Source organism: Pseudomonas sp. LBUM920, assembly GCF_003852315.1.
Lineage (GTDB): Bacteria > Pseudomonadota > Gammaproteobacteria > Pseudomonadales > Pseudomonadaceae > Aquipseudomonas.
In genome coordinates this window covers 4,328,026-4,383,136 of sequence record NZ_CP027762.1, presented here as the reverse complement: position 1 = coordinate 4,383,136, position 55,111 = coordinate 4,328,026, and the positions used below count along the sequence as shown (strand labels likewise).

At 60.8% G+C, this 55,111-nt stretch carries 59 protein-coding genes and 1 tRNA gene (2 of these 60 running past the window's edge); 43 read left to right on the top strand and 17 right to left on the bottom strand.

Annotation, left to right across the window (positions count from 1 at the left end; translation table 11 throughout):
- Positions 1–754: the 3' portion of a DUF979 domain-containing protein gene (locus tag C4J83_RS20215; protein ID WP_106580514.1), read on the top strand. The gene continues 197 nt to the left of window position 1, outside the view; the window shows 754 of its 951 coding nt (coding positions 198–951); its start codon lies off the left edge, out of view; the stop codon is at positions 752–754.
- An 8-nt stretch (positions 755–762) separates the two neighbouring features.
- Positions 763–1,407: a pyroglutamyl-peptidase I gene (gene pcp / locus C4J83_RS20210; protein ID WP_124418032.1), complete on the top strand. Its 645-nt coding sequence runs from the start codon at positions 763–765 to the stop codon at positions 1,405–1,407.
- A gap of 280 nt (positions 1,408–1,687) precedes the next feature.
- On the opposite strand, the gene C4J83_RS20205 is transcribed toward pcp, so the two are convergent.
- The 4 genes from C4J83_RS20205 to C4J83_RS20190 form a co-directional block, all read right to left on the bottom strand.
- Positions 1,688–3,088 (bottom strand): heavy metal sensor histidine kinase, encoded by a 1,401-nt coding sequence (locus C4J83_RS20205; protein ID WP_119742648.1) that lies wholly within the window; start codon positions 3,086–3,088, stop codon positions 1,688–1,690.
- The gene (locus C4J83_RS20200) at positions 3,085–3,756 is read right to left on the bottom strand and encodes a heavy metal response regulator transcription factor (protein ID WP_106580517.1); all 672 of its coding nucleotides are present in this window, start codon (positions 3,754–3,756) and stop codon (positions 3,085–3,087) included. Before C4J83_RS20200 ends, C4J83_RS20205 begins: the two co-directional genes overlap by 4 nt.
- Before the next feature lie 42 nt (positions 3,757–3,798).
- Positions 3,799–4,059, bottom strand: a complete 261-nt coding sequence (locus tag C4J83_RS20195) for a DUF2790 domain-containing protein (RefSeq protein WP_119742650.1) — start codon at positions 4,057–4,059, stop codon at positions 3,799–3,801.
- A 111-nt stretch (positions 4,060–4,170) separates the two neighbouring features.
- Complete coding sequence (locus tag C4J83_RS20190) at positions 4,171–4,941, bottom strand: alpha/beta fold hydrolase (RefSeq protein ID WP_119742653.1); 771 nt, start codon at positions 4,939–4,941, stop codon at positions 4,171–4,173.
- Positions 4,942–5,156: 215 nt separating this feature from the next.
- Here C4J83_RS20190 and C4J83_RS20185 point away from each other — a divergent pair, with 215 nt between their 5' ends.
- The gene (locus C4J83_RS20185) at positions 5,157–5,834 is read left to right on the top strand and encodes an HAD family hydrolase (RefSeq protein WP_106580520.1); all 678 of its coding nucleotides are present in this window, start codon (positions 5,157–5,159) and stop codon (positions 5,832–5,834) included.
- A gap of 35 nt (positions 5,835–5,869) precedes the next feature.
- On the opposite strand, the gene C4J83_RS20180 is transcribed toward C4J83_RS20185, so the two are convergent.
- The 3 genes from C4J83_RS20180 to csrA form a co-directional block, all read right to left on the bottom strand.
- A complete protein-coding gene (locus C4J83_RS20180) occupies positions 5,870–6,166 on the bottom strand; it encodes a hypothetical protein (protein ID WP_106580521.1) in 297 nt (98 codons plus the stop codon).
- A gap of 94 nt (positions 6,167–6,260) precedes the next feature.
- Positions 6,261–6,524: a hypothetical protein gene (locus tag C4J83_RS30815; protein WP_106580522.1), complete on the bottom strand. Its 264-nt coding sequence runs from the start codon at positions 6,522–6,524 to the stop codon at positions 6,261–6,263.
- Between the two features lie 209 nt (positions 6,525–6,733).
- Positions 6,734–6,928 (bottom strand): carbon storage regulator CsrA, encoded by a 195-nt coding sequence (csrA, locus tag C4J83_RS20170; RefSeq protein ID WP_003192511.1) that lies wholly within the window; start codon positions 6,926–6,928, stop codon positions 6,734–6,736.
- 247 nt (positions 6,929–7,175) lie between these two features.
- Here csrA and C4J83_RS20165 point away from each other — a divergent pair, with 247 nt between their 5' ends.
- Positions 7,176–7,556 (top strand): SPOR domain-containing protein, encoded by a 381-nt coding sequence (locus C4J83_RS20165; protein ID WP_119742657.1) that lies wholly within the window; start codon positions 7,176–7,178, stop codon positions 7,554–7,556.
- A 29-nt stretch (positions 7,557–7,585) separates the two neighbouring features.
- On the opposite strand, the gene C4J83_RS20160 is transcribed toward C4J83_RS20165, so the two are convergent.
- The 3 genes from C4J83_RS20160 to C4J83_RS20150 all read right to left on the bottom strand — a co-directional run bounded on the left by C4J83_RS20160 (position 7,586) and on the right by C4J83_RS20150 (position 9,776).
- Positions 7,586–8,275 (bottom strand): endonuclease, encoded by a 690-nt coding sequence (locus C4J83_RS20160; RefSeq protein WP_124418031.1) that lies wholly within the window; start codon positions 8,273–8,275, stop codon positions 7,586–7,588.
- A gap of 4 nt (positions 8,276–8,279) precedes the next feature.
- The gene (locus C4J83_RS20155) at positions 8,280–8,531 is read right to left on the bottom strand and encodes a DUF1654 domain-containing protein (protein WP_106580525.1); all 252 of its coding nucleotides are present in this window, start codon (positions 8,529–8,531) and stop codon (positions 8,280–8,282) included.
- Between the two features lie 156 nt (positions 8,532–8,687).
- A complete protein-coding gene (locus C4J83_RS20150; protein WP_106580526.1) occupies positions 8,688–9,776 on the bottom strand; it encodes an asparaginase in 1,089 nt (362 codons plus the stop codon).
- Positions 9,777–10,270: 494 nt separating this feature from the next.
- Between C4J83_RS20150 and C4J83_RS20145 the strand changes: the two genes are divergently transcribed.
- From C4J83_RS20145 to C4J83_RS20115, 7 genes are read left to right on the top strand one after another with little or no spacing between them, the layout of a single operon-like run.
- Positions 10,271–11,230 carry a sugar ABC transporter substrate-binding protein gene (locus C4J83_RS20145; protein ID WP_106580527.1) on the top strand — a complete coding sequence of 320 codons (960 nt, stop codon included), beginning with the start codon at positions 10,271–10,273 and terminating at the stop codon, positions 11,228–11,230.
- A 57-nt stretch (positions 11,231–11,287) separates the two neighbouring features.
- Entirely contained in the window at positions 11,288–12,841 is a 1,554-nt protein-coding gene (locus tag C4J83_RS20140) for a sugar ABC transporter ATP-binding protein (RefSeq protein ID WP_124418030.1), read from the top strand.
- The gene (locus C4J83_RS20135) at positions 12,838–13,815 is read left to right on the top strand and encodes an ABC transporter permease (protein ID WP_106580529.1); all 978 of its coding nucleotides are present in this window, start codon (positions 12,838–12,840) and stop codon (positions 13,813–13,815) included. Before C4J83_RS20140 ends, C4J83_RS20135 begins: the two co-directional genes overlap by 4 nt.
- Positions 13,816–13,818: 3 nt before the next feature.
- Complete coding sequence (locus C4J83_RS20130) at positions 13,819–14,841, top strand: LacI family DNA-binding transcriptional regulator (RefSeq protein ID WP_124418029.1); 1,023 nt, start codon at positions 13,819–13,821, stop codon at positions 14,839–14,841.
- 23 nt (positions 14,842–14,864) lie between these two features.
- Positions 14,865–15,782, top strand: coding sequence for a ribokinase (gene rbsK / locus C4J83_RS20125; protein WP_124418028.1), 918 nt, complete (start codon positions 14,865–14,867; stop codon positions 15,780–15,782).
- Positions 15,779–16,183 (top strand): D-ribose pyranase, encoded by a 405-nt coding sequence (gene rbsD / locus C4J83_RS20120; protein ID WP_124418027.1) that lies wholly within the window; start codon positions 15,779–15,781, stop codon positions 16,181–16,183. Before rbsK ends, rbsD begins: the two co-directional genes overlap by 4 nt.
- Before the next feature lie 26 nt (positions 16,184–16,209).
- Complete coding sequence (locus tag C4J83_RS20115) at positions 16,210–17,238, top strand: nucleoside hydrolase (protein WP_124418026.1); 1,029 nt, start codon at positions 16,210–16,212, stop codon at positions 17,236–17,238.
- 33 nt (positions 17,239–17,271) lie between these two features.
- On the opposite strand, the gene C4J83_RS20110 is transcribed toward C4J83_RS20115, so the two are convergent.
- Positions 17,272–17,484 (bottom strand): hypothetical protein, encoded by a 213-nt coding sequence (locus C4J83_RS20110; protein ID WP_124418025.1) that lies wholly within the window; start codon positions 17,482–17,484, stop codon positions 17,272–17,274.
- 157 nt (positions 17,485–17,641) lie between these two features.
- Between C4J83_RS20110 and C4J83_RS20105 the strand changes: the two genes are divergently transcribed.
- Complete coding sequence (locus C4J83_RS20105) at positions 17,642–17,947, top strand: hypothetical protein (RefSeq protein WP_106580535.1); 306 nt, start codon at positions 17,642–17,644, stop codon at positions 17,945–17,947.
- A gap of 143 nt (positions 17,948–18,090) precedes the next feature.
- Positions 18,091–18,411 carry an I78 family peptidase inhibitor gene (locus tag C4J83_RS20100; protein WP_106580536.1) on the top strand — a complete coding sequence of 107 codons (321 nt, stop codon included), beginning with the start codon at positions 18,091–18,093 and terminating at the stop codon, positions 18,409–18,411.
- Positions 18,412–18,484: 73 nt separating this feature from the next.
- Here the strand turns inward: C4J83_RS20100 and C4J83_RS20095 are convergent, their stop codons facing one another.
- Together C4J83_RS20095 and C4J83_RS20090 are read right to left on the bottom strand one after the other, a co-directional pair.
- Complete coding sequence (locus tag C4J83_RS20095; protein ID WP_003234260.1) at positions 18,485–18,697, bottom strand: cold-shock protein; 213 nt, start codon at positions 18,695–18,697, stop codon at positions 18,485–18,487.
- A 292-nt stretch (positions 18,698–18,989) separates the two neighbouring features.
- Positions 18,990–19,301 carry a hypothetical protein gene (locus tag C4J83_RS20090; protein ID WP_106580537.1) on the bottom strand — a complete coding sequence of 104 codons (312 nt, stop codon included), beginning with the start codon at positions 19,299–19,301 and terminating at the stop codon, positions 18,990–18,992.
- 369 nt (positions 19,302–19,670) lie between these two features.
- Between C4J83_RS20090 and thrS the strand changes: the two genes are divergently transcribed.
- From thrS to C4J83_RS20045, 9 genes are all read left to right on the top strand, one after another.
- Entirely contained in the window at positions 19,671–21,593 is a 1,923-nt protein-coding gene (thrS, locus tag C4J83_RS20085) for a threonine--tRNA ligase (RefSeq protein ID WP_124418024.1), read from the top strand.
- Positions 21,593–22,144, top strand: coding sequence for a translation initiation factor IF-3 (gene infC / locus C4J83_RS20080; protein WP_015884933.1), 552 nt, complete (start codon positions 21,593–21,595; stop codon positions 22,142–22,144). The genes thrS and infC overlap by 1 nt, the downstream gene beginning before the upstream one ends.
- 60 nt (positions 22,145–22,204) lie before the next feature.
- The gene (gene rpmI / locus C4J83_RS20075; protein WP_002553160.1) at positions 22,205–22,399 is read left to right on the top strand and encodes a 50S ribosomal protein L35; all 195 of its coding nucleotides are present in this window, start codon (positions 22,205–22,207) and stop codon (positions 22,397–22,399) included.
- A gap of 30 nt (positions 22,400–22,429) precedes the next feature.
- Positions 22,430–22,786, top strand: coding sequence for a 50S ribosomal protein L20 (gene rplT / locus C4J83_RS20070; RefSeq protein WP_053257052.1), 357 nt, complete (start codon positions 22,430–22,432; stop codon positions 22,784–22,786).
- A gap of 109 nt (positions 22,787–22,895) precedes the next feature.
- Positions 22,896–23,912: a phenylalanine--tRNA ligase subunit alpha gene (gene pheS, locus C4J83_RS20065; protein WP_003192486.1), complete on the top strand. Its 1,017-nt coding sequence runs from the start codon at positions 22,896–22,898 to the stop codon at positions 23,910–23,912.
- A gap of 26 nt (positions 23,913–23,938) precedes the next feature.
- Complete coding sequence (gene pheT / locus C4J83_RS20060; RefSeq protein WP_124418023.1) at positions 23,939–26,317, top strand: phenylalanine--tRNA ligase subunit beta; 2,379 nt, start codon at positions 23,939–23,941, stop codon at positions 26,315–26,317.
- Positions 26,318–26,320: 3 nt separating this feature from the next.
- Positions 26,321–26,623 (top strand): integration host factor subunit alpha, encoded by a 303-nt coding sequence (ihfA, locus tag C4J83_RS20055; protein WP_002553164.1) that lies wholly within the window; start codon positions 26,321–26,323, stop codon positions 26,621–26,623.
- Positions 26,604–26,960 (top strand): MerR family transcriptional regulator, encoded by a 357-nt coding sequence (locus C4J83_RS20050; RefSeq protein WP_003174972.1) that lies wholly within the window; start codon positions 26,604–26,606, stop codon positions 26,958–26,960. Before ihfA ends, C4J83_RS20050 begins: the two co-directional genes overlap by 20 nt.
- A 90-nt stretch (positions 26,961–27,050) precedes the next feature.
- A tRNA-Pro gene (locus C4J83_RS20045) sits at positions 27,051–27,127 on the top strand.
- A gap of 79 nt (positions 27,128–27,206) precedes the next feature.
- Here C4J83_RS20045 and C4J83_RS20040 read toward each other — a convergent pair.
- Positions 27,207–27,833, bottom strand: a complete 627-nt coding sequence (locus C4J83_RS20040) for a CatB-related O-acetyltransferase (RefSeq protein WP_106580540.1) — start codon at positions 27,831–27,833, stop codon at positions 27,207–27,209.
- Between the two features lie 179 nt (positions 27,834–28,012).
- Between C4J83_RS20040 and C4J83_RS20035 the strand changes: the two genes are divergently transcribed.
- The 6 genes from C4J83_RS20035 to fecE all read left to right on the top strand — a co-directional run bounded on the left by C4J83_RS20035 (position 28,013) and on the right by fecE (position 34,648).
- The gene (locus C4J83_RS20035; RefSeq protein WP_177413711.1) at positions 28,013–28,156 is read left to right on the top strand and encodes a hypothetical protein; all 144 of its coding nucleotides are present in this window, start codon (positions 28,013–28,015) and stop codon (positions 28,154–28,156) included.
- A gap of 96 nt (positions 28,157–28,252) precedes the next feature.
- The gene (locus C4J83_RS20030) at positions 28,253–30,658 is read left to right on the top strand and encodes a TonB-dependent receptor (protein ID WP_124418022.1); all 2,406 of its coding nucleotides are present in this window, start codon (positions 28,253–28,255) and stop codon (positions 30,656–30,658) included.
- Between the two features lie 322 nt (positions 30,659–30,980).
- On the top strand, positions 30,981–31,895 hold the full coding sequence (locus C4J83_RS20025; RefSeq protein WP_372239334.1) for a Fe(3+) dicitrate ABC transporter substrate-binding protein FecB: 915 nt from the start codon (positions 30,981–30,983) through the stop codon (positions 31,893–31,895).
- Between the two features lie 2 nt (positions 31,896–31,897).
- Positions 31,898–32,887, top strand: coding sequence for an iron-dicitrate ABC transporter permease FecC (gene fecC / locus C4J83_RS20020; RefSeq protein ID WP_106580543.1), 990 nt, complete (start codon positions 31,898–31,900; stop codon positions 32,885–32,887).
- Complete coding sequence (locus tag C4J83_RS20015; RefSeq protein ID WP_106580544.1) at positions 32,884–33,852, top strand: FecCD family ABC transporter permease; 969 nt, start codon at positions 32,884–32,886, stop codon at positions 33,850–33,852. Before fecC ends, C4J83_RS20015 begins: the two co-directional genes overlap by 4 nt.
- A gap of 4 nt (positions 33,853–33,856) precedes the next feature.
- Complete coding sequence (fecE, locus tag C4J83_RS20010) at positions 33,857–34,648, top strand: Fe(3+) dicitrate ABC transporter ATP-binding protein FecE (protein ID WP_124418020.1); 792 nt, start codon at positions 33,857–33,859, stop codon at positions 34,646–34,648.
- A 270-nt stretch (positions 34,649–34,918) separates the two neighbouring features.
- On the opposite strand, the gene C4J83_RS20005 is transcribed toward fecE, so the two are convergent.
- Genes C4J83_RS20005 through C4J83_RS19995 form a run of 3 tightly spaced genes read right to left on the bottom strand, consistent with a single transcriptional unit; the run spans position 34,919 to position 39,374 of the window.
- On the bottom strand, positions 34,919–35,851 hold the full coding sequence (locus C4J83_RS20005) for a sulfonate ABC transporter substrate-binding protein (protein ID WP_124418019.1): 933 nt from the start codon (positions 35,849–35,851) through the stop codon (positions 34,919–34,921).
- Positions 35,848–37,179: an LLM class flavin-dependent oxidoreductase gene (locus C4J83_RS20000; RefSeq protein WP_124418018.1), complete on the bottom strand. Its 1,332-nt coding sequence runs from the start codon at positions 37,177–37,179 to the stop codon at positions 35,848–35,850. The genes C4J83_RS20005 and C4J83_RS20000 overlap by 4 nt, the downstream gene beginning before the upstream one ends.
- 2 nt (positions 37,180–37,181) lie before the next feature.
- Complete coding sequence (locus tag C4J83_RS19995; RefSeq protein ID WP_124418017.1) at positions 37,182–39,374, bottom strand: TonB-dependent receptor; 2,193 nt, start codon at positions 39,372–39,374, stop codon at positions 37,182–37,184.
- A gap of 205 nt (positions 39,375–39,579) precedes the next feature.
- Between C4J83_RS19995 and C4J83_RS19990 the strand changes: the two genes are divergently transcribed.
- From C4J83_RS19990 to C4J83_RS19915, 15 genes are all read left to right on the top strand, one after another.
- Positions 39,580–40,620, top strand: coding sequence for a LacI family DNA-binding transcriptional regulator (locus tag C4J83_RS19990; protein WP_124418016.1), 1,041 nt, complete (start codon positions 39,580–39,582; stop codon positions 40,618–40,620).
- 263 nt (positions 40,621–40,883) lie between these two features.
- Positions 40,884–42,581, top strand: a complete 1,698-nt coding sequence (gspE, locus tag C4J83_RS19985; RefSeq protein WP_106580550.1) for a type II secretion system ATPase GspE — start codon at positions 40,884–40,886, stop codon at positions 42,579–42,581.
- Positions 42,578–43,774, top strand: coding sequence for a type II secretion system inner membrane protein GspF (gspF, locus tag C4J83_RS19980; RefSeq protein WP_124418015.1), 1,197 nt, complete (start codon positions 42,578–42,580; stop codon positions 43,772–43,774). Before gspE ends, gspF begins: the two co-directional genes overlap by 4 nt.
- A gap of 20 nt (positions 43,775–43,794) precedes the next feature.
- The gene (gspG, locus tag C4J83_RS19975; protein ID WP_124418014.1) at positions 43,795–44,220 is read left to right on the top strand and encodes a type II secretion system major pseudopilin GspG; all 426 of its coding nucleotides are present in this window, start codon (positions 43,795–43,797) and stop codon (positions 44,218–44,220) included.
- Between the two features lie 7 nt (positions 44,221–44,227).
- Entirely contained in the window at positions 44,228–44,653 is a 426-nt protein-coding gene (locus C4J83_RS19970) for a pilus assembly FimT family protein (protein ID WP_124418013.1), read from the top strand.
- Positions 44,650–44,982, top strand: coding sequence for a type II secretion system protein (locus C4J83_RS19965; RefSeq protein WP_106580554.1), 333 nt, complete (start codon positions 44,650–44,652; stop codon positions 44,980–44,982). The genes C4J83_RS19970 and C4J83_RS19965 overlap by 4 nt, the downstream gene beginning before the upstream one ends.
- Entirely contained in the window at positions 44,979–45,587 is a 609-nt protein-coding gene (locus tag C4J83_RS19960; protein WP_106580555.1) for a type II secretion system protein GspJ, read from the top strand. The genes C4J83_RS19965 and C4J83_RS19960 overlap by 4 nt, the downstream gene beginning before the upstream one ends.
- Positions 45,584–46,285: a helix-hairpin-helix domain-containing protein gene (locus C4J83_RS19955; RefSeq protein ID WP_124418012.1), complete on the top strand. Its 702-nt coding sequence runs from the start codon at positions 45,584–45,586 to the stop codon at positions 46,283–46,285. Before C4J83_RS19960 ends, C4J83_RS19955 begins: the two co-directional genes overlap by 4 nt.
- The gene (locus tag C4J83_RS19950; protein WP_124418011.1) at positions 46,282–47,274 is read left to right on the top strand and encodes a PilN domain-containing protein; all 993 of its coding nucleotides are present in this window, start codon (positions 46,282–46,284) and stop codon (positions 47,272–47,274) included. The genes C4J83_RS19955 and C4J83_RS19950 overlap by 4 nt, the downstream gene beginning before the upstream one ends.
- Complete coding sequence (gene gspM / locus C4J83_RS19945; RefSeq protein ID WP_124418010.1) at positions 47,249–47,848, top strand: type II secretion system protein GspM; 600 nt, start codon at positions 47,249–47,251, stop codon at positions 47,846–47,848. Before C4J83_RS19950 ends, gspM begins: the two co-directional genes overlap by 26 nt.
- Positions 47,845–48,363: a general secretion pathway protein GspN gene (locus tag C4J83_RS19940; RefSeq protein ID WP_124418009.1), complete on the top strand. Its 519-nt coding sequence runs from the start codon at positions 47,845–47,847 to the stop codon at positions 48,361–48,363. The genes gspM and C4J83_RS19940 overlap by 4 nt, the downstream gene beginning before the upstream one ends.
- A 5-nt stretch (positions 48,364–48,368) precedes the next feature.
- Positions 48,369–50,492: a type II secretion system secretin GspD gene (gene gspD / locus C4J83_RS19935; protein WP_124418008.1), complete on the top strand. Its 2,124-nt coding sequence runs from the start codon at positions 48,369–48,371 to the stop codon at positions 50,490–50,492.
- A gap of 1,007 nt (positions 50,493–51,499) precedes the next feature.
- The gene (locus C4J83_RS19925) at positions 51,500–53,893 is read left to right on the top strand and encodes a TonB-dependent receptor plug domain-containing protein (protein WP_124418007.1); all 2,394 of its coding nucleotides are present in this window, start codon (positions 51,500–51,502) and stop codon (positions 53,891–53,893) included.
- A 25-nt stretch (positions 53,894–53,918) separates the two neighbouring features.
- Positions 53,919–54,890, top strand: coding sequence for an amino acid ABC transporter permease (locus C4J83_RS19920; protein ID WP_106578952.1), 972 nt, complete (start codon positions 53,919–53,921; stop codon positions 54,888–54,890).
- On the top strand, positions 54,883–55,111 hold the 5' end (the start) of the coding sequence (locus C4J83_RS19915; protein WP_106578951.1) for an amino acid ABC transporter ATP-binding protein. 545 nt of this gene lie beyond the right edge of the window; only the first 229 of its 774 coding nucleotides appear in the window; it begins with the start codon at positions 54,883–54,885; its stop codon lies beyond the right edge, outside the window. The genes C4J83_RS19920 and C4J83_RS19915 overlap by 8 nt, the downstream gene beginning before the upstream one ends.

The window sequence follows — 55,111 nt, the reverse complement described above, 5'->3', positions numbered from 1 at the left end:
GATCGCAGGCTTGGGTGGCGTCGGCCGCGGCAAGCCTGCCGAACTGCATGACAAGGCCTCCCGCGCGAGTGCCGGGCGCCTGGGGCATAAACTGTTTATTCCCGCGCTGGCCATTCCCCTGACCACCGTGATTGGCTCGGTGTTGCTCAAACACACCGAGATCGGTGGCGTACCGCTGCTGGACCCGAAAAACACCACCTTTGTATCCTTGGGTATCGGCTGCCTGATCGCCCTCGGCCTGGCTTGCTGGCTGACCCGCGACACACCGGTGCAAGCCTTGCGTGAATCCCGACGCCTGACCGAGGCCCTCGGCTGGGCCATGGTGTTGCCGCAGATGCTTGCAATGCTGGGGCTATTGTTTAATGAAGCCGGGGTGGGCACGGCCGTTGCGCATGTCACCACTACCTACATCAACCTCGATTTCAAGTGGGTGGCGGTGATGGTCTACGTGTTGGGCATGGCGCTGTTCACTGTGATCATGGGTAACGGTTTTGCGGCGTTTCCGGTGATGACCGGCGGTGTCGGCGTACCGGTGTTGGTGGGCGTGTATGGCGGTAATCCGGCGGTGATGGCGGCGATCGGCATGTTCTCCGGTTATTGCGGTACGTTGATGACGCCCATGGCTGCCAACTTCAATATCGTCCCGGCGGCGTTGCTGGAGTTGCCAGACAAAAACGCGGTGATCAAGGCTCAACTGCCGACTGCGTTGATGATGCTGGTGGTCAATATCGTGCTGCTCTACCTGTTGATGTGAGGCCAAAAATGCAAACTGTGTTGCTGACGGGCTTCGAGCCCTTTGACCAGGACCTGATCAACCCGTCCTGGGAGGCCTCGCGCCAGTTGGACGGCGTGCGACTGAGTGAAGACGTGCACATTGTCGCGCGTCGACTGCCCTGTGCGTTTGCCACGGCCGGGGCGTGCCTGACGCGATTGATCGCTGAATTTGACCCGGTGATGGTGATTGCCACAGGCCTCGCCCCCGGTCGTAGCGATTTCTCCATGGAACGGGTGGCGATCAACGTGAACGACGCACGCATCCCTGACAATTTGGGGGCACAACCGGTCGATACCCCAGTGGTGGTCGGAGGGCCGGCCGCCTATTTCACGACCTTGCCGATCAAAGCGATGGTCAAGGCTGTGCGCGAGGCCGGGATCGCGGCGTCGGTTTCACAGACGGCGGGGACCTTTGTGTGTAATCAGGTGTTTTACCAGTTGCAGCATGCCCTAGCCGGCACGGCGATACGCAGTGGCTTTATCCACGTTCCCCCCAGCCTGCCGGAGCAGGTTTCTGGTGCGGCGCAGCCTTCGATGGCGCTGGTGACAATGGTTGAAGGTTTGCGGGTTGCGCTACAGACGGCGTGGGACACGCCGGTGGATATCGTGCAAACCGGTGGGCAGGTCAGCTGACCTGCCCTGTTTGAAATGGCGATCAGCTTCTCTCATGTCAGCCAGCCCTTTTTTCCAGTAAACCCAAGCGTTTTTCCATAGCAGAATTTCCGTTATTACCTGCACCGGCTCTGCCCTGAGTCAGCGTCTCGCGCCGCCTGATTGATGCGTTTGTTCACCAAAGCGTGATACCTGTTTTGAATGATCCGAGAGAGCGCTCCGGGCGAGAGTAGAGGCAGATGGGGACGGCTACGACCTACAAAACTGTGAAAAATCACAGCAGGCTTCTGGCACGCACTGCTCAGTGTTCCCGCCTCGGAAAAATCAGCTCAAAACATGTCAATGCGCCTTCACTGGTGACGCTGTAGCGGCCGTTATGCAGCTGCATGATGGTGGCGACGATCGATAAACCCAGCCCGTTGGACTGGGCCGAGCGCTCCCGCGATTCGTCCACCCGATAAAACCGTTCGAACAGCCTGGGCAGGTGTTCGGCAGGGATGGTTTCTCCCTGATTGATGACGCTCAGCCGGATGCCTTCGGCGTTTGGCGTGGCTTGAATCACCAGCTCCGAACCGGGTGCGCCGTATTTGATGGCATTGGCACACAGATTTGCCAGCGCCCGGCGCAGCAGCATCGGTTCAGCCCAGATCACGCCTTCGCCCTGCGCGAGGATGCTGATATTCACATCGCTCGCCAACCCTTCGAAGTAATCAGCCATGCGTTGCACCTCATCCGCCGCATTGAGCTCCTGGCGCTGGCGCAAGGCGCTGGCCGGATCGGTGCGGGCGAGAAACAGCATGTTGTCGAGCATCCGTGCCAGGCGTTCGAGCTCTTCGACATTGGAGGCCAGCAATTGCTGATAGCTTTCGATGCTGCGGCTCTGCTGGAGCGCGACCTGGGTTTCGCCCAGCAGGTTGTTGATCGGCGTGCGCAGTTCGTGGGCCATGTCGGTGGACACCTGGCCCAGTTGCACAAAGCCCTTGGCCAGTCGCTCGAGCATGGTGTTGAAAGAGTCGATCATCGGCAGAAGTTCTTTCGGTGCACCGTGGCTGTCAAGTCGTTCGGCAAGGTTGCCCACGCCGATGCCTTGGGCGTGTTTGGCCAGGCGCCGCAGCGGCAGCAGGCCTCGGTACACCAGCAGGTAACCGACCAGGGCGAGGATAATTGCCGCGATGCTGGCCAGGATAAATACGCTCAGGCGATAGCTGGCAAGCATGGCGGTGCGTTCGGTCATCAAACGTCCCGTGGTGACTTGCAGGCTTCCCAAGTCTCCGGAATCAATCGAGGCGGCCACGGTGGCGAAGGGTACGCCGTTTACACCAGGTAAGTGGTGCACGTCGGAAAAGCCCAGCTCATGGTCCTTTGGCACGGGCGTTACGTTCGGCATTTCGATGTTGCCCGGGTTGACCAGCAGTAGCGGCTTCTGCCCCGGCGCCGCGATACTCAGCACCGACTCGCTGTTGCCCAGCATGTTCTGGAACAGTTCCGGCTTGGTCTTGATCAGGTCCAGGGTGTTGCTGTCGTTGAGCAGGTTGCGCAACTGGTCGGCGCGATAGATCAGCGCGGCATCGTCACGCTTGATCAGTTCACGCTCAAGCTCGCGGTACAGCGCTACGCCCAGGGTAGCCAGCAGGGCAAAAGCGAGCAGGGCGAAGATCAGCGCCAGGCGCAGGGTCAGCGAGTAGTGGCGGCGGCTGTTCATGGCTGGGTGTCGAAGCGGTAGCCAATGCCCCGCACGCTGTGGATTAACTTGAGCTGGAACGGGTCGTCGATTTTCAGGCGCAGGCGCCTCACGGCGACGTCGACCACATTGGTGTCGCTGTCGAAGTTCATGTCCCAGACGCGCGAGGCGATCATCGAACGTGACAGCACCTGGTCCTGATGGGTCGCGAACAGGTGCAACAGGGCGAACTCTTTATTGGTCAGGGTAATGCGCGTGCCGGCGCGGGTGACACGGCGTTTGAGCACGTCGATTTGCAGGTCGGCGATGTGCAGCTGTTCTTCTTCGCGGCTCGGGCCGCGGCGGGTCAAGGTGCGCAAACGCGCGACCAGTTCGGCGAAAGAGAACGGTTTGATCAAGTAATCGTCGGCACCCAGTTCCAGGCCTTTGATGCGGTCGGCAATGTCATCGCGGGCGGTGAGAAATAGTACCGGCGTGTCGGCCTCCTTGCGCAGGCGGCGCAGCACTTCCCAACCGTCCATTTTCGGCATCATCACATCCAGCACGATCACGTCGAATGACGTTTCCAGCGCCTGGTGCAACCCGTCCACACCGTCACGGGCGAGGCTCACGGAGTAACCCAGTTCCTGCAGCCCATTGAGCAGGTAATTGCCGGCCTTGGGTTCGTCTTCGACTACGAGGATATGCATGGGAAGTGCCCTGGTTCTGTGCGTGGCGCAAGTGTAGCCCGATCAATTGTCACTGGCGCAACCGATGCCCTGTACTTGGTAGTCCAGCACATGTTCGCGACCCTGGTGGTCGAGGTAATCGAGGCGAGCGGGGACGATGCCGCACTGCCCGTAGGTGTCGGTGCTCGACAGCACTTTGTCGACGTCCAGGTGCACGAAGAAGCCGGTCTTGTCGTGGATCACGTTGGGGGCGGAAGGGGCGTCGGCAGCAAATGCAGAACCGGTGGCAAGCAGTGCGGCGAAGCCCAGAATAAACAGTTTCATGGCAGTAGTTCTCTTAAAGGGTCGGCTGCCGGGATTGGCAGTGAGTTCACAGTAACCAGGCGCCCCAAACAGCCAACCAACAGGATCATGACAAGTTCGTAATCAACGGATTCAAGGCTGGCGACCGGACGCTTCGAGGATCAGGTCAGTGATTTCCTTGGCGTGGGACACCAGCGACAAGTGGCTCGAAGGCAGCTCGATGGTGGTGGCGTTCATGCGCTTGGCGAGGAAGCGCTCCAGGTCCGGGTTGATGGTCTGGTCATTGCTCGACACGGCGTACCACGACGGTTTGGTGTGCCAGGCGGCATTCACGGTGCGACCACTGAACAGCGTTTTGGTGATCGGTTGTTGTACGGCGTACAGCTCCAGTGCTTTGGCGCGGGGCACGTCGGCGGCGAAATACTTGAGGAAAGCGTTCTGGTTCAGGGTCAGGTAACCGTCGTGCTCTTCAACGCCGGCACGCACCGGCATGCTCGGGTATTTGGCAGAGAGCGCGACGAAGTCTTCATTGGCGTCCGGCGCGCGGGCTGCCACATACACCAGGGAGCTGACCTTCGGGTTCGCGCCGGCGTCGCTGACCACGGTGCCGGCGTAGGAATGGCCGACCAGTACGGTAGGACCGTCCTGTTGATCGAGTACGCGGTTGGTGGCGGCGACGTCATCGGCCACCGAGGTCAGCGGGTTCTGTACGGCGGTGACATGCAGGCCGGCGGCCTGAAGACGGGTGATCACCTCGGACCAGCTCGAGCCGTCCGCCCAGGAGCCGTGTACCAGGACCACGTTGTTGGCTTTGATCGGTGCGACGGTGCCGGCCATGGCGGTAGCGGTGCCCAGCATCAACAAGCTGGCGGCGATCAGGCAGAGTGTGCTTGCAGGTTTCATCGTGCGGCCCTTCATCAGTGTGCAGGTGTGTCACCCGGTGTGGGTGACTGACGACTCCACTGTATGAAGTGAGGGTGCTGACAAGACTTACAGCTTCATTACAAGCTTGTAATGCAAAGGGGGAGGGCAGTGCTCTGCAGCGTTTACAAGTGTTGACGTGATCCGTAGATTGCATCGGGGTCAGCATTTGTTACCGATAAAAAGGAAATCCCACAGTGTCTATTCAAGGTCCAGCCGCCTTTACCCAGCGTTACCGCGCCTTTTTATTCGACATGGACGGTACCTTGCTCAACTCCATCGCCGCCGCCGAACGGGTGTGGAGTATCTGGGCTGAACGCCACGGCCTGGACGTGGCGGCCTTTCTGAGCACCATTCACGGTGCACGAGCCATTGATACGATTACCCGGCAGGCATTGCCAGGCGTGGACGCTGAAGTTGAAGCGCAGTGGATAACCGAGGCGGAAATCAACGATGTCGAGGGTGTCGTCGCGATTCCGGGCGCGGTCGAGTTTCTGAACAGTTTGCCTGGCGATCAGTGGGCGCTGGTCACGTCTGCACCCAGGGAGTTGGCGATGCGCCGCCTGCAAGCGGCGGGCATTGCGCCGCCGGCAGTGCTGGTGACGGCTGAGGATGTCGCCAGCGGCAAGCCGGATCCAGCTTGTTATGTGCTGGGTGCGCAGCGTCTGGGCGTACCGGTGCAGGACTGCCTGGTGTTCGAGGATGCGACGGTGGGGATTCGCGCCGCGGAGGCGGCGGGGGCTGACGTGGTAGTCGTGACTTCGACGCACTTGCAGCCGATGGCCACGGTACATACGTCGATTGAGGGGTATGAGCAGGTGCGCGTGCATCGTAACGATGATGGTTTGTTGCGTTTATCGATCGCCGTGGCTTGATACGCGAAAGCCAACCGCGTTATGGCCAAGGTTTATCAGCTGTCAGGTCTGTTCGGCCTTACGCTGTTTTCCGGTAGGGCGTGCAGTCGGCTGCTGCGAAGGCCCTGCCGGGACATCACCATTTCCCTGAGGATTTCGTTCGCCAGCCGGGCTATCGCTTCTGCGCCGCGATAGTGCGCGCGGACGATGCCGGTGATTGCAAAGTGGTCAGTTTCAGGGCCGCTGAGAACAGCCGACAATGTGCCGTCAGCGTGCAGTGTGCAGGCGATTGTGTAACTGGGCAGGCGGGCCGCCAGCGCAGTTTCGATTTCGGATTTACTCAGGGTATCCATCTGTTTCAGCCCTTAATACTGACCTTGCAAGCCCAAGCATAGGTCTTGCCGCGACACTGTAAATACCGGTGATCTGATTGCCCGCAAGGAGGCGTCATCGTGCAGTTTTGTGGTGCGTTCGTTGGGCCGCGCGTTGGCATAACTTGCGCAGAATCGCCTTCTGAATAGGCTTGAGGCAGAACGCAAACAGGTAAGCGCAGAGAAACAGCGCCAGATCAGGCCAAGAGCTGCCACTGGAGGCGCTGGTACTTTCAATTTCGTATCTCAGGCCATAACCCACCGTCACGAAGACCAGCCCTATCAGCAGGACGATCCACCAGGACTTGGAAACTAGGGGCTTGGGGGCGGTAGGCCTCATCGACGTGCTCCTGAATGCACTCGGACGGCAGGATAATAGTCAGAAGATTCGGCTGTGGATTACGCAACAAGTTCCAGTCGTCAAGACAGTTTCATCTTGGGGCGAAGCGCGAGGCGCAAAGCGAGCTGTTCACGCAAGAGAGGCGAGCAGGCTTGAAGGGTCTTCGCCAGCCGTTACAGTGAACGAAAGGGCTGGCTACTGAGAGTGCGTCAAGGAGTCTGATTTTTGTCCGGAGCCGTCAGGCCAGCCTGGATGCGCTGGTAAATCTCCTCGCGATGCACGGCAACGTCCTTGGGTGCGTTGATGCCGATTCGTACTTGCTGGCCGCTGACGCCCAGAATGGTGATCGTGATGTCATCACCGATGTTTATGCTTTCACCGACTTTGCGGGTGAGTATAAGCATGGACTTCTCCTTGATTACTTTTAAGGACACATGTTTCAGACAGGGCAGATGTCGGATGTGTGTAGCTTACTGCTAAGCGCTTCCCTGTGACTGCCTCTTTTAGGACGCATAGAGGCGACATTAATTCCCATGGCGGCATCATACAGGTCTGCGATACATCATTCGCATTGTTTAAGCCAACGTTTATGACGGCCAGAATAGACAGTGAATGATAAAGTTGCCTCTTTATCCTCAAAGGAGCAGGGCAGTGCGTAAAGTAGCGATGGCAATTGCGGTGTTGGCATTGGCCGGTTGCGGTGAAGGCAAACCTGTCGAAGCGCCCAAGGCCAAGCCTGCCGTGACTGAAAGCCAGCCAGAAACCGGCGCGATTGCCGCTCAGGAATGGGACGTGCGGGTTGGCCCGCCGGACCATAAGCTCCAGGCAATCACTGACTTGACCGCCTGGTTGCTGGAACATGGGTTTAGCTTTTATATCGTGAAAACAGACGGCAAGGACGATGTCCTGCTGGGGCCGTTCGCCAGCAAGGCCGAAGCCGAAGCCAAGCAAGCGCAGCTGACCGAAAAACTGGCGCGCGCCAAGAAAAATGACACCGAGTCGCAGGTGATTGAACACAAGGTTGCGCAGTAACCAAAAGCGGGCGGGAGCCTCTCCCGCCTTCAACCACAGGCTTTGAGGTTAACCGGGCCGACAAATTCGTTGCCCCGACCCATCACGCAGGCCACGGTCTGGTTGCGCTGGCGTTCCCAGGTTTGTACCGGGTAAGTCTTGTTCCAGGCTTCATACAGTTGGCGGTCCTGTTTCGACAGGCGCAAGCCATATTGTTTGCTCATGTAAAAGTAGGTTCGGGCAATCATTCCGCGAATGGACGGGCGTGGCATGACCTTTTTTGCCTTGAAGTCCACTTGGGTCAAACAGGAACCGTACTGTCCGGTTTGCACCGGCAGCCAACCGAAACTGAAGTTATTGCGGTCACCATTGACCTCCCCGATGCTCGGCACCAGGTTGTGCAAGTCGGCCTCTGCACGCTTGAACACATCATCGCGGCGCGTACAGTTCTTGCGTCCACCGTTCTGCCAGCATTGGCGCTGATGTCCGATCTGCCAGGCTGGAACGATATGCTCCCATTCGATGCGTGCGGCACGGTTGGCATTTTTGCGTGGGATGTACCCGCAGGCTTTCAAATCCACCCGGTTGCCGGTGTATTTACAGCCGCAGTAAAACTCTGTGGATTGTGGGGCATAGAGCTTCCAGGCGACTTTCTTGGCCTCGCTGAAGGTTCGAGGCGCCTGGGCGTTGGCGGTAATGGCAAAAAACAGACAAAACAAAGCAGTAAAGCGAACACTCATTGAATCAATCTTCCTTCGGCACAACCCAGAAAATCTGCACGCCACCGTCGTCCCGATAAGCGAGGGTGACGTTGTCGTTCTCAGCAATTTCTTCCAGCAAGCGCGCCCATTCATCTTCCGGCTCTTCCGGTAAACGGAAGATCAAGGCTGCCTTGGCTTTCTGGGCATTGGTCGAATTGATGATTTTTTGCACGCGAACGGCCAAGCGTGCGTAAGCATCAGGCGGAGTTGGGGCTGCGGAAGAAGACTTTGCCACGGAGCATTCCTTAGTTTGCTGTATGTGCATACAGTATTTAACTATAAGGAATTTCGCAACTGCTTAAAACTCAGGGCATTCGCGGGGAAGTTGTAGCGGGGAAGTCTCAAGGGAAAGTGGAGGCGAGTAAACCCGCCTCCACAGTGTTACCAGATATCAATATTCCCAGAACATCCGTTGCAGCTCTTTGCTGTCCTGGGTCTTGGTCAACGCAACCATCGCCAGGATCCGCGCTTTCTGCGGGTTCAGGTCATGGGCAACCACCCAGTCGTACTTGTCGTCAGGCTGTTCGGCGTTACGCAGCACGAAACCGCCAGCATTCACGTGGGACGAGCGAATGATTTGTACGCCTTGTTTGCGCAGTTCCTGCAGGGCAGGGACGACCTTGGAAGACACCGAACCATTGCCAGTGCCGGCATGGATGATGGCTTTGGCGCCAGCCTGAGCCAGGGCCTTGACGGCGGTGTCGCTCACATTGCCGTAGCCATAAGCGATTTCAACGTCCGGCAGGCTTTTGATGGTCTTGATATCGAATTCAGAATCCAGGGTGTGGCGCTTGGCCGGCAGGCGGAACCAGTAGGATTTGCCTTCAACCACCATGCCCAACGGGCCCCATGGGCTCTTGAACGCTTCGGTCTTGATATTGATCATCTTGCTGACGTCACGACCCGACTGAATCTCGTCGTTCATGGTGACCAGCACGCCCTTGCCGCGTGCATCCTTGCTGCCGGCGACGGCGACGGCGTTGTACAGGTTGAGCATGCCGTCCGCCGACATGGCGGTGCCTGGACGCATCGAGCCGACCACCACGATTGGCTTGTCGGTTTTTTCCACCAGGTTCAGGAAGTAGGCGGTTTCTTCGAGGGTGTCGGTACCGTGCGTAATCACGATGCCGTCGACGTCCTTGCTGTCGGCCAGTTCGGCAACACGGCGACCCAGTTGCAGCAGGTTTTCATTGTTGATGCTTTCGGACGCAATTTGCATCACTTGCTCGCCGCGCACATTGGCAATCTGGCTAAGCTCAGGAACACCAGCGATCAATTGCTCGATGCCCACCTTGGCCGCCTGATAAGTGGCGCTGTTGGCAGCGCTGGCGCCAGCGCCGGCAATAGTGCCGCCGGTGGCAAGAATCACCACATTGGACAGTTTGGTCTTGGTTTCAACTTCCTTTGCCTGAGCGGCAACGGGGAACAGCAGCAGGAGGGCGAGTGCGCCCGGAACAAAAGACTTCAGTGCAGATTTCATTATTTTTCTCTCTGGTTTTTGATGAGTGCGGTCGCAGGTTCATCTAGAACACCCGGGCGGTTCTGAACGCCGCGAGGTGACAGGAAAGAGCAGGATTTGTACCAGGCTGATTGTGTTCGTGTTTATAAATTAAGGCATTGATTTAAAACAGTATTCATAGATATTTAAGATGACGTGAAAGCTCGTTCGTCCGGCTTTCCGAACGGGAAGGCAGTATCGTGTTCGGTTGTCCGAAAGCCATGACGGTTTATCGACGGGTTGCGTATGACATGAGTGTCACAGGCTGTCGTTTTAGAGAACGGTCGGGCGAGGGCGATGTTTAATCGCATCCATCCAATAGCGTAATGGCAGGTAGCAGTGGGCTTGGATGAAAGGCGTTTTTCACCCGTTGACAAATCTCGACAAGGTTCTCATAGTTTGGCTAACGCAAACGTTTGCGAGACGGTCTGCCGTGCAAGCGTTGCTCACAATAATCATAAGATCGGAGTGAACCCATGAAGCTGCCATTTGCTGGACGTCTTCTTGCTGTCGCTGTGCTTGCCGCTGCATCCGCTGCGCTACCTCTTTCCTCTGCCTTTGCTGACGACGCCGCCACCAAACCCAAGGTCGGCCTGGTGATGAAATCCCTCGCCAATGAATTCTTCGTCACCATGCAGGATGGCGCCAAGTCCTATCAGAAAGACCATGCTGCCGACTTCGACATGATCACCAACGGTATCAAGAACGAAACCGATACCAGCGCACAGATCGATATCGTCAACCAAATGATTCTCGCCAAAGTCAACGCCATCGTAATCGCCCCGGCTGACTCCAAGGCGTTGGTCACCGTGTTGAAGAAAGCTTCCGATGCGGGCATCAAGGTCGTCAACATCGACAACCGCCTTGATCCGGAGGTATTGAAAAGCAAAAACCTCGATATTCCTTTCGTAGGCCCGGATAACCGTAAAGGCTCCAAGCTGGTTGGTGACTACCTTGCCAAGCAGCTGGCCGCGGGTGACAAGGTCGGCATCATCGAAGGTGTCCCGACCACCACCAACGCGCAACAGCGCACCGCAGGCTACAAGGACGCGATGGACGCTGCCGGCATGAAGATCGTCTCCACTCAGTCGGGCAACTGGGAAATCGACCAGGGTCAGAAAGTCGCCTCCGCCATGTTGAGCGAATACCCGGACCTCAAGGCACTGTTGGCGGGTAACGACAACATGGCCTTGGGCGCTGTCTCTGCCGTACGCGCTGCGGGCAAAGCCGGCAAAGTGCTGGTCGTAGGCTACGACAACATCGAAGCCATCAAACCAATGCTGCAAGATGGCCGTGTGCTCGCGACCGCTGACCAGGCTGCAGCCCAGCAAGCCGTGTTCGGTATCCAGAACGCGCTCAAGCTGGTCAAGGGTGAGAAAGTCGATGCCAAAGACGGCGTGATCGAAACCCCGGTCGAACTCGTCCTCAAGAAGTAATCCTGGCAGCACCCAACAGCGCCCGCTCGTCCTGAGTGGGCGCCTGGAGATTTTCCTATGTCATCTTCCGCCCCGAACGCTGTCCTCTCGGTCAGCGGTATCGGCAAGACCTATGCCCAACCGGTTCTGTCCGACATCACCCTGACGCTCAACCGCGGGGAAGTGCTAGCGCTGACCGGTGAGAACGGCGCGGGTAAAAGTACCCTGTCGAAAATTATCGGCGGGCTGGTCACGCCGACCACCGGGCACATGCAGTTCAATGGTCAGGACTACCGTCCCGGCAGCCGCACCCAGGCTGAAGAGCTGGGCGTGCGCATGGTCATGCAGGAGCTCAACCTGCTGCCCACACTGACCGTGGCCGAAAACCTGTTCTTGGATAACCTCCCCAGCAAGTGTGGATGGATCAGCCGCAAACAGCTGCGCAAAGCCGCGATCGAAGCCATGGCTCAGGTCGGCCTGGATGCGATCGACCCGGATACCCTGGTTGGCACCTTGGGCATTGGCCATCAACAGATGGTCGAAATCGCCCGCAACCTGATCGGCGACTGCCACGTACTGATCCTCGATGAACCCACGGCGATGCTGACCGCGCGTGAAGTCGAAATGCTCTTTGAACAAATCACCCGCCTGCAGGCTCGGGGCGTGGCGATCATTTATATTTCACACCGGCTCGAAGAGCTGGCCCGTGTTGCCCAGCGTATTGCGGTATTGCGCGACGGCAAACTGGTCTGCGTCGAGCCGATGGCCAACTACAACAGTGAGCAACTGGTCACCCTGATGGTCGGTCGCGAGCTGGGTGAAAAAATTGACCTGGGCCCGCGCACTATCGGCGGCCCGGCCTTGACCGTGAAAGGGCTGACCCGCTCGGACAAGGTGCGTGATGTGTCTTTTGAAGTGCGCGCCGGTGAGATCTATGGCATCTCCGGCCTGATCGGCGCCGGCCGCACTGAGCTGCTGCGCCTGATCTTCGGCGCGGACCTGGCGGACAGCGGCACCGTCGCTCTGGGATCGCCGGCCAACGTGGTGAGCATTCGCTCCCCGGTAGATGCGGTCGGCCATGGCATTGCCCTGATCACCGAAGACCGCAAGGGTGAAGGCCTGCTGTTGACCCAGTCGATCAGCGCCAACATTGCCTTGGGCAACATGCCGGAAATTTCCGGCGGCGGCGTGGTGAACAGCCGCGATGAAACCGCCTTGGCCAGGCGCCAGATCGACGCCATGCGCATCCGCAGCTCCAGTCCGGCGCAGTTGGTGTCCGAGCTGTCGGGCGGTAACCAGCAGAAAGTCGTGATCGGCCGTTGGCTGGAGCGCGATTGCGCGGTGATGCTGTTCGATGAGCCGACCCGAGGCATCGACGTCGGTGCCAAGTTCGACATTTATGCCTTGCTCGGCGAATTGACGCGCCAGGGCAAAGCGCTGGTGGTGGTGTCCAGCGACCTGCGGGAGCTGATGCTGATCTGTGACCGCATCGGTGTGTTGTCCGCCGGGCGCCTGATCGAAACCTTCGAGCGCGACAGCTGGACCCAGGACGAATTGCTCGCCGCCGCCTTTGCCGGCTATCAAAAACGTGACGCGCTGCTCAACGACGCAGTGCTTAGGGATACCCCATGAAAACCACACATTCCCCGGGTAAAACCGGCGGCAACTTCTACGGCCTGGGCACTTACCTGGGCCTGGCCGGTGCCTTGCTGGCGATGATTGCGCTGTTCTCAGTGTTGAGCGATCACTTCCTGTCCTACGACACCTTCAGCACCCTGGCCAACCAGATACCGGACTTGATGGTACTGGCGGTGGGCATGACCTTCATCCTGATTATCGGTGGCATCGACCTGTCGGTTGGCTCGGTGCTGGCATTGGCCGCGTCGGCGGTCAGCGTGGCGATTCTCGGCTGGGGCTGGAGCGTGCTGCCGGCAGCGTTGCTGGGCATGGGCTGTGCGGCAGTGGCTGGCACCATCACCGGCTCGATCACCGTGGCCTGGCGAATCCCATCGTTTATTGTGTCCCTCGGCGTGCTGGAGATGGCGCGTGGCGTGGCGTACCAAATGACCGGCTCGCGTACCGCCTATATCGGTGATTCGTTTGCCTGGCTGTCGAACCCGGTTGCCTTCGGGATTTCGCCGTCGTTCATCATTGCCTTGCTGGTGATCATTGCCGCTCAGTTGGTGTTGACGCGCACGGTATTTGGTCGCTACCTGATCGGCATCGGCACCAACGAAGAGGCCGTGCGCCTGGCCGGGATCAATCCCAAGCCCTACAAAATCCTGGTGTTCAGCCTGATGGGGCTGTTGGCCGGTGTGGCGGCACTGTTCCAGATTTCGCGCCTGGAAGCGGCAGACCCGAATGCCGGCTCCGGCCTGGAGCTGCAGGTGATCGCCGCTGTGGTGATCGGCGGCACCAGCTTGATGGGCGGACGCGGTTCGGTTATCAGCACCTTTTTCGGTGTGTTGATCATTTCGGTACTGGCCGCTGGCCTTGCGCAGATCGGCGCTACGGAGCCCACCAAACGCATCATCACCGGTGCGGTGATCGTGATTGCTGTGGTCCTCGACACTTACCGCAGCCAGCGCGCCAGTCGGCGAGGCTGAGCCATGGCAACGATCAAGGATGTGGCAGCGCTTGCGGGTATTTCCTACACCACTGTGTCACACGTAGTGAACAAGACGCGGCCGGTGAGTGAGCCTGTGCGGATCAAGGTCGAAGCGGCGATCAAGCAGCTCGACTATGTGCCCAGTGCGGTCGCGCGATCGCTTAAGGCCAAGACCACCGCCACCATCGGCCTGTTGGTGCCGAACAGCCTCAACCCGTATTTTGCCGAGTTAGCCCGCGGGATCGAGGATTACTGCGAGCGTAATGGTTATTGCGTGATCCTCTGTAACTCCGACGACAACGCTGAAAAACAGCGCAGCTACTTGCGCGTGTTGCTCGAAAAGCGCGTCGACGGCTTGATCGTGACCTCGGTGGGAGGCGACGACAGTGGCCTCGCCGCTGGCTTGAGCGCGGTGCGCACGCCTATGGTGATCGTCGACCGTGCGCTGGATGGTATCGATGTCGATCTGGTGCGCATCGACCACGAGGAGGGCGCCTACCTGGCGACCCGGCACTTGCTTGAACTCGGTCATCGCGACATCGCCTGCATTGGCGGCCCCGGCCACACCCGCGTGGCGCAAATGCGTCTGGCGGGGTATCACCGGGCGCTGCGTGAGGCGGGTGTGCAAGTGGCGGTCAATCGCACTCAAGAGAGCGACTTCACCAGCACCGGCGGGTATGCCGCAGCCGTGCAGTTGCTGGCGGACAATCCACCGAGCGCGATCTTCGCCAGTAACGATATGATCGGTTTTGGCGTGTTGCGTGCTGCGGCAGAGCGCAATATTCGCGTGCCCGGCGATTTGTCGGTGATTGGTTTCGATGACATTCAAATGGGCCGTTACGTTTACCCGGCGCTGACCACGGTCGGGCAGTCGATCGTGCAGCTGGGCGAAACGGCGGCCGAGCTTTTGCTGCTAAAAATTGCAACCCCCCAACTGCCGATCGATCAACGTATCGTGACGCCGAGTATTGTTTTGCGTGAGTCAACGGCGCCGGTCGCCGGTGTGTTCGCCCAATACCGCTGAACCGAATTGATGAGTACTGATGTATGCCAGCAAAAGTAGTGGTAATAGGCAGCTTGAACATGGACTTGGTCACCCGCGCCAGTCGGTTGCCGCGTGCCGGTGAAACCCTGATCGGCCAAACGTTCTCTACCGTCCCCGGCGGCAAGGGCGCCAACCAGGCGGTGGCTGCTGCGCGTCTGGGCGCTGATGTGGCGATGATTGGCTGTGTCGGCACGGATGCCTACGGCGCTCAATTGCGTGATGCGCTGGTGGTGGAAGGCATTGATTGCCAGGCCGTAAGCACGGTAGACGGTTCCAGCGGCGTGGCCTTGATTGTGGTGGATGACAGTAGTCAGAACGCGATTGTAATCGTGGCCGGCGGCAACGGTGCGCTGACACCAGCCTCGTTACAACAGGCTGACGCAGTGTTGCAGGCCGCCGACATCATCGTCTGCCAGCTGGAATCGCCGATGGACACGGTGGGTCAGGCGCTCAAGCGCGGACGTGAACTGGGCAAGACGGTGATCCTCAATCCGGCACCCGCCAGCGGCCCTTTGCCGGCCGAATGGTACGCCTCGATTGATTACCTGATTCCCAATGAAAGTGAAGCCGCCGCCTTAAGCGGCGTGGTGGTCGACTCTCTTGACAGTGCCAAAGTCGCTGCGACGCAGTTGATCAAGGCAGGCGCGGGCAAGGTCATCATCACCCTCGGTGCCCAGGGCGCATTGTTTGCCAATGGCCACGGCTTTGAGCATCTGGTGGCGCCCAAGGTCAAGGCGGTAGACACCACGGCGGCGGGCGACACCTTTGTCGGTGGGTTTGCCGCCGCGCTCGCCAATGGCAAGAGCGAAGCCGAGGCCATCCGCTTTGGTCAGGTGGCCGCAGCACTGTCTGTGACTCGCGCCGGTGCGCAACCCTCTATTCCCAAGCTGCATGACGTTCAAGGTTTTGTGCCCTCATGAAAAAGACACCGCTGCTCAATATTGCCCTGTCGCGTGTGATTGCGTCTCTCGGTCACGGTGACGTCCTGGTGATCGGCGATGCCGGCTTGCCCGTGCCGCCGGGTGTCGAGCTGATCGACCTGGCGCTGACCCAAGGTATTCCTGACTTCATCAGCACCCTGCGCATTGTGCTCAGCGAGATGCAGGTGGAAAGCCACATGCTGGCCGAAGAAATCCTGCTCAAGCAACCGCCTGCACTCACAGAGCTCAACACGCTGACCGAGCAGGCAGCCCTGGGCGAGCGACGCCTGGTCAGCCACGAAGAGTTCAAGCAACTGAGCCGCAAGGCTCGCGCCGTCGTGCGCACCGGCGAGTGCCAGCCTTATTGCAATATCGCGCTGGTCTCCGGCGTAACCTTCTAGAGTTTTCCTACGACAAGGAGTGTTTCATGCAACGTGGTCTTCCATCCCTGAAAAACCTGTTTCGGAGTGTCCTGCTTTTGTCCGCGCTCACAGCAGCCAGCGCCCACGCGGCGGAAAAAATCGACCTGATCATCGATACCGACCCGGGTGCTGATGATGTAGTGGCCTTGCTGTTTGCAATGGCCTCTCCACAGGAATTGAATATTCGTGCGCTGACCACCGTCGCCGGTAACGTGCGCCTCGACAAAACCTCCCGCAATGCGCGCCTGGCCCGCGAATGGGCAGGGCGCGAGGATATCCCGGTGTACGCAGGGGCGCCAAAACCGATGCTGCGCACACCGATCTACGCCGAGAATATTCACGGTAAAGAGGGTATTTCGGGCGTCACCGTGCACGAGCCGAAAAAAGGCCTGGCCGAAGGCAATGCCGTTGATTACCTGATCAAGACCCTGAGCACCGCCAAGCCCCACAGCATTACCATCGCCATGCTCGGCCCACAGACCAACCTGGCGCTGGCGTTGACCCAGGCTCCGGAAATCACCCAAGGCATCAAGGAAGTGGTGGTGATGGGCGGTGCACATTTCAATGGCGGCAATATCACGCCGGTGGCCGAATTCAACCTGTTTGCCGACCCTATTGCGGCTGAGGTCGTGCTCAAAAGCGGCGTCAAGTTGACTTACCTGCCACTGGACGTAACCCACAAGGTGTTGACCAGTGAGGCACGCCTCAAGCAAATCGCCGATATCAACAACAACGCGAGCAGGGTTGTCGGCGACATTCTGAATGAATACGTCAAAGGCGATATGGAGCACTACGGCATTCCAGGCGGCCCGGTTCACGATGCTACCGTTATTGCCTACCTGCTCAAACCTGAGCTGTTCAGCGGCCGTGAAGTCAATGTGGTGGTGGACAGCCGTGAAGGCCCGACCTTCGGCCAGACCATCGTCGATTGGTACGACGGCCTGAAGCAGCCGAAAAATGCCTTTTGGGTCGAGAACGGCGATGCTCAGGGCTTCTTCGATCTGCTGACCGAGCGTCTGGCGCGTCTGAAGTAATGTGTATGCCGGTCGGCGTTCGCCGGCCGGTTCTTATTCGCGCGCGGGGTTGTGTGCGCCCATGTGATCGGCCGGGTATTTTTCGAATACCTGACCGATGAAGGCCTGTGCAGCCCGAGTGCCGAGTTCCTTGACCAGCAGGTCGATTCCGATGATTGCCAACTCCTCCGGGCTTCCGGGGCTGTAGGAACTTTGTCCTTGGGGCCACTTGGCTTTGATGTCGGCTTGGAGGGTAACAGTGGTCATGGGGGTCTCGCGGAGTTGGAAGTACTGGGCAGTGCGCTAAAACGCGGCTCTTACCGGCGCAGTTAACCATTTTTGGGCAGCGTTTGGCACTGCTACTTAGGCATGAGGCATGTGCTGTGCGACACTGTGCCTCTGTTTAATTGCCGGGGAACGCCAGGTGCAGATCGATTTGAACAACCCCGAGAACCTGACGCTGGAAGCTGTTCGTCAGTTGCTGGCCAGCGCCAGCGATGACGAGCATACCCAGTTGCGTGTGACCAAGGCCGGGATTGCCTACATTTCGTCAGGCGTGGTGGGCGGCACTGATATAGCCGGCTTGCTGTTTCGCCTTGAGACCTGGGCCAAAGGCTCCGGTTATGTCGGTAACGTGGCGGCCAGTGATGAAGTCTGGGTCATGCAGATATTCAACGCGCTCAAGCAGAATTGGCCGAACCCGCCGTTCGACTACATCGACATCTACTGAATACATTCATATCTGGTGACGATTGACCGAGCGAATGCTCGGCCTGAGTCAGGCAGACTTGCCCGCGGGCGATTCACGTCTTGAAACCAATCCCCCGGATCGCTGTCGCACGATCTCTGTCCATTTTTATCATAGGAGGCTTCATGCCTTGGAAGCTCGCATCATTCGGTACTTTGTTGGCAGCATTCGCGTTGGCGGGTTGCAGCACCCCGGGTACCTCTGAGCCAGCCAAAGACGCCGCCGTGGCCGATGCCGGTCATAGCCGCTGTGAGGCTAAGGCCGCCGAGTTCGCGATCGGCCAGAAAGCCTCGCCCCAATTGCTGGAACAGGCGCGTACACGTGCCGGTGCGCAGAACGCACGTATCCTCAAGCCTAATGACATGATCACCCTGGAATACCGTTCCGACCGCCTGAACCTGAACACCGATGACAATCTGGTGATCACGCGAGTCAACTGCGGCTAAGAACTTCGCGGCTTTTGTAGCGCCCATAAAAAACCCCGTCACATGGACGGGGTTTTTTTAGCTCAGCGGAGAATTACTCGCCGCGAACCTGTGCAGCTTGCATACCCTTTTGGCCTTTCTCAGCCACGAAGGAAACGGTTTGGCCTTCTTTCAGGCTTTTGAAACCGTCGCTTTCGATAGCTTTGAAGTGTACGAACAGGTCGTCACCGCCACCTTGAGGAGTGATGAAGCCGAAGCCTTTTTCATCGTTGAACCATTTAACGGTGCCGGTTTGGCGATTAGACATGGTGTATCTCCAAGAAACATATATTTTCAGTAGTGCTGTGCTGCTCAGGCCAACTGGGCACACTTGGCTATCATAGTCGAAATGTTCGACTTGGGAGCCCCCCCAAGGCATTGTTTGCTAATGAATAGCGTTGCATTTACTGCCTGGGCTGGCTGAAAGCCCCGTTCTACGGGGCTTTGGTGCGAAATATCAGCTGTTAAAAAAAGCCGTAAAAGCTGCGTAATTTGTGCGAAATGGCAATTTTCGGGCTGTTTTTTCAGCGCGACGGCCGTCTGATCAGTGATCGTTCTGATTATTTCTTCACGACTTTGCAGGACGAAATAGCCGCGACAGCTTTGTTCTTAAGCGCCGGATCTGCGTTCTGGTTGGTCATGAGCTCCTTGATCTCAGCCGTGCTCAATTCGGCGTTGATCTTGTCAGCGCCACATTCGCAATGGTCTTTGGCAGTTTTGGCGTCCACGCTTTGCTGGGCTGCCGAACTGCAATCTTTGATGAAGTTGTCGCGAGCGCCGGTTGGCCAGTTCGATGGGGCGGCTGCCTGGGCGCCAAGCGACAGGAAGGCCAGGGAAGCAGCGAGAGCGAGGGTCGAGGTGAAACGCATCATGTGGATGCTCCTTTGGGTCGAGGACGAACAGCGATTCTCGGTGTGTTTGAGGCATGGCGTACAGCTCAAGTTCACTTTTGCACCTATAAAGCCTGGAATTTGTCTTTTCAGAAAGTCGGCGCCAGCGCTATGACCGTTCATCTGTGCTAGCATCCTCGGCCTGGCTATTTACAGGCGTGCCAAATTGCCGCCTTGCCATGTTCTTTTTAGCTCACTCCAGTCACTCTGGTTCGATTATCGGTTGGCCGAAAGGCTCCTGCCGCTGTAAGGCAGGCGTTCATCATTGAACGGCCTGGTGTTGGATCTTGTACTGGCTCATCCCAACCCACGTGACCTTTGGTAGGGGTCACCACTAGGAGAGGAGGCGCCATGCCAACTATTACTCTTCCCGACGGCAGTCAACGTTCATTCGATCATTCGGTATCTGTAGCCGAAGTCGCCGCGTCCATCGGTGCAGGCCTGGCCAAGGCCACCGTAGCCGGCAAAGTCGACGGCAAGCTGGTTGACGCCAGCGACCTGATCACCAGCGACGCCAGCCTGCAAATCATCACGCCCAAGGATCAAGAGGGGCTGGAGATCATTCGCCACTCTTGCGCGCACCTGATTGGCCATGCGGTCAAACAGCTGTACCCCACCGCAAAAATGGTGATCGGTCCGGTCATCGATGAAGGCTTCTATTACGATATCGCCTACGAGCGTCCCTTCACGCCGGACGACCTGGCCGCTATCGAGACGCGCATGCATGCGCTGATCGAAAAAGACTACGACGTAATCAAGAAGGTCACGCCGCGCGCCGAAGTGATCGATGTGTTCACCGCGCGTGGTGAAGACTACAAGCTGCGTCTGGTGGAAGACATGCCGGACGAGCAGGCGATGGGCCTGTACTACCACGAAGAATACGTCGACATGTGCCGTGGCCCGCACGTGCCGAATACGCGCTTCCTCAAGTCGTTCAAGCTGACCAAGCTGTCCGGCGCCTACTGGCGCGGCGACGCGAAGAACGAGCAACTGCAGCGCATCTACGGCACTGCCTGGGCTGACAAAAAGCAGCTGGCGGCCTACATCCAGCGCATTGAAGAAGCCGAAAAACGTGACCATCGCAAGATCGGCAAGCGCCTGAACCTGTTCCACCTCCAGGAAGAAGCGCCTGGGATGGTGTTCTGGCACCCGAACGGCTGGACCCTGTATCAAGTGCTTGAGCAGTACATGCGCAAGGTTCAGCGCGAAAACGGCTACCTGGAGATCAAGACTCCGCAGGTCGTTGACCGCAGCCTGTGGGAAAAGTCCGGGCACTGGGCCAACTACGCCGACAACATGTTCACCACTCAGTCGGAAAACCGCGACTACGCCATCAAGCCGATGAACTGCCCATGCCACGTGCAGGTGTTCAACCAGGGCTTGAAGAGCTACCGCGAGTTGCCGATGCGTCTGGCCGAGTTTGGTGCCTGCCACCGTAACGAGCCGTCGGGTGCACTGCACGGCATTATGCGCGTGCGCGGTTTCACTCAGGACGACGCCCACATCTTCTGCACCGAAGAGCAGATGCAGGCTGAATCCGCCGCGTTCATCAAGCTGACCATGGACGTTTATCGCGATTTCGGCTTCACCGAAGTCGAAATGAAGTTGTCCACTCGTCCGGAAAAACGCGTCGGCTCCGACGAGCTGTGGGATCGCGCCGAAGCTGCACTGGCCGCCGCCCTAGACAGCGCGGGCCTTGCGTACGATCTGCAGCCGGGTGAGGGCGCCTTCTACGGTCCGAAAATCGAGTTCTCGCTGAAAGATTGTCTTGGTCGTGTCTGGCAATGTGGTACTTTGCAGCTCGATTTTAACCTGCCGATCCGTTTGGGAGCCGAATACGTCTCCGAAGACAACAGCCGCAAACACCCGGTTATGTTGCACCGAGCGATCCTTGGCTCGTTCGAACGGTTTGTCGGAATCCTGATCGAGCACTACGAGGGTGCGTTCCCTGCGTGGCTGGCTCCGACTCAGGCGGTGATCATGAATATCACTGATAAACAGGCAGATTTTGCAGCTGAAGTTGAAAAAACTCTCAACGAAAGCGGATTTCGTGCCAAGTCCGACTTGAGAAATGAAAAGATCGGCTTTAAAATCCGCGAGCATACTTTGCTCAAGGTTCCCTATCTTTTGGTTATCGGAGATCGGGAAGTCGAGATGCAGACTGTCGCTGTGCGTACTCGTGAAGGTGCTGACCTGGGCTCGATGCCCGTCGCCCAGTTCGCTGAGTTCCTCGCGCAAGCGGTTTCCCGGCGTGGTCGCCCAGATTCGGAGTAATTATTATTAAGCGTGAAATGAGACAAGATAAACGAGCTGCACCGAAAGCCCCGATCAACGAGAATATCTCGGCACGCGAGGTTCGGTTAATTGGCGCTGACGGCGAGCAGATTGGCATCGTCTCGATTGATGAAGCGCTTCGTATTGCTGAAGAGTCCAAATTGGACCTGGTGGAAATCTCCGCCGATGCAATCCCACCCGTTTGCCGGGTGATGGACTACGGCAAGTCGATCTTCGAGAAGAAGAAGCAGGTTGCCGCAGCGAAGAAGAACCAGAAGCAGATTCAAGTAAAAGAAATCAAGTTTCGTCCAGGGACGGAGGAAGGGGATTACCAGGTAAAACTGCGCAACCTGGTACGTTTCCTGAGTGATGGGGACAGGGCCAAGGTATCCTTGCGATTCCGCGGCCGTGAGATGGCCCACCAGGAGCTGGGGATGGAACTCCTCAAGCGGGTTGAAGCTGACCTGCTGGAGTACGGTTCCGTCGAGCAGCATCCTAAGATGGAAGGACGCCAGCTGATTATGGTCATCGCCCCGAAAAAGAAGAAGTAATCAACAGGGCACGGCAGGCCTTCTGATTATGTTTATCAACTGAATGCGGAGTATCCGAACATGCCAAAGATGAAGACTAAAAGTGGTGCTGCTAAGCGGTTTCTGAAAACTGCTAACGGTATCAAGCACAAGCACGCTTTCAAGAGCCACATCCTGACCAAAATGTCGACCAAGCGTAAGCGTCAACTGCGCGGTAGCAGCTTGCTGCATCCGTCTGACGTGGCAAAAGTCGAGCGCATGCTGCGCCTTCGTTAATTTTTGGATCAAGACTAGAGGAAGTAACTCATGGCTCGTGTAAAGCGTGGCGTCATTGCCCGTAAACGTCACAAAAAAATTCTGAAACTCGCTAAAGGCTACTACGGCGCACGCTCGCGCGTATTCCGTGTTGCCAAGCAAGCGGTAATCAAGGCAGGCCAATACGCCTACCGTGACCGTCGTCAGAAAAAACGTCAGTTCCGCGCTCTGTGGATCGCTCGTATCAATGCTGGTGCTCGTGTTAACGGTCTGTCCTACAGCCGTTTCATCGCTGGCCTGAAAAAAGCGTCCATCGAAATCGACCGTAAGGTTCTGGCTGAACTGGCCGTGAACGATAAAGCGGTGTTTGCTGCGATTGTCGAGAAAGCTAAAGCCACCTTGGCTTAAGTACCCCCGACAGTCACCTTGGGCTACTCCTGTAGCCCACGGTGGTAAACGTCATAAATAGGGGAAGAGCCTTCAAGCTCTTCCCCTATTTTGTATCTGGAGTCTGTACATGGAAAACCTGGACGCGCTCGTCGCTCAAGCCCTTGAGGCTGTGCAAAGCGCTGAAGATGTAAATGCCCTGGAGCAAATCCGGGTTCACTACCTTGGCAAGAAAGGTGAATTGACTCAGGTGATGAAGACCCTGGGGAATTTGCCGGCTGAAGAGCGTCCGCAAGTCGGTGCGCTGATCAACGTTGCCAAGGAGCGTGTCACAGAGGTTCTCAATGCGCGCAAGGCGTCGCTCGAGGAGGCCGATCTTGCGGCCAAACTCGCCGCCGAGTCCATTGACGTGACCCTGCCTGGCCGTGGTCAGGCCTCGGGCGGTCTGCACCCGATCACCCGAACTCTGGAACGTATCGAGCAGTTCTTTACCCACATCGGCTACGGCATTGCCGAAGGCCCTGAGGTCGAAGACGACTATCACAACTTCGAGGCGCTCAACATCCCAGGCCATCACCCGGCCCGGTCGATGCACGACACCTTCTATTTCAACGCAAACATGCTGTTGCGCACCCATACCTCGCCGGTACAGGTCCGCACCATGGAAGCGAACAAGCCGCCGATCCGCATCGTCTGCCCAGGCCGTGTGTACCGTAGCGACTCGGATATCACCCACTCGCCGATGTTCCACCAGGTCGAAGGCCTGCTGGTTGATCGCGACATCAATTTTGCCGACCTCAAAGGCACCATCGAAGAATTCCTGCGGGTGTTCTTCGAGAAAGAGCTGGCGGTGCGTTTCCGTCCTTCGTTCTTCCCGTTCACCGAGCCGTCCGCTGAAGTCGACATGGAATGCGTGATGTGCAGCGGCAAAGGCTGCCGCGTCTGCAAGCAGACCGGCTGGCTGGAAGTGATGGGCTGCGGCATGGTTCACCCTAACGTGCTGCGCATGTCCGGGATCGACCCGGAAGAGTTCTCGGGCTTTGCCTTCGGCATGGGCGTTGAGCGTCTGGCCATGCTGCGTTACGGCGTGAACGACTTGCGTCTGTTCTTCGACAACGACTTGCGGTTCCTCGCGCAATTTCGCTAGTCGTAACGAATCTTTAGGAGAGCAGGATGAAATTCAGTGAACAATGGCTGCGTGGCTGGGTAAGCCCGCAGGTAGATCGCGACGAGCTGGTTGCTCGTCTGTCGATGGCCGGTCTTGAGGTCGACAGCGTCACGCCGGCCGCCGGTGTTTTCAGCGGCGTGGTCGTAGGCGAGGTGCTGAGCACCGAGCAGCACCCTGATGCTGATAAATTGCGCGTGTGTCAAGTCAGCAATGGCACCGAAACCTTCCAGGTCGTATGCGGAGCGCCAAACGTGCGCCCGGGCCTGAAGATTCCGTTTGCCATGATCGGCGCCGAACTGCCAGGCGACTTCAAGATCAAGAAAGCCAAGCTGCGTGGCGTTGAATCCAACGGCATGCTGTGCTCCCAGGCTGAACTGCAAGTGGGCGAAGGCAACGACGGCCTGATGGAACTGCCGGCCGACGCGCCAGTGGGCCAGGACATCCGCGTTTACCTGGAGCTCGAAGACGCCAGCATCGAGGTCGACCTGACCCCGAACCGCGGCGATTGCCTGTCCCTGGCCGGTTTGGCACGTGAAGTGGGTGCGTTGTATAACGCTCCGGTTACTCGTCCGGTAGTTGCCGCCGTGCCGGCTGTGCATGATGAAGTGCGCCCGATCGAGGTCCTGGCTCCCAACGCTTGCCCGCGTTACCTGGGCCGTGTCATCCGCAACGTCGACCTGTCCAAGCCAACCCCGCTGTGGATGGTTGAGCGCTTGCGCCGCGCCGACGTACGCAGTATTGACGCTGCCGTCGACATCACCAACTACGTGATGTTGGAGCTGGGCCAACCGCTGCACGCGTTCGATCTCGCCGAAATCAATGGCGGCATCCGCGTACGCATGGCCGAAGAAGGCGAGAAGCTCGTCTTGCTCGACGGCCAGGAAGTCAGCCTGCGCGCCGATACCCTGGTCATCGCCGACCATTCCCGGGCCCTGGCGATTGCCGGCGTGATGGGTGGCGAGCACAGCGGTGTGTCCGCGACCACTCGCGATATTTTCCTCGAAAGCGCGTTCTTTGATCAGATCGCCATCGCTGGCAAGGCCCGTTCCTACGGCTTGCACACCGATGCCTCGCACCGCTATGAGCGTGGCGTGGACTGGAAGCTGGCCCGTGAAGCCATGGAGCGCGCCACTGGCCTGCTGCTGGAAATCACCGGCGGCGAAGCTGGCCCGATCACCGAAACCGTGAACGAGCAGCACCTGCCGTCCGTTGCTCCGATCACCCTGCGCGCCAAGAGCGTTGAGCAAATGCTCGGCCTGGTGATTGAGCCGGCTCAAATCGAGCAGCTGCTGTCGGCTCTCGGCCTGAGCATTACCGCGGGCGGGGAAGGGCAGTGGCACGTTGAAGTGCCAAGCCATCGCTTCGATATCAGCCTGGAAGTTGACCTGATCGAAGAACTGGCCCGGCTGTATGGCTACAACCGCCTGCCGGTTCGCTACCCGCAAGCACGCCTGGCGCCGCAGCCTAAAGCTGAGGCCCGTGCGCACTTGCCGGAGTTGCGTCGCCTGCTGGTCGCCCGTGGCTACCAGGAGGCGGTGACCTACAGCTTCATCGATCCTAAACAGTTCGAGTTGTTCAACCCTGGCGTCGAGCCACTGCTGTTGGCCAACCCGATCTCGAACGACATGGCGGCCATGCGTTCGTCGTTGTGGCCGGGCTTGGTAAAGGCACTGTCCCACAACCTGAACCGTCAGCAAGACCGCGTGCGCATGTTCGAAAGCGGCCTGCGTTTTGTCGGCCAACTCGACGGCCTGAAACAAGAGCCGATGCTGGCTGGCGTGGTGTGCGGCAGCCGCCTGCCTGAGGGCTGGGCCCAAGGCCGCGACGCCGTGGACTTCTTCGACGTCAAGGCTGACGTGGAAGCAGTATTGGGCTTTGCTGGCGCGCTCGACGATTTCACGTTCGTGCCGGGCAGCCACCCAGCGTTGCATCCGGGCCAGACTGCGCGTATCGAACGCGAAGGGCGCCTGGTGGGCTACGTAGGTGCCATCCACCCGGAGTTGTCGAAAACCCTCGGTCTGGACCGTCCGGTATTCGTTTTTGAGCTAGTCTTGGCGGAAGTCGCGTCGGGCAAGATGCCTAAATTCAGCGAGTTGTCGCGCTTCCCTGAAGTGCGTCGTGACCTGGCCCTGATCGCCGATCGCGAAGTCGCCGCCACTGCCGTTCTGGATGTAATCCGTGAAAATGCAGGGGAATGGCTGACAGACCTCAGGCTATTTGACGTCTATCAGGGTAAAGGCATTGATCCGCATAGAAAAAGCCTTGCAGTTGGCTTGACCTGGCAGCATCCATCGCGCACTCTTAATGACGATGAGGTGAATACCACGACACAAAATATCCTCACCTCGCTCGAACAAAGGTTGAACGCCACGTTAAGGAAGTGACGTATGGGGGCTTTGACGAAAGCTGAGATGGCGGAACGTCTGTACGAAGAGCTGGGTCTGAACAAACGCGAAGCCAAGGAATTGGTCGAGCTGTTTTTTGAAGAAATCAGGCACGCTCTGGAAGACAACGAACAGGTCAAATTGTCCGGTTTCGGCAATTTTGACCTGCGGGACAAACGCCAGCGGCCTGGCCGCAATCCAAAAACGGGAGAAGAAATCCCGATCACGGCTCGCCGTGTGGTCACCTTTCGTCCAGGGCAGAAGTTGAAGGCCCGAGTTGAGGCTTATGCTGGAACCAAGTCATAACGACGAGCTACCCGTCATCCCAGGCAAACGCTACTTCACCATTGGTGAAGTCAGCGAGCTTTGTGCGGTCAAGCCGCACGTGCTGCGCTATTGGGAGCAGGAGTTTCCTCAACTCAACCCCGTCAAACGCACCGGGAACCGTCGGTATTATCAGCGCCAGGATGTGCTGATGATCCGACAGATCCGTGCGTTGCTGTACGACCAGGGGTTCACCATCAGTGGCGCGCGTCAGCGCATGTCCGGTGATGAAGCCAAAGACGACACCACCCAATACAAGCAACTGATCCGCCAGATGATCTCCGAACTCGAAGATGTGCTGGTGGTTTTGAAGAAATAACGTCGGCTTTTAAAATACTTCCACATTTCAAAAGCTTGCGGTATATTCCGGATCGCTTCGTAACGAAGCGAACCCAGTAACACGCCTAGTCGGGGCGTAGCGCAGTCCGGTAGCGCACTAGCATGGGGTGCTAGGGGTCGAGTGTTCGAATCACTCCGTCCCGACCATATTCTTGATCAAGCCCAACCTGAAAAGGTTGGGCTTTTTCATGCGCGCCAGTTTTGCATGGCTGCCTGTCGGCATGCGTCAGGCGCCGGTGGCGCGCTGCTTGAGGTAATCCACAAACGGGTCGATATCCGTGCTGCAGAGCAAATGAGCGATCGCGCGCACCTCGGTTTCCGGCCATTCCCACCAGGCGGACTGTTCGAGGATCTGGCGGGTGGGCTCATCGAAGCGCCAGCGGATATGTTTGGCGGGGTTGCCGCCCACGATGGCGTAAGGGGCAACGTCCTTGGTCACAATCGAGCCCGCCGCGACGACCGCGCCATTGCCGATGGTGACGCCGGACAGAATCTTCGCGTGCGAGCTGATCCAGCAATCATTGCCAATGATCACGTCGCCCTTGCTGCCACCAAAATCAGTGATGTGCGCGAGGCTTTTAACCTTGGCCGGGAAGGGATAGCAGCTGAGCCAATCAGTGCGATGGTGGCCGCCGAGATACACTTCGACGTTGCCGGCAATGGACGTGTAAGCGCCTACGCGCAAGGTCGTACCTTCATGCCAGTCGTGAACCTTCAGGTCACCGTAGGTGCCGATGCCAAAGCTGTAGTCGGGGTAACGGTTGCGCAGTTTTTGCGTCGAACGCTCCAGGGGGGAGAGCGCGCGTAATGCCTTGCGCGCTTGGTGTTCGCGCCATTTACGCAATAGTTTCATGCGTCGAGCCTTCTTGCAGAGGTTGAAATCAGGCCGCCATCCTGAGCAATGGGTGGCTTCTATGCAAGACGAAAATACCCAGGGTATTTGCCGGGATAACCCTGACACGTAAGCGCTTAACCGCCAGGCACCGCCAACAGCGACAGTCCCATCTCTGCGCCACCGGCGACGTGGATGTCGTGCTGATACTGAATGTCGCCAGCCTGCAGAAATACCAGGCGCTGGCCCGCCGGATCTTCGCCGAGCACCCCAACCTGAAGTGGTTCAAGGCTCTGATGACGCTGGACCGGGTCAAGCTGGGGCCGGAGGTACCGGTCAGTTGAGCGCTTTACTGCCTGAAAAAAATGGCCGAAGCCTGTCCCTTTTTTTCACCTCGCCTGTCATTCATGGCAAGTGAATCAAATCGAGAGCTTCCGCCAATGCCCGCCGTCCCACCTTTGCGCCTGCGCCCGTTATTGAACTTGAGCTTGATGCTGAGCCTCAGTGCCAGCCCATTATTCGTCCCGATCAGCTATGCCGAAGACAGCAGTGCTCGGCGCAGCTACCAGGTGCCGGCCGGCAGCCTGAGCGCAGCCTTGACCCGTTTTGCCGGGCTGTCGGGGGTCAATCTGTCGGTAGATCCTGCGTTGGTCAGCGGTCGCAGCAGCAGCGGCCTGGCCGGCGAATATGGCGTGGAGGAGGGCTTTGCTTACTTGTTGCAAGGCTCCGGCCTGCAGTTGCAACCGATGGGTGAGCAGGCATACAGGCTGGTGCCGGCGCCCGACGGCAGCAGCCTGCAATTGGCGCCGACTTCAATCATCGGCAGCACCGGGCAGGAGGGCGGCGATACCTACGCCGGCGGCCAAGTGGCGCGTCGTGGCTCGCAGGGCTTGCTCGGTTCGCGGGACTTCATGGAAACGCCGTTCAGCATGACCACCTACACCGAGGAAGCGGTGAAGAACCAGCAGGCCCGCACCCTCGGCGACCTGATCGCCAGCGACCCTTCAGTGCGCGCCACCAACCCGGCCGGTGGACGCTATGAGCAGTTCACCATTCGCGGATTCAGTCTGTTCAACAGTGATGTGGCCTACAACGGCCTGTACGGCGTGTTGCCGACGTACACCATCGACATGGAAATGGCCGAGCGCGTCGATATCCTCAAGGGCCCGAGCCAGTTGATCAACGGCATCTCACCGCGCGGCAGCGTCGGCGGCGGAATCAACGTGGTGCCCAAGCGCGCCACCGACAAAGACATCAATTCGTTCACCGGCACCTGGGCCTCCGACAGCCAGGCCGGCGGCGCGGTGGACGTGGGCCGGCGCTTTGGTGAGGACAACAAATTCGGCATCCGTTTCAACGGCGTGAAGCAGTCCGGCGACACCGAATGGGACCACCAGAGCGTCGACCGTGAGATGGCCGTTCTGGGCCTGGATTTTCGTGGTGAACGCCTGCGCCTTTCTACCGACATCGGTCACACCGAGCGTGACACCGATGCCCCGCAGGAGCGTGTGCAGATCGGCCCCAATGCCCGCGTGCCGAGTGCCAGCGATGTGCGCCGCAACTACGCGCAACCCTGGAGCAAGGCCAGCACCGATGACACGTTCGGTACCGTCAACGGCGAGTTCGACCTCACTGATAGCGTGATGCTCTACGGCGGTGTCGGCGCGCGTAAAAGTAATCACGATTTCCTGCGCCACGCCGTGTCCGTCACCAACAATGCCGGGGATTTCAGCGTGCAGCCGCGTGATTTTACCCGCGACGAAAACGTGCGCACCGCCACGGCGGGCATGCGCAGCTGGTTCCACACCGGCCCCGTCAGCCATGAGCTCAACCTGGCTGCCAGCTACTTCTATATGGACTTTGAAAACGGCGGGGCGCGCTACGCGGCGGCGCCAAGTGACCTCTATGATCCGGTGCAAACCCCGACCCCCTCGCGGCCGACGCGCTTTGATTCCAAGGTCTACACAGAGAATAAGTTCAGCGGTGTCGCGCTGTCCGACACCCTGGGTTTCTTCGACGACCGATTGCTGCTGACCCTTGGCGCGCGCTGGCAGCGGGTGAAGGTGGACGACTGGACCGACAACGTCAAAGGTGACACCGCCTATGACGAGGAAAAAATCTCGCCGTCGGGTGGCATCCTCTTCAAGGCCACCGACACGTTGTCGCTGTATGCCAACTACATGGAAGGCCTGAGCCAAGGCAAAATCGCACCTTCTACCTCGATCAACGAAGACGAAATCTTCCCGCCGTTCATCAGCCGGCAGGTCGAAGTCGGTGCCAAATACGACGCGGGCGCCTTTGCTGTTACCGCCGCCGTATTCCGCATCAAGCAGCCAGCCTATGAAACCAACGCGACCACGCGGGTGTTCGGCCCCAACGGCAAACGCCAGAACGACGGGGTGGAGCTGAGTGTGTTTGGCGAGCCGCTCAAGGGCTTTCGTCTGCTCGGTGGCGTGATGTACATCGACAGCGAGCTGACCCATACCACCAATGGCACTTACGACGGCAACCGCGCACCGGCCACGCCCAAGTACAACGTGAACCTGGGGGCGGAATGGGATGTGCCGACGCTCGAGGGTTTGACCCTGACCAGCCGGGGCATTTATTCCAGCTCGCAGTACCTGGATCAGTCCAATGTGAAAGAAATTGACGCCTGGAACCGTATCGACGTCGGTGCGCGTTATGCCTTTAAGGTGGATGACAAACACATCACCTTGCGCGCCAATATCGAAAACGTCGCCGATAAACGCTACTGGAGCTCGGCCGGGGCCTCGGATGACAGCGAACCGGGATTGACCCTGTCGACGCCGCGCACGTACTTGCTCTCGGCCACCGTCGACTTCTAACTGCGCAACTTGAAGCCAAGCGGGCTTGATGTGGCGAGCGGGCTTGCCCCGCGTTGGGCTGCGAAGCGGCCCCAAAACCTGACAATGCGTTCTGACTGAAAAAACTGCGGTGACTGTATAGGGGCTGCTGCGCAGCCCAACGCGGAGCAAGCCCGCTCGCCACAGCCGCCCAACTGCCCACAGGATGTGTACAGCGCCTGTAAATGAAAAAGCGTTAATAAGAATGTTTTTTGATTGCATCGCCCTGATATGGAATAGTACCCGCCGTTTTCCCCAGCCTGTCCAGCCGGGGTGTTCCAACGCCGAGGTCCCTGTCATGCGAATGTTGCGCTCCATCCCGACCCTTGCCGCCTGCCTCCTGGCGTTCTCATCCAGTGTGTTAAGCGCCGCGCCCATCGACCTCAATGATGGCCAGCACGCAGTGCACTTGCCGGATGCGCCCAAGCGCGTGGTGGTGCTGGAGTTTTCCTTTCTCGACAGCCTCGCCGCCGTTGACGTTACGCCCGTAGGCGCTGCCGATGATGGCGACGCCAACCGAGTGTTGCCGCGCGTGCGCCAGGCCATCGGCCAATGGACATCCGTGGGCCTGCGCTCGCAGCCGAGCATCGAGGAAATCGCCCGGCTCAAGCCGGACCTGATCGTCGCCGATCTCAATCGTCACCAGGCGCTGTACAGCGACCTGTCGAGCATCGCGCCAACCTTGCTGTTGCCTTCGCGCGGTGAGGATTACGAGGGCAGCCTCAAATCCGCCGAGCTGATCGGCAAGGCCCTGGGCAAAAGCCCGCAGATGGCGGCGCGTATCGCGCAGAACCGCGAGCATTTGCAGGCAATTGCCAAGCAGATACCCACCGGTGCCAGCGTGCTGTTTGGCGTCGCCCGGGAAGACAGCTTTTCCGTGCACGGCCCGGACTCCTACGCCGGCAGCGTGCTGCAGGCCATCGGCCTGAAAGTCCCGTCGGTGCGCGCCAAAGCAGCTCCTACCGAGTTTGTCAGCCTGGAGCAATTGCTCGCGCTGGATCCGGGCTGGTTGCTGGTCGGCCACTACCGCCGCCCAAGCATCGTCGACACCTGGAGCAAGCAGCCGCTGTGGCAAGTGCTCGGTGCGGTGCGTAACCACCATGTGGCCGAAGTCGACGGCGACAGCTGGGCGCGCAATCGCGGTGTGTTGGCCTCGGAGCAAATCGCCGAAGACGCCCTGGCAATTCTCAAAGGCGGCAAAGCCGTACTGAGCCAATAAGCATGGGCCGAAGTCTCGCGGCAGCGAGTATCGTGCTGCTGGGCGCTTTAGTGTTCTGGCTCTCTTTGTACAGCTGGTCACCGTTCACCATCACGGCGGCGGATGCCTGGAATGGCTTGGTTCACCAGGGCAGCGTGGGCGGCAATATGGCCTATATCGTCGCCCAGTTGCGGGTGCCGCGAGCGGTATGCGCGGCATTGGTCGGGGCCTGCCTGGGCCTGGCCGGTGCGCTCATGCAGGGCATTACCCGCAACCGTCTGGCATCGCCGTCGCTGTTTGGCGTAACGGCGGGTGCGGCGCTCGGGTTGGCATTGTTCTCGACCGGCTTGGTCGCGCCACCCTTTGCCGGCGGCGCATTGTTGATGACCTGCGTGGGCGGCGCCTTGGCCTGGGTCACCGTATTCAGTCTGGGCGGTGCGTGGTCGCCAACCACTGCCCAAGGTCGGCTGGTATTGGCCGGCGTGGCCGTGGCGGCGCTGTGCGCAGCATTGACCCGGCTCACGGTGATTCTGGTCGAGGCTCAGGCACAGAGCGTGCTGAACTGGCTGGCCGGTTCCCTGGCCAACGTCGGCGCGGCACAGGTGCAATTACTCTGGCCTTGCACCTTGATCGGCGGCCTGTGGGCGCTGTGGTGCGCGCCGCGCCTGAACCTGATCAACCTGGGCGAAGACGCTGCACGCTCGCTGGGCGTGGGCATCGCCAGCCTGCGTCTGCAGGTATTTTTCGCCAGCCTGTTGCTGGTGGGGGCCAGCGTCTGCGCCGTCGGCCCCATCGGTTTTGTCGGGCTGATCGCGCCGAATATCATTCGGCAATTTCTCGGCAATGACTACCGCTGGCTGATCCCGCTGAGTGCGGCCCTGGGCGCGGTGATCGTACTCGGCGCCGACCTGCTCAGCCGCGCCGTGGCCTTTCCGGTGGAGACCCCGGCGGGTGTGGTGACCGCGCTGATCGGTGCGCCGTTCTTCCTCTTTCTTGCCAGGCGCGCGCTATGAGCCAACCCCGATTGCGCCTATGGCTGCTGCTCGGCATGTTGCTGGTGGCGACCGGTGTCAGCCTCAGTGCCGGCACGGTGTGGCTCACGCCGGAAACGGTGCTGGACCGCCTGTTGGCCCACAACGCCCTCGACTTCGAAGTGTGGAACCATCGCCTGCCACGCAGCCTGATCGCCATCCTCGCCGGCTGCGCGTTCGGCCTGGCCGGGGCGATCGTCCAGGGTGTGATTCGCAACCCGCTGGCCTCGCCGGAAATCCTCGGCGTCACTCAGGGCGCCGGGCTGGCACTCACGGTGGCGATCATCGGCTGGCCGCACATGCCGATTGCCTGGCTGCCTCTGGTGGCCTGCCTCGGCGGTGCCGGCGGCGCCTTGCTGCTCGCGCTGTACAACACCGGCGTGAGTTTTTCCGGGGTGCGTTTCGCGCTGTCGGGCGTGGCGATTGCGGTCACGTTGTCCAGCGTGACCGAGTTTCTGATCCTCTCCCATCCGCTGGATATCAACACCGCCTTGCTCGCATTGACCGGCAGTTTGTGGAGCCGCAACTGGCACCACGTGGCGCTGGTGCTGCCGTTTCTGCTGCTGATTCCGTTGGGCCTGTGCCTGGCCAAACCGCTGAACCTGATCGCCCTGGGTGACGAAGCCGCCCACAGCCTGGGCACCGCACTGACCCGCACGCGTTGGCTGGCGATGGCGTGCGCGGTGGTCCTGACCAGCCTGGGCGTGGGGGTGATCGGGCCGATTGGGTTTATCGGCCTGGTCGCGCCGCACATGGCGCGGCGGCTGGTCGGCGGGCATCACCTGTATGTGCTGCCGGCGGCGATGCTGATCGGCGCGCTGTTGCTGGTGCTGGCCGACACCCTCGGGCGCACACTGATCGCGCCCAGCGAAATCCCCGCAGGGGTTCTGACGGCGGTGATCGGCGCGCCGTACTTTCTTTGGTTGCTGGCACGGTTCAAGGGCTGATGACATGAGCATTTTAAAAGCACATCAACTCGACATCGGCTACGGTGCCACGCGCATCGTGCAGGGGTTGTCGTTCGCGCCGCCACCGGGGCGTGTCACTGCGTTGATCGGGCCCAATGGCTGCGGCAAGTCCACCTTGCTCAAGGCCTTCGCGCGCATCCTCAAGCCAACCCAGGGCGAGTTGACGTTGGGGGATAACGCCTACGCCAGCCTGTCCGCCCGCCAACTGGCACAACAAATCGCATTTTTGCCCCAGGTGCTGCCGGTGCCGGAGGGCGTCAGCGTGCGCCAACTGATCGCTTACGGCCGCAGCCCGCACAACTCGCTGTGGGGGCGCCTGAGCGGCAACGACCAGGCCCACGTGACACAAGCCATGCAGCGCCTGGAACTCGACGCCCTGGCCGACCGCGCCCTGGCGGACTTGTCCGGAGGCCAGCGCCAACGCGCGTGGCTGGCCATGGTGCTGGCGCAGAACGCACCGGTGGTGCTGCTCGACGAACCCACCACCTACCTCGACATCAGTCACCAGGTCGAACTGCTCGACCTGATGGGCGAACTGGCCGCCGAAGGCAAGACCGTGATCACCGTGCTCCACGACATCAACCAGGCCTGCCGCTATGCCGACCACCTGGCGGTGATGCGCGGCGGCAAACTGGTCGCGCACGGCGCGCCCGCCGAAGTCATCAGCGCCGAACTGATGCGTCAAGTATTCGATGTGCAGGTGCAGATCATGCGCGAGCCGGTGGCCGGCACACCGATGTGCCTCGTGGAAAAAAGCACCCGAAATCAAGCCTGACGCCATTCAAAGTGTGAGAGTTGGCGTGCCTGCGAAAGCGGTGGGTTTGTGCTAACTAAACTGGCTGATCCACCGCTATCGCAGGCAAGCCAGCTCCCACAGGTTGACCGTGTTTAGCCTGCTACTGACCGCCGTGCCCGGATGACTTGATGTGACATGCAGTCAAAAACTGTGGGAGCGGGCTTGCTCGCGAATGCGGTGGGTCAGTCACCTGATGTGTTGGCTGACACGCGCTGTTCGCGAGCAATCCCGCTCCCGCACGGCTGGGCCTCAGTTGGCTTGAGCGCTCCACACGGCTTTCTTCACTTCAATGGCCTTGGGCAACAAACGGTTCTGATAAAACAGATCCGCCGTCGCCTGCTGTGCCTGCACAATCGTCTCGTCAATCGGCAGGATCGGCGAAGGCGGGCGGTTATCCATATAGCGGGCAATCACCTCGGCAGGCAGGCCCATAAAGGCGGTCAGCACCTTCAAGCTGTCTTCACGCTGGCTGCGGGTGAGCGCTTCAGCGGCACTGAGTTCACCCAGCAGCGCATGGATAAACGCGCCGTTCGCCTGCGCATACTCACGCCGCGCGGTGTACATCGGCCCCGACAAACCCAGGCCCTCGCCGTTGGCCAGCACATGGGTCGGGCTCTGGCTCAACGCCAATGACGAATAGGGTTCCCAGATCGCCCAGGCGTCCACGCTGCCTTGCTCGAACGCCGCGCGCGCGTCGGCCGGGGGCAAGTACACCGGTTGAATATCCTGATAGCGCAGGCCGGCTTTATTCAAGGCGCGCAGGATCAGGTTGTGGGCGCTGGAGCCCTTCTGGAACGCCACTTTCTTGCCCTTGAGGTCGGCAACCGAGTGCAGCGGGCTGTCGTTGCGCACCAGGATTGTTTCGGCGGTTGGCTTGGGCGGTTCGGCGCCGATGTAGACCAGGTCGGCACCGGCCGCTTGTGCGAACAGCGGCGGGATATCGCCGGTAGAGCCTACATCCAGTGCGCCCACGTTCAGCGCTTCGAGCATCTGAGGGCCGGCGGGGAATTCGACCCATTTCACCGCGGTGTGCGCAAAGCGTTTTTCCAGCAAACCATGTTCCTTGGCGAGTACCAGGGCGATAGAGCCTTTCTGATAGCCGATGCGCAGGGTGGCGGGGTCGGCCGCCAGCGCGGTGTGGGTGACGGCCAGCAGAGTCAGCAACAGCAAAGGGATTTTCATGCCTGAGCCGCCTTGAAACGATTCGCCGGGCGCACTAAACCGAGGTGTTCCCTGAGTGTGCTGCCGGTGTATTCGGTCCGGAACAGGCCGCGCCGCTGCAGCTCGGGCACCACCCATTGGGCAAAATCCTCAAGCCCTCCCGGCAAATGCGGCACCAGGATATTGAAACCATCGGCCGCACCGTTTTCGAACCAGCGTTGCAGCTCATCGGCAACCTGCAGCGGCGTGCCGATCAGGCTGTAATGCCCGCGACCACCGGCAATCCGCCGGCCCAGTTGTGCCAGCGTCAGTTGCTCCTGGCTCGCCAGGTCACTGAGCAATTGCTGGCGGCTGCGTTGCCCACTGCCGGTCAATGGCAGCGACGGCAACGGCCCGTCCAACGGGTATTTGGACAGGTCGAAATTACCCAGCATCCGCCCCAGCAAGGCCACGCCCACCTCGGGCTCGACCAACGCCTGGAACGCCTCGAATTTCGCCTGTGCCTCAGCCTCGGTTGGCCCCACCACCACAAACACGCCGGGCATGATTTTCAGCGCGTCGGCCTCACGCCCATAGCCGCCCAGGCGGCCTTTGAGGTCGGCATAAAACGCCTGCGCATTAGCCAGCGAAGTTTGCGCGGTGAACACCACCTCGGCGGTCTGCGCGGCCAGCTCCCGGCCGGCTTCGGAAGAACCCGCCTGCACGACCACCGGCTGGCCTTGCGGCGAGCGGGCCACGTTCAACGGACCCTTGACCCGAAAATGCTCGCCGACGTGGTCCAGCACATGCAATTTCGCCGGGTCGTAGTAGTGGCCGCTGGCCTTGTTGCGCACAAAAGCATCGTCTTCCCAGCTGTCCCACAGCCCGGTCACCACCTGATGAAATTCCCGCGCCCGGCTGTAACGCTCGCGATGGCCCAGGTGTTCGTCGCGGCCAAAATTCTGCGCCTCGGCGGCATTGTCCGAGGTCACCAGGTTCCAGCCCGCGCGCCCGCCGGACAGGTGGTCCAGCGAGGCGAATTTGCGGGCCACGTGGTAGGGCTCGTTGTAGCTGGTGGTCGCCGTGGCGATCAGGCCGATATGCGCCGTTACCGCACTCAACGCCGAGAGCAATGTCAGCGGCTCGAAGTGATCCGAACGCGCCATCTGGCTGGCGATGTCACCCGTGGCGGCGGCAATGCTGTCGGCCACAAACAGCGCGTCGAACTTGGCCGCCTCGGCGATCTGCGCCAGGCGTTTGTACTGGGCGAAATCCAGCCCGGCGTTGGCCGGCACGTCCGGGTGGCGCCAGGCGGCGACGTGGTGCCCGGTGGCCATGAGAAAGGCGCCGAGTTTCAATTGACGGCTCATGCTTAAAAATCCTTGCGCAATTGCACGCCGAAGTAACGTTCATCGTCACGGGGCACGGCGCGGTAGATGTAGTTGCCGCCGCTGGCCAGCAACGGTGAATAAGACTTGTCGGCGAGGTTCTTCGCCAGCAGCGCCACGCGCCAGCCATTGCTGTAATCGGCCAGGGCCACGCTGGCGTTCCAGATGCCATAGGCGCCTTGTTTGGTGTCGACGTTCTGGCTGATGTCGTACTGCACTTCGCTCTGCCAGCTGTAGTCGGTGCCCAGCTCAACGTCCAGGCCGTTCTCCAGCGGGATGCTGTAGTCGGCGCGCACGTAGCTTTTCCAGTCCGGGCTGAACGGCAGTGGTTTGCCATTCACGTTGCACGTGGCTGCCGCACCGGCGGGGCAGGCGAATTCGTCAATACGCGCACGGGTGTAGGCCAGGGCCCCGGACAGCTTGAGTTGCTGGGTGGCCTGCAAGGCGTAATCGAGTTCGACACCTTCAGTGCTGACGCTGCCGGCGTTGATCAGGCGCGTCACGACTTGGTCTGCGACCGTGTCGAAAAAGTTGGCCTGGTAGTTGTCGTAGTCGCTGTGGAAGACCGCAAGGTTGGTGGTCAGGCGATTGTTCCAGCTGGTGGCCTTGATCCCGGCTTCCCAGGTGTTGGAGGTTTCCGGCTTGAGCGCATTGGTGTCGCGCGGCTGCATATTGAAAAACACGTTGTACGCCGGGCCTTTGTAGCCACGTGAGTAGGTCAGGTAGCTGGTGATGCTGTCGCTGATGTCGTATTGCACGCCCAGCCGCCCGGACCAGCCGTCCTCGTCTACCGAACCGGCACTGCGGGTGGAAGGTTGAATGCCACTCACCGTGGTGGAGGAGGTGGAAACGCGGCGGTGATCGTATTTCAGGTCGTCGTGGGTATACCGCAGGCCGGCGATGCCGCGAAAGCGTGAGGTGAAATTCAGCGTGGTTTCACCGAATGCCGCGTAGCTGTCACTGGTGGTGCTGTAGTCGGCAATCCCGCGGTCGGTGCGCGTCGGGGTGGTCAGCGTGCGCTGGTAGGTCTCCTCGTCCTTGCCATGCATGTAGAACAGGCCACCGACGTACTCCAGGAATTCACCCTTGGGCGAGGCCAGGCGCAGTTCCTGGGAGTACTGGTCGAAGGCCAGCTCGCCCTTGTCGGCGGTGCCGGGGAAGGCGGCGGTTACGGTGCTTAGGCGGTCGCCATCCTGGTATTGGGTGTTGTCCCAGCCGCGCCAGGCGGTGATCGAGGTCAGGGTGTAGTCGCCCAGGTTCCAGTCCAGCTGCGCCGATAACCCTTTATTGGTGTCTTCGACATGGCTGCGCGTGTCGGTGTTGATATTGCGGTTGTCGCTGGACGCACGCACCGGGCTCAACGCATTGGCAAACGCGGGTGTCAGCGACTTGCTCACCACGCCGTTCGGGCCGTCATCGTGGGCTTGCATGTAGTCGGCGATCAAGGTCAGTTTCACCTCATCACTGGGGGTGAATTCCAGCTTGCCGCGAATACCTTTGTGGTTGTAGCCGTTGACCTCCTGGCCGTTATTTTTGTTATCCACATTACCGTCGTAACTGCCGAACAGCGTGCTGATCGAGCCCTTGAGCACGTCCGGCACCAGGCTGCCGCCAATGCCGAAACGCGTGCGACTTTCATTGCCGCTGTAATACGACTGGTCGATATAGCCGTGGGTCTCGGCGGTGGGGGCCTTGCTGGTGATGTTCAGTACACCGGCCGAGGCGTTCTTGCCGAACAGGGTGCCTTGCGGGCCGCGCAGCACTTCGATGCGCTCAAGGTCCAGCAGGTCGAGGGTGGCCTGGCCCGGACGCGCATACACCACGCCGTCGATCACGGTGGCCACGGTCGGTTCAACGCCTGGGGAGGTGGAAATGGTGCCCACGCCGCGCACGAACAACGAGGTGTCCTTGTTCGACGCGCCGGTGCGAAAGTTCAGTGACGGCACTTGCTGCACGATGCTCGCCACGCCGTTGCGGTTGTCGCGCTCCAGTTGCTCGCCATCGAGCACCGAAACCGCCACCGGGACTTTTTGCAGTGACTCTTCACGCCGCGTCGCGGTGACAGTGACGGATTTGAGCGTGGGTTCTTGCTCATCGGCGGCAAATACGCCCGGCGCGCGGAGGGCGGTCAGCCCGGCGAGAAACAATAAATGAGTGTGACGTGGAAAGTTGTGCATGCTGTGCCCGCTCGAAAAATGCCCTGAACCGCTGCGGTTCTGCGACCGTCAGCGCCTGTGTCGTGTCTTGGGCATTCGCTCGAGCGAGTAGCAGACAAAGCGCTTTGTTAGCGCTAACATCGGCATTATTGTTAGGTCTGGTTTAGAGCGTCAAATACTAAAAAATTAGTCCTATATGCCTTTTTGTGTTTAACAGGATTGCCTCTTGAGCGAAGAAAAACCGCGCAAACGCCGTGGCGCCGGGCGCGTCACTCTCAATACCGTGGCGCGCCAGGCCGGGGTGTCGGCGATCACCGTGTCGCGCTATTTCAATCAGCCAGAGCAGGTCTCGCCAGAGCGCCGGGAGCGCATCGCAGCGGTGGTGGCCGAGTTGGGTTATGTGCCCAATCTGGTGGCCGGCGGGTTGGCCTCGGCGCGCGGTCGCATCGTGGCCATGGTGATTCCCAACATCTCCGGGCCGATCTTCGCCAACACCATTCAGGGCTTCAGTGACACGCTGAGCCGCCATGGTTATCAGCTGCTATTGGCGTCCAGTTACTTCAGCGCCGACCAGGAAGAAAGCGCGGTGCGCGCGTTTCTCGGGTGGTCGCCGGCGGCGTTGGTGCTGACCAGTCGTTTCCACAGCGCGGGCACTGAAAAGATGATCGCTGAGGCAGACATTCCGGTGGTGGAAACCTGGGATTACGTGCCCGCGCGCGAACCCTTGCAGATTGGCTTCTCCCATTACGAGGTGGGCGTCCGCGCTGCGCGCTACCTGCATGCCAAAGGGTATCGGCGTATCGTCTTCGTGCAGAACAGTGCGCCCGGCGACTTCAGCGCGCTGGAGCGGCGCGACGGTTATGCCGCCACTGTCACCGAACTGGGTATGCAGCCTTGGGTGTATGCCCCGCAGGCGGACCTGGCGCCTTTCGAAGCCGGCAAGCAGGCAATGCAGGTGCTGATGAGCCACGCCACGCCGCCGGATGCGATTTTCTTCGCCAACGACAACCTCGCCGCCGGTGGTTTGCTGGCGGGCCAGCGTGCCGGATTGAACATCCCGCAAGACTGCGCCGTGCTCGGTTTTGGTGATTACCCCTTTGCCGAAATGCTTTTGCCGAGTCTGAGCACGATAAAACCGCCGGCTTTGGAAATCGGAATATTAGCCGCCACGCGGGTACTTGAAAGTTTGGGTGTTCTACCGGTGGAGGATGAAGTTGTGCGATTGAATCTTCTGGAGTGTCGCTTGATTGAACGTGAGAGCACTTGAATAACTAGCGAAGTGGCTAATTGCAACTAGCCCAATTCTGTTGATTCACTTAAAGGCTCTAAATCAAGGGCTGTACCGGAAATCCGGGACAGCTAATGCGTATTCTTTTCAGTTTGTTTCCAGCCATCAGGAACTAGATTTACAACTTTCAGTCGATTAACCCGGTTAACCCCGACTGCGGCGTGGCGAACTAATGGCACTTCTCCGGTATTGGCCAGTAGTTCCAAATAGCCATACTTTCTCGCAACTAGACACCCCACACTATGTCGTCAATGCCCACCGATGCCTGCACTCTGCAGATCCCGCACACCGACCACGTGTGCGCGTGGCTGATGCGGCACGCCGGGCTGAAAACGGTCGACCTGGAGCGCGCCCGGCGTCTGTCTACGGACGCCGGCGACCTGCTCGGGCTGCTCGCGCGTCTGGGGCTGGTTTCCGAAATCGAACTGGCCCGCGCCTGGGCGGACCTGCTTGGCGCGCCGCTGTTGCTGGCCGATGCCGCGCCGCCGCTGCTCGACCCGTTGCCCGCCCTCACTGAACGCTTTATGCGCCACTACCAAGTGGTGCCCATGGGCTGGGCGCAAGGTGGCCTGCGCGTATTGGCGGCCAACCCGGCGCACCTCTATCCCTTTCAAGCCCTGGCCTACGCCTGCCAGGTGCCGGTGTGGCTGGCCATCGGCCCGCGCACTGAAGTCGACACGCTGATCGAGCGTTACTACGGCCAGGGCCGCTCCGCCATGGGCACCCTGATCGAAAACCTCGATGAGCAGGGCGGGGCGCTGGAAGATATCGAACACCTCAAGGACATGGCCTCCGAAGCGCCGGTGATTCGCCTGGTCAACCTGATTCTGCAGCGTGCGGTGGAACAGCGCGCGTCGGATATCCACATCGAACCCTTCGAAAACCAGCTCAAGGTGCGTTACCGCATCGACGGTGTGCTGCACGACGCCGAAGCGCCACCCGCCAGTTCGTCGGCGGCGGTGATCTCACGGGTCAAGATCATGGCGCGCCTGGACATCGCCGAACGGCGCCTGCCCCAGGACGGGCGGATCATGCTGCGTGTGCAGGGCAAGGCGCTGGACCTGCGCGTGTCCACGGTGCCCACCAGCTTCGGCGAATCGGTGGTGATGCGCCTGCTCGACCGGCAAACCGTGCAGTTCGACTTCCAAAGCCTGGGCTTTGACGGCCAGCGCCTGGCGGCGTTTCTCGACCTGCTCGAACGTCCTCACGGGATCCTGCTGGTCACCGGGCCCACCGGCTCGGGCAAAACCACCACGCTCTACACCGCGTTGTCGCGGCTCAACACCGCTGAACGCAAGATCATCACCGTCGAAGACCCGGTGGAATACCAGCTCGAAGGCATCAATCAGATCCAGGTCAAACCCGCCATTGGCCTGGACTTCGCCGGCGCGCTGCGCTCCATCGTGCGCCAGGACCCGGACGTGATCATGGTCGGCGAAATCCGCGACCTGGAGACCTGTCGCATCGCCATCCAGTCCTCGCTCACCGGCCACCTTGTGCTCTCCACCCTTCACACCAACAGCGCCGCCGCGAGCATCACGCGCTTGCTGGACATGGGCGTGGAAAGCTACCTGATCGCCTCGACGGTCAGCGGCATTCTCGCCCAGCGCCTGGTACGGCGCCTGGACCCGGCGACCCGCGTCGCATTTGAAGCCGCGCCGGAACTGATCGAAGAACATGGCCTGGATCGCTTGACCGACCAGCGCCCGATCCTGCTCTACAAGGGCAGTTATCGCGGTCGCAGTGCAATCACCGAATTGCTGGTGATGAACGACGAACTGCGCAGCCTGTTGATGCGCCACGCCGACGCCGCCACGCTGGAGCAGGCTGCGCGCCGCGCCGGTCTGCGCACCTTGCATGAAGAAGGCCTGCGCCAGGCGCTGGCGGGCGTCACCTCGCTGGAAGAAGTGCTGCGCGTCACCCGTGGAGAGGGCGCGTGAGCCTGTTCAGGTTTCGCGCGCTGGACAGCCAGGGCGTGGCCCACAACGGCACGCTGCAAGCCCAGGACCAGGCGGCGGCCATCGCCGTCTTGCACAAACGCGGTTTACTGCTGTTGCACATCGAAGTGGCCGGCAGCCCGCTGCTGCGCACTGCGCGCGGGCCGTTGAAGGGCGCAGCACTGGTGAGCTTTACCCAGCAACTGGCCACGTTGCTCGGCGCCGGCCAGCCACTTGAGCGTTCGCTGGGCCTGCTGCTCAGGCAACCCGGCCAACCCCAGGTGCGGGCGCTGATCGAGCGTATCCGCGACCACGTCAAGGCGGGCAAGCCGTTATCCGCCGCACTGGAGGAGGAGGGCGACACGTTCTCGGCGCTGTACTTGAGCATGGTGCGCGCCGGTGAGGCCGGTGGCGCGCTGGAAAGCACCTTGCACCAGTTGGGCGACTATCTTGAACGCAGCCAATTGCTGCGCGGCGACGTCATCAATGCGCTGATCTACCCGGCGTTCCTGGTGGTCGGTGTAGTGGGTTCGCTGGCGCTGTTGCTGGCGTACGTGGTGCCGCAGTTCGTGCCGATTTTCCAGGACCTGGGCGTGCCGATTCCGCTGATCACCGAGGTCATTCTTGCGCTTGGCCAGTTCCTCGGCACTTATGGCTTGTGGGTTCTGGGCGCGCTGGTTGCGGCCATCTGGATCGTGGCGGCACGCCTGCGTGATCCGCTGCGCAGGCAGCGCTATGACCGCCTCCTGCTCGGCATTCGTGTGATCGGCCCGCTGCTGCAACGCGTCGAAGCAGCCCGACTGACGCGCACCCTCGGCACCCTGCTCAGCAACGGCGTGGCCTTGCTGCAGGCACTCGTCATTGCCCGCCAAGTCTGCACCAACCGGGCGCTGCAAGCCCAAGTGGCGGAGGCGGCGGAATCGGTGAAAGGCGGCGGCACCCTCGCCAGCGCGTTCGGCGCGCAACCGCTGCTGCCAGACCTGGCCCTGCAAATGATTGAAGTCGGCGAACAGGCCGGTGAACTGGACAGCATGCTGCTCAAGGTCGCCGAGGTGTTCGACGTCGAAGCCAAACGCGGCATCGACCGCCTGCTCGCCGCGCTGGTGCCGTCGCTGACGGTGGTCATGGCCGTGCTGGTGGCGGTGATCATGCTGGCGATCATGCTGCCGCTGATGAGCCTGACCAGCAATATATGAACCTTCAAGGAGCCACTCCCATGCGACACCTTCAACTCAGATCGACACGCCGCCAAAGCGGTTTCACCCTGCTCGAAATGCTCGCGGTGATCGTGTTGCTGGGCATTGTCGCGACCATTGTGGTGCGCCAGGTCGGCGGCAACGTGGACAAGGGCAAGTACGGCGCAGGCAAGGCGCAACTGGCCGGCCTGAGCATGAAAATCGACAGCTATGCCCTCGACGTCGGCGCACCGCCCAACAGCCTGCAACAGCTGGTGGACAAGCCCGCCAACGCAGCCAGCTGGGCCGGCCCCTACGCCAAGCCATCCGACCTAAAAGACCCGTTCGGCCATGCCTTCGGCTATCGCTACCCGGGCGAGCACGGCGCCTTCGACCTGATTTTCTACGGTCAGGACGGCCAGCCGGGCGGCGATGGCTACAGCGCCGACCTGGGCAACTGGGAATAACCTCGCCATGGCCCAGCGCGGCTTTACCCTGCTGGAAATGCTGGTGGTCATCCTGTTGATCGGCCTCGCCACCGGGTTGTTGGGGTTGGGCGTGCGCCAGGGTTTGCAGGCGGCGCAAGAGCGCCGTGTGGTCGGGCAGATGGTCGATGCGTTGCGCACCACGCGGGCCGGGGCGGTTGTCAGCGGCGCGGTGGCGCGCACTGAGTTCGATCTGCAAAAAATGACCTTCCAGGCACCGGGCCGCGCGCTGCAACGCTGGCCGGCTGAGTTGCACGTGAGCCTGCACACTGCCGAACAGGCCGGCTCGGCTGTCGAGTTTTACCCCGACGGCAGCTCAACCGGCGGCCACCTGTTGTTGGCCAATGGCAGCCGGCGCTGGCGCATCGACGTGGGCTGGCTGACCGGCAGCGTGCAGTCCAGGGCGCTGCCATGAAATACCAGACGGGCTTCACCTTGATTGAAATGCTCGCCGCGCTGACCTTGATGGCGGTGTGCGGCACAGTGTTGCTGGTCGCCTTTGGCCAAAGCGCGCGCTCGTTGTCGCAAGTCGCCCACAGCGACCGCCTCACCCATGCGGCGTTGACGGTGCTCGACCAGGAGGCGGCGGGGCCGCTGACTGAGGGGGTCAGTGAAGGTGACCTGCAGGGCATCCACTGGCAACTGACCCAGACCCGACAACAGCCCCACGTGTTTCGCCTCGACCTGACCGTCAGCGAAGGGCCGCACCAGGCTCGTTTCAGTACCTTGAAGGCGCGCCTGTGAAGCGCCGCGAGCAGGGCTTCACCTTGCTGGAAATCCTCGTGGTGCTGAGCCTGCTCGCGGTGTTGCTGGTGCTGGTGGGCGGGGCGTTGCTGGGCGCCAATCGTGCCGTGTCCAAGGCCCAGCGCTACACCACCAGCCTGGATGAGATGCGCGCCGCCCAGCAGTTTTTACGCACGGCAATCAGTGAAGCGCTGCCGCTGGACGTGACCGAAGATGACAGCCAGACCGATGGTTTTTTTGTCGGCATGCCCCAGCGATTGCAGTTTGTGGCGACGCTGCCGGGTGTGCTCGGCGGCGGCATTCAGCGGTTCACGCTGCAAGTGCAAAAACAGGCGTTGCAGGTGTCGTTTTCTCAGCTCGAATCGCACACCAACGTCGCCCGCAGTGAGCCGCAAGTGCTGCTCAAGAACCTCCAGGACGTGCAGTTCAGTTACCGCGGCGTATCGCCTTTGGGCCAAGCCACCGGATGGGTCAGCCAATGGCCGTGGCCCAAGCGTTTGCCCGCTGCGGTGCGCATTGCCGCGCGCGTCGACGGCCCGCTGCCGTGGGTTACCCAGGTGATTGCCCTGCGTCTGAACCTCGCAAGCGGAGCGCTGGAGGAATGAGGCGCCAACGCGGCGCCGCGCTGTTGCTGGTGCTCTGGGCGCTGGCCTTGCTCAGCGTGCTGCTCGGCGGCCTGGCCGGTTGGGTACAGCTGCAAAGCCGCCAGGCCCTGTGGTTGCGCCAGCACACCCAGACCGTGCTGGCTGCCGAAGCCGGCATCGCCCTGGTCATGGCCGATCGACGCTGGATTGCCGACGGCCGTGACATCGCGCTGACCTTCGACGATGCCCAGTTGCACGTCAGCCTGCGCAGCGAGCGCGGCAAGCTTTACCTGATCAACGCCGAGGCCGATGACTTGACGCGCCTGGCCCTGGCCTGCGGCGCCACCCAGGCCCAGGCCGACCAATTGATCAAAGCCTTCGAGGCGCGCCGCAAGCACGGCCTGCCGCCGTTTCGGGTGCTGGAAGAAGTGCGCCAGCTGCCCGGCATGACACAAACCCTGTACAGCCAATTGCTGCCGCAAATCACCCTGTGGAGTGACCTGGATCGACCCGACCCGGCCTTCGCCAGCCCGCTGATGCGCAAGGCGCTGAACTTGCCGCGTCAGAACGCCGAAGGCGCCGACCCGGGTGTGGTGCTGGTGGTCGACAGCCACGCACAGCGTCCCGGCGGCTATCAGGCACGCCTGCAACTCACCGTTTTATTGAGCCCCTCGGAGGACAGCGCGCAACCCTACCGGGTGCTGCGTTGGCAAGAATGAATCGACTGGAACCCATCGCCCGGCACTGGCGTGGCAGCCTGCTGCAACAGGGCTGGCGCCTGTGGCTCGCGGAGTTGCGCGCCTGTGTACCGAAATGGCTGGCCCTGAGCGAGCCGCCTGAGCAGGCCTGCCACTGGCCACTGAGCGAACCGGTCGCACTCGGTAGCGCGCGCCAGGTGCTGATGCTCGCGCCCGATGCGGTGCTGCTGCAAACCGTGCAACTGCCGCTGGCCGCCGCGCGCAACCTGACCGCCGTGGTCGGGTACGAGCTGGATCGCTACACGCCCTTCGAGGCTGACCGGCTGTACTTTGTCGCGCGCCAGGATCAACGCACCGCCACGCACCTGCAAGTCACACTGGTGGCGATCCTGCGCGAACAGCTGGACCAGATCCTCACCGACTGCGCCGCCCTCGGCGTGCACCCTCATCGGGTGGACGTGAACCACCTGGGCATCGACTTGCTCCCGGCGCCGCTGCGACCGCGCCAACGCCACTCCGGCAAAGGCCTGCAACGCAGCCTTCCATGGCTGTGCGGCGCCTTGCTGATTGCGGCGATGTGGCTGTGGCTCAACGACCGCCAGCGCGTGCTCGACGCCATGCACGCCAGCGTGCAGCAGCAAAAAGCCCAGGTTACCGAGGTGCACGCCCTGCGCCAGCAACTGCTCAATACCCGTGGCGCGGCGCAATACCTGACCCAGCGCAAACTGGCGCAGCCGCCCTTGGCCGCGTTGCTCAATGACCTCACCACCTGCCTGCCCGCCGACACCTGGTTCGACCAGTTGGACGTCAAGGACGGCGAGATTTCCATCTCCGGGCAAAGCGCCAAGGCCAGCGCGCTGATCACCCGCATCAAGGGTTGCCACAGCCTGGAAAACGCCCAGTTCGAAGGGGTGATTCAACCCGATGCGCGCACCGGCAAGGACCAGTTTGCCTTGCGTGCCCACCTACGCCAGGAGGCCGCCGATGCGCCGACCCCTCACACCCCGTGAACGTCGCGGCGCGGCCTTGTTATTGCTGGCCGTGGTCGTCGGCGCGGCCTACTGGCTGTTGATCGAAAGCTGGTTCGCCGGCCCCTTGCGTGACATGGGCGAACAGGCCGAGCAGTTGCGCGAGCAGCAGCAACGCTACGCCGGCGTGGTGCGCCAGGGCGATGCGCTGCGCCAGCAACTTCAACAGGCCCGCCAGGACCCGGCGAGCAGCACCAGCCTGTTGCCGGGCGATGACCCCGACGTGGTGGCCGCCGACCTGATGCAGCGCCTTGCCGACCTGATCAACAGCCACGCCACGCTCGGCGGCGGCTGCAGCCTGACCCAACGCAAGCCCATCACCCCGGAGCAGGACGAGGGCGAGCCGTATCGCCAGGTCAAAGTCAGCCTGACCCTGAACTGCGCCATCGAGCCCTTGGAAGCCGTGCTGCATGAGCTGGAGTACCAGCCGCCGTTTTTGTTTGTGGATGAGCTGCGCATCCGCCGTGGCCAGCAGGCGCCCGCCACCGGTGGGGCGGGAAAACTGCTGGTGCAGCTGTTGGTGCGCGGCTATCTGCAACCGCAGGTGGCGCGATGATCGGCGCCCTGCGCCTCCTGGAATGGGGCTTGCTCGGCCTGGCTGGGTTACTCGGCGTGCTGATGGCGGTCATCCTCAGCAGCATCGGCGATCAACCGCAGTGGCTGCCCGAACCCGTCGCGCGCGCGCACCCTGCGGTCAGTGCGCGCGTGGCGCCAAGCGTCACGCTCGACAGCCTTGCCGCCACCTGGCAAACGCCGCTGTTCAGCCCTGATCGCAGCCCCGACAGCGTGGTGGGCAAAGCCCGGGTATCGAGCCTGGCCAACCTGACCCTCAGCGGCATCATGATCACCGGCAACCTGCAACTGGCGATGCTCAAGCAGGCCGACGGCCGTCCGCTGACCGTGCGCCTGGGCCAGACGCTGCCCAACGGCTGGCGCCTGGAGCACCTGACGCCGCAATACGCCCGTTTTGTCCTGGATGGCCGCACGCAAACCTTGAACCTCTATGCCAAGCGCCTGCCGCCGCCGTCCACCCGGCCCCCGATTACTCTTCCCCGCGAGCCCCTCCCTTGATCGACATGCGCACTTCAACATTTTGCCTGGCCACCGCCCTCGCACTGGGCGGCTGTGGCGCCTTCCCCGACCGCCCCGACCCGGACGACGAGCTGCTGCACGAAGCCATGCAGGGCACCGGTTCGCAACGACCGCCGACTGAGGCGCCTGCACCGCAAAGCCCGCCGCTTGCAACCCGGTCAGCGCCACAGCGCCAGGTGATCCGTGGCAACCAGCAATTCGTGCGCCCGCCCAGCGCAACGCCGAGCGCGAAGGAGCAGGGCGGCGACATCGTGTTCAATTTCGCCGACCAGCCCATCGAGGCAGTGATCAACAGCGTGATGGGCGACCTGCTGCACGAAAACTACAGCATCGCCCAGGGCGTGAAGGGCAATGTCAGCTTCTCCACCTCCAAACCGGTGGACAAGCAGCAGGCGTTGTCGATTCTGGAAACCCTGCTGTCCTGGACCGACAACGCGATGATCCGCCAGGGCCAGCGCTATGTGATCCTGCCCGCCGACCAGGCCGTGGCCGGCAAGCTGGTGCCGAAAATGCACGTGGCGGCACCGTCCAGCGGCCTCTCTGCGCGGTTGTTCCCACTGCGGTATATCTCGGCCACCGAGATGCAGAAACTGCTCAAGCCGTTTGCGCGCGAGAACGCGTTTTTGCTGGTGGACCCGGCGCGCAATATCCTCAGCCTGGCCGGCACCCCGGAGGAGCTGGCCAACTATCAGGAGACCATCGACACCTTTGATGTGGACTGGCTCAAGGGCATGTCGGTGGGCGTGTTCGGCCTGCAACGCGCGTCAGTCGCCGAGTTGATGCCCGAGCTGCAAGCCATGTTCGGCCCGGACAGTGGCATGCCGTTGGCGGGCATGCTGCGGTTTTTGCCGATTGAGCGCACCAATTCGGTGGTGGCGATTTCTTCACAGCCGCAGTACCTCAGCGAGGTGGGTGACTGGATCCGCACCGTCGATGAGGGCGGCGGTAACGAGCCGCAGATGTATGTCTACGATGTGCGCAATATGAAGGCGTCGGACCTGGCCAAGTACCTGCGCCAGATCTATGGCAATGACGCGATCAAGGACGACGCGCCGGCGAAGGTTGCGCCGGGCTTGCGCACGGCTACGTTGTCGTCGCTCAACAGCAATGCCGGCGGGTTGCAAGATGCGCCGCCGCCCGCCGACGAGCCTGAGCAAGCACCGGACGTTGCTGCGTCTGCGCCGGATAAAAGTCTTGAAGCCGGTACTCGGATTACGGCGCAGAAGAGCAGTAACCAACTGCTGGTGCGCACGCGTCCGGCGCAGTGGAAGGAGATCGAAGCGGCGATCAAACGCCTCGACAATCCGCCGCTTCAGGTGCAGATCGAGACGCGCATTCTTGAGGTCAAGTTGACCGGGGAGCTGGACCTTGGGGTGCAGTGGTATCTGGGACGCCTGGCGGGGAACTCGGGGAGTAAGACGGTGGCAAATGCCTCGGGTAGTCAGGGGGCGCTAGGGGGCGGCGGCGCAGGGCTGGGGGCGTCGGATTCGTTGTTTTACTCGTTTGTCAGCGCCAATTTGCAGGTGGCGTTGCATGCGCTTGAGACCAATGGGCGCACTCAGGTGCTGTCGGCGCCGTCGTTGGTGGTGATGAATAACCAGCCGGCGCAGATTCAGGTGGGGGATAACATTCCTATCAGTCAGACCACGGTGAATACCGGCAACGCCGATTCCACTTTGAGCAGCGTCGAGTACGTGCAGACCGGGGTGATTCTGGATGTGGTGCCGCGCATTAATCCGGGCGGGTTGGTGTACATGGATATTCAGCAGCAGGTCAGTGATGCCCAGACTCAGAGTGGTACCAGTGATACGCCGGTGAATCCGCGGATATCGACGCGGTCGGTGTCGACGCAGGTGGCGGTGCAAAGTGGGCAGACGGTGTTGCTGGGCGGGTTGATCAAGCAGGACAACGCGCAGAGTGTCAGTGCTGTGCCGTATTTGGGCAAGATTCCTGGGCTGCGGTGGTTGTTTGGTAACACCAGCAAGTCCAAGGATCGCACGGAGCTGATTGTGTTGATTACGCCTCGGGTGATTACCAGCAGCAGCCAGGCGCGGCAGGTGACGGATGATTATCGCCAGCAGATGCAGTTGCTGCGGCCGGCGAGATGAAGTGAGGGAGGCGGTAGAGAATGTGGGAGCAGGGTCGCCTGCGATGGCGGTCTTTGGGCTTGCGCTTTTTTAGGTCGATTGGGTGCATATCCGTTGCTGTGGTAACGGCTGCTATTGGTTCCGCTCTTACAGCGGGTCACTTTTGGAGGGACCCAAAAGTAACCAAAAGGTCCTCGCCCCACCACTCGGCACCTCGCCTGGGCTCGGTGTGCCCTCACGCAGGCTTTGGAGCGTGGGCCGCCGCGATGGGCCATCCATGGCCCAACACGGCTAAACCGGCGTCCCGACGGTTTACCCACGGTCCAAAACCTGCGTGAGGCCAGCGTGGTTTAACGGGGCGCCTGAGATCAAAGTCAAAAGCAGATCAAGATCAAAAGCAGAGCACGGCGGCCTGGTAGCCGACCTGAGTGGTAGAAGCAAAAGCATAGCAACCCATCTTTGTCTGATGCACAGAGCTCCAAGTGTGGGAGCTGGCTTGCCTGCGATGGCATCAACCGGGTATGGCTGATACACCGGGTTGTCTGCATCGCAGGCCAGCCAGCTCCCACATTTGGTCGAGTGCAGCCTCCAGGGTCAGGTCGGCTGTCAGGTTGCCGTGCTGTAGATTTTGATCTTGGGCGCTCCGTTAAACCACGCTGGCAACCCGCGCCTGATCTCAAGAAGACATTACCAATACGAATAAAATTATTAATAAATAATGAAAGTAGAGAATATTAGCTTATACCCAAATAGCATTATATTTTTGAAATCCATTCCGTTATGTTTGATCGCAACAGCCTACCCCTGACCTCGGATGGTACCCAGCGTGATTCAGATTCTGCGCGCCATAAACGGGTAAAGACCCGGCGGCAGAATCGTTGGAACGGAGTTCAACGTATGTTGCCCATTCAAACCCCTCGCTCGCCCCACACCTAGTTTCCAATCGCCGAAACACCCTCGAAAAATCCGAGCACCGCGCACGACCGCGCGAGCGCCCGACTTCGCGATCTGGAAAGTCTGGAGTGGCCATGAAGCACGTTTTACACCCCACCGCCGCACTGGCGCTGGCCTTACTGACACACACGGCCCAGGCCCAGGACGACAGCACCCTGTCCACCGTGGTGGTCACCGGCAACCGTGGCGCCGAGCAGCGCACCGTCACCAGCAGCCCGGTGCCAATCGATGTCGTCAGCGCCAAGCAACTGCAAAGCACCGGCAAGCCCGGTTTGATGGAAGCCCTGAGCGCGGTGATCCCGTCGCTGACCCTGCCGGAAAAAACCGGTTGGGACGCCAGCGGCATTGCCCGCGCCCCGAACCTGCGCGGCCTGAGTGCCGCCGAAGTGCTGGTGCTGGTCAACGGCAAACGCCGTCACACCAGCGCCACCTTGAACATCAACGGCATCAACACCGGCGCCGCACCGGCCGACCTCGACCTGATCCCGATCAGCGCCATCGACCACGTTGAAGTGCTGCGTGATGGCGCTGCCGCCCAATACGGCTCGGACGCCATCGCCGGGGTGATCAACGTGATCCTCAAGGCCGACACCAGCGGCACCGCTGTGACCAACATCGGCCAGGGCTACGACGGCAAAAAACAGACCGTGCAGCAAAGCCTCAACAAGGGTTTCGAAATCGGCGACGGCGGCATCGTGCAGTTGGCCCTGGATGCACGCAGCCAGAATGACGACAACAAGGCCAGCGCCAACGGTTACACCTACGAGCAAGCCTATGGCCTGGCGGGCACGTCCACTTATGGCGGTTACGGCACGCCCAAGACCAACCTGCTCACCCTGGGCTACAACGCCGAGCTGCCGATTGATGACAGTTTGAGCCTGTATTCCTTCACCACTTACTCGCGACGCAAGGCCGAGCAAGGCCAGAACTTCCGCTTGCCGACCATCACCAACACCATCACCACCGGGCCCAATGGTTACCCGGCCGGCTACACGCCGACCTGGTACATCGATGAGGATGATTTCCAGGCCGCGTTCGGCGGCAAGGGCACGGTCGGCGCGTGGGACTGGGATTTGTCCACCACCTATGGACGCAACGAAGCGGAGCAGGGCACCACCCACAACCAGAACCCGTCTCTGGGCGAGTACACGCCCAACAGCTTCACCTCCGGCACCTGGATTTCCACCGAGCTGACCACCAACCTCGACTTCAAGCGCGGCTTCGACATTGGCCTGCAAAAGCCGCTGGACCTGTCTTATGGCTTTGAGCATCGGCGCGACACCTATGAGGTGCAGGCCGGTGACTACGCCTCCTATGCCAATGGCGGTTACTGCGTGGCGCCGGGCAATTGCGCGTCTTCCGGGGCGCAGGTCACCAACGGCATTTCACCGGCTGAAGAAAGCAGTGCCTCGCGCAACAGCCTTGCCAGCTATGTGGATGTTGGGTTCAACCCGCTGCCGGACTGGTACGTGGGCACCGCGTTTCGCTATGAGCATTACAACGAAGGCGTCGGCGCGACCCGCAGCGGCAAGCTGACCACGCGCTACGATTTCACCCCGCAGTTCGCCGTGCGCGCTACGGTCAGCAATGGTTTTCGCGCGCCGTCCCTGGCCAATAGCCTGTTCAGCGCGCGCTCCACGACCTATGGCGTGGTCGACGGCGTGTATCAATCGATCAACTACGGCGTGTTGCCCGTGGGGTCGGCGGCGGCCAAGGCCTTGGGCGCCGAGGGCTTGAAACCCGAGCGCTCGACCAACTTCAGCCTCGGTTTCACCCTCACGCCCACCGACCGCTTGAACTTCACCGCCGACGCCTACGTGATCAACCTGCGTGACCGCATCACCCTGACCGGCACCTTGCTCGGCCCGGAAGTCACCCAGGTCTTGCAGAACAACGGCATCAACTCCACCTCCGGCGGCCAGTACTTCATCAACGGCGCCGACACCCGCACCAAAGGCGTGGACCTGGTCAGCAACTACAACCAGGACATCGGCCCGTACGGCTCGCTGAAGTGGACGGCGGCGTTCAACTGGAACCAGACCAAGATCCTCAACTACAAGGCGTCCACTGACATCCTTGGCACCTCCTATGACCTGATGGACCGCCAGGCCCGCGGCCTGATCACCGATGTGCAGCCCAAGACCAAGCTGATCCTGGGCGGTGACTGGAGCATCGACCGCTTCAACCTCAACCTGGCCCTGACCCGTTACGGCTCGTACAAAGAGGTCAACGTCTCCGCCGACCGCAGCCTCGACCGGGTCTACAGCGCCAAGTGGATCACCGACCTCGACCTTGGCTACAACCTCACCAAAGACCTGAACGTCGCCGTCGGCGCCAAGAACCTGTTCGACCAATACCCCAAAAAACAAGGCGTGCCGAGCAGCACCATGCTCGCCAGCTACGGCACGTATTCGCCCTACGGTTTTACCGGCGGGTACTACTACACCCGGCTGACTTACGCCTTCTAAGGCCGCAACCCGCGAGGAATAGACCATGCCCATTGTCGCCAAAACCTATGACCTGATCGATGAGGTCACCGACTACCCGGTTCGCCAGGCGCGTGTCGCAACGCCGATCAAAGCCTTGCACGTAGTGCCGGCCCGACACCCGTGGCGCTGGGCCGGGTCGATTTTCGCCGCGCTGGTACTGCTCGCCATCGTGCATTCGCTGGCCACCAACCCGCGTTGGGAGTGGGGCGTATTCGGCCAGTGGTTCTTCTCGCCGTCGGTGCTGCGCGGCCTGGGCCAGACGCTGTTGCTGACATTGCTCAGCACCGTGTTCAGCATCATCCTCGGCACTGCCTTGGCCCTGGCGCGGCTGTCGGGCTCGCCGCTGCTGGCGGCGTTGGCCTGGGGCTATATCTGGTTTTTCCGCTCGATGCCGGCGCTGCTGGTGCTGATCATCCTCTACAACTTTGCCTACCTGTATGACCACATCGTGCTCGGCGTGCCGTTCACCGGCGTGGTGTTCGCCGAATGGTCGACGGTGGATGTGCTCAGTCAATTCACCGTGGCGGTGTTGGGCCTGAGCCTGATGCAAGCGGCCTACGCGGCAGAGATCATTCGCGGCGGCTTGATCGGCGTAGATGCCGGCCAGCATGAAGCGGCGGCGGCCTTGGGTTTGCCGGCTTCGCGCCGTATCTTTCGCATCATTCTGCCCCAGGCCTTGCGCTCGATTCTGCCCTCGGGTTTCAACGAAATCATCGGCCTCGTCAAGGGCACCTCCATCGTCTACGTGCTGGCCTTGCCGGAGCTGTTCTACACCGTGCAGGTCATCTACAACCGCACCCAGGCGGTGATCCCGCTGCTGATCGTGGCCACCGTGTGGTACCTGATCATCACCACCGTGCTGACCAGCGCCCAGTACTACGTCGAGCGCCACTTCGCGCGTGGCACCGCACGCGTGTTGCCGCCGACACCGCTGCAACGCATCCGCCGCTGGCTCAAGGAGAAAACCCATGAGTGACGCACGCGCGGGGCGCATCCAGATCCAGGGCGTGGGCAAGCGCTTTGGCAACCAGCAGGTGCTCAAAGACATCGACCTGACCATCGACCCGGGCAAGGTCACGGTGATTCTCGGGCCGTCCGGCTCGGGCAAATCCACCTTGCTGCGCACCATCAACCACCTGGAGAAGATCGACAGCGGGCACATCACCATCGACGGTGAATACGTCGGTTACCGCCGCA

Coding starts and splice junctions, on each gene's coding strand:
- C4J83_RS20005 (WP_124418019.1), bottom strand. CDS start 35,851: ATGAAAATCCCTTTGCTGTTGCTGACTCTGCTGGCCGTCACCCACACC.
- fecE (WP_124418020.1), top strand. CDS start 33,857: ATGAGCATTTTAAAAGCACATCAACTCGACATCGGCTACGGTGCCACG.
- C4J83_RS19970 (WP_124418013.1), top strand. CDS start 44,228: ATGGCCCAGCGCGGCTTTACCCTGCTGGAAATGCTGGTGGTCATCCTG.
- C4J83_RS20115 (WP_124418026.1), top strand. CDS start 16,210: ATGCAACGTGGTCTTCCATCCCTGAAAAACCTGTTTCGGAGTGTCCTG.
- rpmI (WP_002553160.1), top strand. CDS start 22,205: ATGCCAAAGATGAAGACTAAAAGTGGTGCTGCTAAGCGGTTTCTGAAA.
- C4J83_RS20025 (WP_372239334.1), top strand. CDS start 30,981: ATGTTGCGCTCCATCCCGACCCTTGCCGCCTGCCTCCTGGCGTTCTCA.
- C4J83_RS19965 (WP_106580554.1), top strand. CDS start 44,650: ATGAAATACCAGACGGGCTTCACCTTGATTGAAATGCTCGCCGCGCTG.
- rplT (WP_053257052.1), top strand. CDS start 22,430: ATGGCTCGTGTAAAGCGTGGCGTCATTGCCCGTAAACGTCACAAAAAA.
- C4J83_RS19950 (WP_124418011.1), top strand. CDS start 46,282: ATGAATCGACTGGAACCCATCGCCCGGCACTGGCGTGGCAGCCTGCTG.
- C4J83_RS20145 (WP_106580527.1), top strand. CDS start 10,271: ATGAAGCTGCCATTTGCTGGACGTCTTCTTGCTGTCGCTGTGCTTGCC.
- C4J83_RS20000 (WP_124418018.1), bottom strand. CDS start 37,179: ATGAGCCGTCAATTGAAACTCGGCGCCTTTCTCATGGCCACCGGGCAC.
- rbsK (WP_124418028.1), top strand. CDS start 14,865: ATGCCAGCAAAAGTAGTGGTAATAGGCAGCTTGAACATGGACTTGGTC.
- rbsD (WP_124418027.1), top strand. CDS start 15,779: ATGAAAAAGACACCGCTGCTCAATATTGCCCTGTCGCGTGTGATTGCG.
- C4J83_RS20180 (WP_106580521.1), bottom strand. CDS start 6,166: ATGGATACCCTGAGTAAATCCGAAATCGAAACTGCGCTGGCGGCCCGC.
- C4J83_RS19955 (WP_124418012.1), top strand. CDS start 45,584: ATGAGGCGCCAACGCGGCGCCGCGCTGTTGCTGGTGCTCTGGGCGCTG.
- C4J83_RS20140 (WP_124418030.1), top strand. CDS start 11,288: ATGTCATCTTCCGCCCCGAACGCTGTCCTCTCGGTCAGCGGTATCGGC.
- gspM (WP_124418010.1), top strand. CDS start 47,249: ATGCGCCGACCCCTCACACCCCGTGAACGTCGCGGCGCGGCCTTGTTA.
- ihfA (WP_002553164.1), top strand. CDS start 26,321: ATGGGGGCTTTGACGAAAGCTGAGATGGCGGAACGTCTGTACGAAGAG.
- C4J83_RS19920 (WP_106578952.1), top strand. CDS start 53,919: ATGCCCATTGTCGCCAAAACCTATGACCTGATCGATGAGGTCACCGAC.
- C4J83_RS20015 (WP_106580544.1), top strand. CDS start 32,884: ATGAGCCAACCCCGATTGCGCCTATGGCTGCTGCTCGGCATGTTGCTG.
- pcp (WP_124418032.1), top strand. CDS start 763: ATGCAAACTGTGTTGCTGACGGGCTTCGAGCCCTTTGACCAGGACCTG.
- gspD (WP_124418008.1), top strand. CDS start 48,369: ATGCGCACTTCAACATTTTGCCTGGCCACCGCCCTCGCACTGGGCGGC.
- pheS (WP_003192486.1), top strand. CDS start 22,896: ATGGAAAACCTGGACGCGCTCGTCGCTCAAGCCCTTGAGGCTGTGCAA.
- C4J83_RS20110 (WP_124418025.1), bottom strand. CDS start 17,484: ATGACCACTGTTACCCTCCAAGCCGACATCAAAGCCAAGTGGCCCCAA.
- C4J83_RS20100 (WP_106580536.1), top strand. CDS start 18,091: ATGCCTTGGAAGCTCGCATCATTCGGTACTTTGTTGGCAGCATTCGCG.
- thrS (WP_124418024.1), top strand. CDS start 19,671: ATGCCAACTATTACTCTTCCCGACGGCAGTCAACGTTCATTCGATCAT.
- C4J83_RS20130 (WP_124418029.1), top strand. CDS start 13,819: ATGGCAACGATCAAGGATGTGGCAGCGCTTGCGGGTATTTCCTACACC.
- gspG (WP_124418014.1), top strand. CDS start 43,795: ATGCGACACCTTCAACTCAGATCGACACGCCGCCAAAGCGGTTTCACC.
- pheT (WP_124418023.1), top strand. CDS start 23,939: ATGAAATTCAGTGAACAATGGCTGCGTGGCTGGGTAAGCCCGCAGGTA.
- C4J83_RS19925 (WP_124418007.1), top strand. CDS start 51,500: ATGAAGCACGTTTTACACCCCACCGCCGCACTGGCGCTGGCCTTACTG.
- C4J83_RS30815 (WP_106580522.1), bottom strand. CDS start 6,524: ATGAGGCCTACCGCCCCCAAGCCCCTAGTTTCCAAGTCCTGGTGGATC.
- gspE (WP_106580550.1), top strand. CDS start 40,884: ATGTCGTCAATGCCCACCGATGCCTGCACTCTGCAGATCCCGCACACC.
- fecC (WP_106580543.1), top strand. CDS start 31,898: ATGGGCCGAAGTCTCGCGGCAGCGAGTATCGTGCTGCTGGGCGCTTTA.
- C4J83_RS20135 (WP_106580529.1), top strand. CDS start 12,838: ATGAAAACCACACATTCCCCGGGTAAAACCGGCGGCAACTTCTACGGC.
- C4J83_RS20205 (WP_119742648.1), bottom strand. CDS start 3,088: ATGAACAGCCGCCGCCACTACTCGCTGACCCTGCGCCTGGCGCTGATC.
- C4J83_RS20095 (WP_003234260.1), bottom strand. CDS start 18,697: ATGTCTAATCGCCAAACCGGCACCGTTAAATGGTTCAACGATGAAAAA.
- C4J83_RS20190 (WP_119742653.1), bottom strand. CDS start 4,941: ATGAAACCTGCAAGCACACTCTGCCTGATCGCCGCCAGCTTGTTGATG.
- C4J83_RS20030 (WP_124418022.1), top strand. CDS start 28,253: ATGCCCGCCGTCCCACCTTTGCGCCTGCGCCCGTTATTGAACTTGAGC.
- C4J83_RS19995 (WP_124418017.1), bottom strand. CDS start 39,374: ATGCACAACTTTCCACGTCACACTCATTTATTGTTTCTCGCCGGGCTG.
- C4J83_RS19940 (WP_124418009.1), top strand. CDS start 47,845: ATGATCGGCGCCCTGCGCCTCCTGGAATGGGGCTTGCTCGGCCTGGCT.
- C4J83_RS20195 (WP_119742650.1), bottom strand. CDS start 4,059: ATGAAACTGTTTATTCTGGGCTTCGCCGCACTGCTTGCCACCGGTTCT.
- C4J83_RS20090 (WP_106580537.1), bottom strand. CDS start 19,301: ATGATGCGTTTCACCTCGACCCTCGCTCTCGCTGCTTCCCTGGCCTTC.
- C4J83_RS20150 (WP_106580526.1), bottom strand. CDS start 9,776: ATGAAATCTGCACTGAAGTCTTTTGTTCCGGGCGCACTCGCCCTCCTG.
- C4J83_RS20200 (WP_106580517.1), bottom strand. CDS start 3,756: ATGCATATCCTCGTAGTCGAAGACGAACCCAAGGCCGGCAATTACCTG.
- C4J83_RS20160 (WP_124418031.1), bottom strand. CDS start 8,275: ATGAGTGTTCGCTTTACTGCTTTGTTTTGTCTGTTTTTTGCCATTACC.
- C4J83_RS20040 (WP_106580540.1), bottom strand. CDS start 27,833: ATGAAACTATTGCGTAAATGGCGCGAACACCAAGCGCGCAAGGCATTA.
- csrA (WP_003192511.1), bottom strand. CDS start 6,928: ATGCTTATACTCACCCGCAAAGTCGGTGAAAGCATAAACATCGGTGAT.
- C4J83_RS20050 (WP_003174972.1), top strand. CDS start 26,604: ATGCTGGAACCAAGTCATAACGACGAGCTACCCGTCATCCCAGGCAAA.